Below are 57,671 nucleotides of genomic sequence, written 5' to 3' on the forward strand. Positions count from 1 at the left end.
GCTTAGCCCTCCAGCGCCGATGGTACTGCCCTCGAGAGGGGGTGGGAGAGTAGGACGCCGCCGGACACCCATCACGAAAGGCCCACCCCACACCGGGGTGGGCCTTTCGCATACCCAAAAACACGCAGCCCCACACCCCCGGCACCACACGCGCCTCATGCGCGCCGAGTCATCGACAGGTGTCGCTGTGAGCCGGGCAACTGTGCTGCCGCGGTCGTAACGCTGCGCTTTCGGTACGGGGCCGCCATGGTCATTCCTCGGCCTGCCTCGGTTCTCGGGCGTGCGGCGAGGTGCTTGCTCTCACAGCGCGCGGAGCCGTCGCGACCCGATGACGACGGGCGTGACGTGGGAGAATATCGGGCAGTGTCGGCATCGAGAGGAACCACCGTGAACGCATCGCCCGAGGACAGGGGCACCAAGGGGTCGGGCGATAGGCCGTCGCGCCGGAGCGAGGGATCCGCGCGCGGGGACCGGACGTCGGGCGGTGCGTCGCGCACTCGTCGTGACGGTGACAACGGACGTCGCCGCGACGATGGTGGAGAGCGTCGCGCGCGTCCATCGACCAGCGGTGGCCCGACGGGCGGTTCCCGCGGCTCGGGCGGCTCCGACCGGCCGACCCGCTCGCCGGCCCGCGGTGACTACTCCGGGGACCGCCGGGACCGTCCGCAGCAGCGTGGCGGCCGGAGCGAGTCGTCGGGAGACCGTGGCGCGCAGCCGCGCGGTGACCGCGGGTACTCGGAGGGCAGCCGCCGCAACGATCGCCGAGACGGTCCGCAGCGGCGCGACGGATATGCGGGCGGGGCGGGAGCTGCGCGTTCCGATCGTGACGATCGTCGTGGGTACCGCGGCGGTCAGGGTGAGGACCGTGGTGGGTACCGCGGTGGTCAGCGTGAGGACCGTGGTGGGTACCGCGGTGGTCAGCGTGAGGACCGCGGTGGTCAGCGTGACGAGCGTGGCGGTCAGCGTGAGGACCGTGGTGGGTACCGCGGTGGTCAGCGTGAGGACCGTGGTGGGTACCGCGGTGGTCAGCGTGACGAGCGTGGCGGTCAGCGTGAGGACCGTGGTGGGTACCGCGGTGGTCAGCGTGAGGACCGTGGTGGGTACCGCGGTGGTCAGCGTGAGGACCGCGGTGGTCAGCGTGACGAGCGTGGCGGTCACCGCGACGACCGTCGGACGCCCCGCGCCGACAACGAGACCCGCCGTCCGGCACGTGACGACCGGTCTGCACGCGATGACCGTCGCCCTTCGCATGACCGGGGCCGTCCCGATCGCGAGCGTTCGGATCGCTACGGCCGCAGCGGCGGGGACGACCGGTCGCCCGCGGCGCGTGCAGGAGGACCCAGGCGTTCGGACGGCCCGGGGCGCGACGACCGTGGGCCTGGCCGGAGCGCCGCGCCGCACGGTCGTGGCGCGGCCTCGCACCGAGGCGAGCCGCGCGCCGGGACGACGGCGGGGGAGAGCACCGACGAGCGTCGTCCGCGGGTGGCCGAGCCGGAGATCGCCGAGGATGCCACGATGGGCCAGCTCAGCCGCGAGGCGCGGGCACGGCTGCGCGGGCTGACGAAGGACAACGCGGAGCGGGTGGGCCTGCACCTCGTGATGGCGGGTCGTCTGCTTGACGTCGACCCGGAGCGCGCGTACGAGCACGCCCAGGCGGCTGTCCGCCGGGGCGGGCGGATCGACGTGGTGCGGGAGGCCGCCGGGATCGCGGCGTACCGCACCGGCCGGTTCGCGGACGCATTGCGCGAGCTCCGCACCGTGCGGCGGCTCAACGGGTCGTCCGAGCACCTTCCGATCATGGCCGACGCCGAGCGCGGCCTCGGCCGCCCGGAGCGCGCGCTCGCGCTCGCGAGCAGCGAGGAGGCGGGAACGCTCGACGCCGAGGGGCGCACCGAGCTCGCCATCGTCGCCAGCGGTGCCCGGTCGGACCTCGGCGAGCACGACGCCGCGATCGCGGTGCTGGACCGGATCCCCGCCGCGGAGCGGCAGGGTGATCTCGGCCTGCGAGTGCTCCAGGCGCGCGCCGTCGCGCTTGAGGCGGCTGGCCGTGCGGACGAGGCCGAAGCCGTGCTCGCCGGTGTCGCCCCCGACGCGCTTGAGCGGGTCTCCGGCGTCCTGCCGGAAGACGACGACGTCGTGGTCTACGACGTCTACGACGAGGCGGCGGACGAGGACGACGCCGAGGTGACCGACGACGGTGCGGTCGACGACGGGGCTGGAGCGGACGACGTCGACGAGTCGGACGGCGAGGTGACGGGCGTGGATGCCACCGACGAGTCGGACGGCGAGGTGACGGGCGTGGATGCCACCGACGAGTCGGACGGCGAGGTGACGGGCGTGGATGCCACCGACGAGTCGGACGGCGAGGTGACGGGCGTGGATGCCACCGACGAGTCGGACGACGAGGTGACGGGCGTGGATGCCACCGACGAGTCGGACGACGAGGTGACGGGCGTGGATGCCGCCGACGAGTCAGACGACGAGAGGGCGACCGGCGACGGCGCAGCGGACCTCCCTGCCGACGGCGACGCGCCGGTTGGCACCGGCGCCGGGCACGAGGCCGATGACGAGGAGCGAGAGGACGCCCTGGACACCGCCCGCGACACGGACGCACCGGAGACGGGCGGCGCGGAGGAGCGCGCGTGACGGCGACGCTGCAGGCCAGCGACGCGCCGCTGGCCGCGGCGCACGACCTGGCCCTGGTGGATCTCGACGGCGTCGCCTACCGGGGCCACCTCCCCATCCCTCACGCGGCGTCGAGCCTGGCCGCGGCCAGGGACGGCGGGATGCGGCTCGTCTTCGTGACGAACAACGCCTCGCGCGAGCCGGGGGAGGTCGCCGAGCAGCTGACCGGCCTCGACATCCCGACGCGTGCGGACGAGGTCATGACGGCCGCGCAGGCGTGCGCGGCGCTGCTGCGCACCCGGCTCGACCCAGGGAGCCGGGTGCTCGTCGTGGGTGGTGTCGGACTCGTCACCGCCGTGGAGGCGGCGGGCCTTGTCGTGGTGCGCTCGGCCGACGACAAGCCCGACGCGGTGGCGCAGGGGTTCACCCCGGGGCTCGCATGGTCCGACCTTGCGGAGGCGGCGTACGCCGTCGCAGGCGGGGCGTGGCACGTGGCCAGCAACCTCGACCTGTCGCTGCCCACCGCGCGCGGCTTCGCTCCCGGCAACGGCGCGCTCGTGGGCGCGGTGTCGGCGGCGACGGGGGTCCGGCCCGACAGCGCGGGCAAGCCGTCGCCCACGATGTACCGGCTCGCCGTGGAGCGCGCCGGCGCCGCGCGTCCGCTGGTCGTGGGGGACCGGCTCGACACGGACCTGGCGGGTGCGAGGGCGGGAGGGATCCCGGGGCTGCACGTGCTGACGGGGGTGTCGTCGGCGCGCGACGCCGTGCTGGCCCCGCCAGGGCTGCGGCCCGACTTCGTCGGCGCGGACCTGCGCGCGCTCCTCGAGGCTCACCCGGTGCCGGTCTCTGCCGCCGACGGCTGGTGGGAGTGTGGCAGGCGCGGCGCGCGCGTGGTCGAGGGCCGGCTCGAGCTGGACCGCGGCGGTCCGCACGGGATCGACGCCGTGCGCGCGGCCTGCGCGGCGGCCTGGGACGCCGTGGACGGCGGGCGGCCGCTGGACGTCGAGAGCGTTCCGACGCTCGAGGCCTGAGCCGCGACCCCGCGTGGGACGGAATCCGACCGGGGTGCGCGGGGTCGGGCGACGGCCGTCCGGACCCGCCTCGACGCCCTGTGCGTGGGTGCACAGCAGCGTGGGGCGTTGCAGGTAGCGTGGGCCCCGGCCGCGGGACCACGCGGTGCGGTCTCGGTGCCGGAGCCCGTCGCCCGGCGTCGGCGCGGCCGTGGTGCCGGTCGCCGGAGCGGGCCGCCGGGACCCGTCGCCCGAGGACCGGCACGCCGACGTACTGGGCGAGACCCAGCGAGGAGGGACGATGACGCAGGACGACCAGGCGCGCGGGAGCGACCTGGACGAGCCGGTGCCGACCGCGCAGGCCGACGCCCTCGCGGGGCTCGAAGGGCTCGACGACCTCCCTCTCGAGGATCACGTCGCACGGTTCATCGCGGTCCACGACGCGCTGCGCGACCGACTGGACGGCCGGGATCGATCCGCCGTCGAGCCCGATGCCGAGGCCGTACGCCGCCCCGACGTCGACCCCGAGCCCGGCGCGGACGTCGACCGTGACCACGATCACCAGCCCGGTCCCGTCGGCGCGACGCCGCCCGGCCCGCGGCCCGACGGCTCGCCGAGGGCGGGAGCCTGATGCCCGACGCGCGCACGGACGCCGAGCTCGTCCGCCGCGGCCTGGCCCGCTCCCGGCGGCATGCCGCCGAGCTGGTCGCCGCAGGCCGGGTGAGCGTCGCCGGACGGACCGTGGCGAAGCCGTCCACCCCGGTCGAGCCCACGGCCGCGCTCGTCGTCACGGCGGACCCCGCGGACCCGGGCTACGCCTCGCGGGCGGGCGGCAAGCTCGCCGGCGCGTTGGACGCGCTCGCCGCCGACGCCCGGGGGCGCGCGCTGACCGACGCGCTGGCCGGTTCGCGTTGCCTCGACCTCGGAGCGTCGACCGGGGGATTCACCGACGTGCTCCTGCGCCGGGGGGCGTCGCACGTCGTCGCGCTGGACGTCGGGCACGGGCAGCTCGTGCCCCGGCTGCGCGACGACCCGCGGGTCACCGTCGTCGAGGGCTTCAACGTGCGCGACCTGACGACGGACGACCTCGTGGCGCGTCCCGAGGTCGTCGTCGGCGACCTGTCCTTCATCTCCCTGGCGCTGGCGCTGGGGCCGCTCTCGACGGTGCTCGCGCCGACGGCCCACGCGCTGCTGCTGGTCAAGCCGCAGTTCGAGGTCGGGCGGGAGCGGCTCGGCGCGGGCGGGGTCGTGCGCGACCCGGAGCTGCACGTCGAGGCCGTCGTCTCCGTCGTGCGCGCCGCGGCAGAGCGCGGCCTGCGGGCGCTGGCGGTGGTGCCGAGCCCGGTGCCCGGCCCCAGCGGGAACCGCGAGTACTTCTGCTGGTTCCGCCCCGCCAGGGAGCCGGAGCACGGTGTCGGACCGGTCGGCGAGACCGCCGCGGAACGGGCGGTGCGCGCGGCGGTGGCGTGGTCGCCGTCCGCCCCCCGAGACCCGTCGGAGGACCTGTCGCCCGCGTCGCCCGTCCGGGCGGCGCTCCCGCCTGTCGTGCCGATCGGAGGAGCACCGTGAGCCGTCGAGTCCTCATCGTCACCCACGGCGGCCGGCCGGAGGCCGTCGCCGCGCTGTCCGAGGCGGTCCGCGAACTCACCACCGCCGGGTTCGAGGTGGCGCTGCACGACGACGACCTCGCGGAGTCCTTCGGCGACCACATGGCCGCGGCCCGTGCGCGCGAGGGCGTGACGGAGTCCGAGGTGGTGATGGTGCTCGGCGGCGACGGCACCATCCTGCGCGCCGCCGAGCTGACGCACGGCACCGGCGTCCCGCTGCTGGGCGTGAACCTCGGCCACGTGGGCTTCCTGGCGGAGAGCGAGCGGGATGACCTGCGGCACGCCGTCCGGCGCCTGGCGGCGCGAGACTACGCGGTGGAGGAGCGGGCGGTCGTCGACGTGCGCGTCCACCTGCCCGGCGAGGCCGAGCCGATGACCGGATGGGCGCTCAACGAGGCGACGGTGGAGAAGGCGCGCCGCGAGCGCATGATCGAGGTGGGGATCGCGGTCGACGGCCGGCCGCTGTCCTCGTTCGGGTGCGACGGGGTCGTGGTCTCCACGGCCACGGGCTCGACCGCCCACGCGTTCTCAGCCGGCGGCCCGGTCATGTGGCCGGAGGTCGACGGGGTGCTGCTCGTGCCGCTGTCGGCGCACGCGCTGTTCGCGCGGCCGCTGGTGATCGGCCCGCGTTCGACCTACACGGTCAAGGTGCTGGAGCGCAGCCCCGTCGGCGGGGTGCTGACCTGCGACGGGCGCCGTCGCATCGACCTGCCGGTCGGCTCGCAGGTGGAGGTGCGGCGCGGGGCGCTCCCGCTGCGGTTCGCCAGGCTGTCGCCCGCGCCGTTCACCGACCGCCTGGTGTCGAAGTTCTCGCTCCCCGTGGTGGGGTGGCGCGAGCTGGCGGCCAAGCGGCCGGAGCAGCAGGGGCCGGTCCGGCAGGCTCCGGCACCCCAGGGGCCGGAGCAGGGGACCGAGCACGAGAAGGAGGAGTGAGGTGCTCGAGGAGATCGCGATCGAGAACCTGGGCGTCATCGAGGCCGCCCGGGTGCCGCTGGCCGACGGCCTGACCGTCATCACGGGCGAGACGGGCGCCGGCAAGACGATGGTGCTCACCGGGCTCGGGCTGCTCATGGGCGGGAAGGCCGACGCCGGCGCGGTGCGCCCGGGTGCGGCGAGCGCCGCCGTCGAGGGGCGGGTCCGGGTCGCGGGCCGTCCGGAGGTGGCCCGGCGGGTCGACGAGGCGGGCGGCGAGGTCGACGACGACGGCACCGTCGTCGTGCTGCGCACCGTGGCCGCGGGCGGGCGCTCGCGGGCGCACCTGGGCGGGCGGAGCGTCCCGCAGGGCGTGCTCGCCGAGATCGCGGACGAGCTCGTCACGGTGCACGGCCAGGCCGACCAGCTCCGCCTGCGCACGCCCGCGAAGCAGCGCGACGCGCTCGACACGTTCGCGGGCACGGCTCACCTGGGCCGTCTCGAGTCCTACCGCGCGGCGTGGGCCGAGCGTGCGGGGCTGCAGGCCGAGATCGACGACCTCACCGCGCGGACCGCGGAGCGCGCCCGCGAGGCGGAGCTGCTACGCCTCGGCCTGGCCGAGGTGGAGCGGGTGGACCCGCAGCCCGGCGAGGACACCGAGCTCGCTGCCCTGGTGGCGCGCCTCGGCAACGCCGAGTCGCTGCGGCTCGCCGCCCAGCAGGCGCACGACGCCGTCGCGGGCGACGACGTGGAGACCGAGGGCAGCGCCGTCGACGCCGTGGAGCGGGCGCGCCGCGCGCTCGAGCAGGCGGCCGGGGATGACCCCGCCCTCGGCGGGCACGCCACGCGGCTCGCGGAGGTGGGCTACCTGCTCGCCGACGTGGCCACCGAGCTGGCGTCGTACGTCGACGGCCTGCAGGCCGACCCCGCGGGGCTGGAGACCGCGCACGGGCGGATCGCCGAGCTGAACGCGCTGACGCGCAGCTACGGCGAGTCGATCGACGACGTGCTCGCCTGGGCGAGCGACGCCGGGCTGCGCCTCCTGGACCTGGACGACGGCGGGGAGCGGCTCGCGTCCATGCGGGAGCGCACCGCCGAGCTCGACGCACAGCTCGGCGAGGAGGCGGCCCGCCTCACCCGCGGCCGGGCCGAGGCGGCCGAGGTGCTCGCCGCGTCGGTCACCGACGAGCTGGCCGGGCTGGCGATGCGCGGTGCCCGCCTCGTGGTCGACGTCGCGCCCGCCGCGGAGCCCGGACCCTGGGGCGCCGACCAGGTGACGTTCCTGCTCGAGCCGCACCCCGGGGCGCCCGCCCGGCCGCTGGGCAAGGGCGCGTCGGGCGGCGAGCTGTCGCGCGTGATGCTCGCCGTCGAGGTGGCGCTCGCCACGGCCCGCGCCGACGCGGCGGACGCGGACCACGACGGCGCGACGGGTGGCGCGGGGCGCGGCCCGCTGCCGACGTTCGTCTTCGACGAGGTGGACGCGGGGGTGGGCGGCAAGGCGGCCGTCGAGGTCGGGCGGCGGCTGGCGACGCTCGCGCGCCGCACGCAGGTCGTCGTCGTGACGCACCTGGCCCAGGTCGCGGCGTTCGGCGACGCGCACCTGGTGGTGACGAAGACCCGGCCTGGCGACGACGGAGGGGCGGACGGCGAGGCCGACGGCGGGGTCACGGTGACGGGTGTGCGGCAGGTCACGGACGCCGACCGCGTCCGCGAGCTCGCCCGGATGCTCTCGGGCCAGGACGAGTCGGCCACCGCCCGGCAGCACGCCGTCGAGCTCCTGGAGTCCTCCACCGTGGGACGATAGGCGCGATGAAGATGATCCTGCGCAAGCCTGCCCGCGCGTCCGAGCCCGGTGCCGACCTGCCCGAGGTGCAGGGTCCTGCCCGCGTCGGCTCGCGCACCAAGGACCTCACCAAGCGCCTGCGGCCCGGCGACGTCGCGGTCATCGACCACGTCGACATCGACCGGGTGGCCGCGGACGCCCTCGTGGCCGCAGCCCCCGCCGCCGTGCTCAACGCGGCACGGTCGACGTCCGGCCGCTATCCCAACGCCGGGCCCGGGATCCTGGTCGAGGCGGGGATCACGCTCGTGGACGACCTTGGCCCCGGCGTGATGTCGCTGCCCGAGGGCGGGACGGTCGTGATCGAGGGCGGACGGGTGCTCGCCGACTCCTCGACCGTCGCCGAGGGCACCCGGCAGTCCGCCGCGACGGTGGCGGCCGACATGGCGGCCGCGCGCGAGGGGCTCTCGGAGGAGATCGAGAACTTCGCCGAGAACACGATGACGTACCTGCGCAAGGAGCGGGACCTCCTGCTCGACGGCGTCGGTGTCCCCGACGTGCGCACGGAGTTCGACGGCCGGCACGTGCTCATCGTGGTGCGCGGCTACCACTACCGCGAGGACCTCGCGATGCTGCGCTCCTACATCAAGGAGAACCGCCCGGTCCTCGTCGGCGTCGACGGCGGCGCCGACGCGATCATCGACGCCGGCTGGAAGCCCGACATGATCGTGGGCGACATGGACTCGGTCTCCGACCGGGCCCTGTCGTCGGGGGCCGAGATCGTCGTGCACGCCTACCGCGACGGCAACGCGCCCGGCCTCGAGCGCGTGCGCGCCCTCGGCGTCGACCCGGTGGTGTTCCCGGCGACGGGCACCAGCGAGGACATCGCGATGCTGCTCGCCGACGACAAGGGGGCGGAGCTGATCGTCGCCGTGGGGACCCACGCGACCCTCGTGGAATTCCTCGACAAGGGCCGCGCGGGCATGGCCAGCACGTTCCTCACCCGGCTCCGGGTGGGGGGCAAGCTCGTGGACGCCAAGGGCGTGTCCCGCCTGTACCGCACGCGCATCTCGAACCTGCAGCTCACCCTGCTGTCGCTCGCGGGGATCGCCGCCGTGCTCGCCGCGTTGTGGTCCACCTCCGCGGGCCAGACGCTCTTCGGTCTCGTCGGTGCCAGGATCGACGACGTCGTCTCCTGGGTGGGTAGCCTGTTCGGCGGCTGACCGACCCGTGACGCGCGCCCCGAGGTGCGCGTCCGCCCTGAACGCACCGTCCGACCTCCGTCCCGACCAAGGAACTCCTCCCGACGTGATCGACTTCCGGTACCACCTCGTCTCGCTGATCTCCGTCTTCCTCGCCCTGGCGGTCGGCGTCATCCTGGGCGCCGGGCCCCTGCAGGGTGCCATCGGCGACCAGCTCACCGACCAGGTGGCGACCCTGCGGGACGAGCGCAACACGCTGCGTGAAGAGCTCGACGAGGCCCAGACCGAGGCCGGCGAGCAGCGCGAGTTCGTCGAGGCCGCCGGGCAGCAGCTCGTCTCGGGGTCCCTGGCGGGCCAGCGGGTGGCGGTGGTCGACGTCGACGAGGTGAGCGACAGCACCGAGCAGGGCGTCCTCGACCAGCTCGAGGAGGCCGGCGCGCGGGTGGTGGCGCACGAGTCGCTCACGGCGGCGTGGACGTCGGCCGACGACGCGACGCTGCGGGACACCGTCGCCGGCGGCCTGCGGGACCGGCTCGACGACCTCGAGGGCGACGACGCGGAGGGCGACGTCATCACCGAGGAGTCGACCACGCCGGAGCTGCTCGGCGCCGCGCTCACGGTGGCGCTCACCGACGCCGACCCGACCGACCCGTCGGCACGCAGCGCCGAGGCGGAGACCCTGCAGGGGCTGCTCGAACAGTTCGGGCTGGTCGACGTCGAGACCGCCCCGGAGGCCCCGGCGGACGCGATCCTCCTGCTCTCCGGCGGCGACAAGGGGGCGGACGACGCCGAGACGCAGGACGCCGACCCGGCGACCACCGGCATCGGCGCCCTCACGACCCTCGCCGGCACCGCCGCCGAGCTCGCTCCGGCCGTCGTCGCGGGACCGACGACGCAGGAGGGCGACCTGGTCTCGTCCGTCCGGGCGGACGACGAGCTCGTGGACACGGTGACGACGGTCAGCGGCATCGAGCAGGTCACCGGGCAGATCGTCGTGCCCCTGGCCGTCGCCGCGCAGCAGTCCGGCACCGTGGACCAGTACGGCTTCGAGGAGGGCGCCACCGTGCTGCCGCCCGAGGCCGGCGCGCCCGGCGGCTCGGACGCGGCGTCGGGCACGGGCGAGGGGCAGGGCAAGTGACCGCGCGCGGTTCCCGCGGCGGGGCCCTGCTGCGCGCGGGCCTGGTCGCGGCGGTCGTCACGACGACGGCCCGGCGGCTGCTCGAGACCGACCCGCCCGGCGGGGCGGCCCGGTGGACGCGCACCAACCACCGCGGCGAGCCGGTCAGCATGCTCGAGGGACCGGCGGTCGCGGCCGGCCTGGTCGCCGGGGCGCTCGCCGGCGGCGAGCCCCGCACGCGCGGCGCCGTGGCGCTCGCGACAGCCGGAGCGGGGGCCTTCGGTCTCGTCGACGACCTCGCGGAGGACACGAGCACGCGCACGAAGGGCCTGCGCGGCCACCTGGGCGCGCTGGCCGAGGGACGCCTCACGACGGGCGGCCTCAAGGTCCTCGGCATCGGGGCGACGTCGATGCTCGCGGCCGCCGTCGGCACCCGTCGTACGGGGGGCGTGCTCGGCCACGCGACCGACGTCGTCGTCAACGGGGCGCTCGTGGCCGGGACGGCGAACCTGCTCAACCTGCTCGACCTGCGTCCGGGCCGGGCCCTCAAGGCGGCCGTCGCGCTGAGCGCGCCGCCCGCGGCCGGCAGCGTAGGCGGGTCCGCCGCCGCGGGTGCCGTCGCCGGGGCCGCGGCCCTGGCCGCCCCGGGCGACCTCGCCGAGCGGGACATGCTGGGCGACGGCGGCGCGAACGCGCTCGGCGCCCTGGTCGGGGCGCAGTGGGCCTTCGGGGCCCCCCGCGGCGCCCGGGTGCTCGCGCTCGGCGCCGTCGTGGGCCTCACGCTCGCCTCCGAGCGGGTCAGCTTCTCGGCCGTGATCGACCGAACGCCGTGGCTGCACCGCCTCGACCGGCTCGGCCGCCGGCCGGCGGAGCCCGGGGCGAAGGCCACGGCCGCGGGGCCGGCGGACGAGGGCGCGCCGGCTTGACCTCGCCGGCCGGCCGGGCGCGCGCCGGCCAGACGCTCGCCGGCGCGGCGGTGCTCATCACCGTCGTGACGCTGGCGAGCCGCGTCGTGGGCTTCGGCCGCTGGCTCGCGCAGGGGCACTTCCTCGGCACGGGGGGCGTGGACCAGCCCTTCAACATGGCCAACCAGCTGCCCAACATGCTGTTCGAGGTGGCCGCCGGCGGCGCCCTCGCCGGCGCGGTGGTGCCGCTGCTCTCGGGCTACCTCACGCGGGCCGGCGGCGCGGGGTCGCCCCAGGAGGAGGCCGAGGCTCGCGCCGCCGCGTCCCGGACGGCGTCGGCCCTGCTGGGCTGGACGCTGGTCGTCCTCGTGCCGCTCGGCGCGCTCGTCGCGCTGCTGGCCGGCCCGGTCATCGACGTCCTCCCCTTGGACGACCCGGACGACGTGGCCGTCGCCACGTCGTTCCTCCGGGTGTTCGCGCTCCAGGTGCCGCTGTACGGCCTGGCGGTCGTGCTCGGCGGCGTCCTTCAGTCGCACAAGCGGTTCTTCTGGCCGGCGTTCGCCCCGCTCGTGTCGAGCGTCGTCGTCATCGTCGTGTACGCGGTGTTCGGTGCCCTCGCCGACGGGAACCAGCGCGACGTCGCTGCGCTGTCGCAGTCGGCTCTGGTCTGGCTCGCGTGGGGGATGACCGCCGGCGTCGCGTTCCTCGTCGTCCCCCTGCTGCTGCCCGTGCACCGCACGGGGATCCGCCTGCGCCCCACGCTGCGTTTCCGCCCCGGCGACGGCTCACGCGCCGCTCGCCTGGCGTTCGCGGGGGTGGGGGCGCTCGTCGCCCAGCAGCTCGCGCTGCTCGTCGTGATGCTGGTCTCCCATCCGCTGGGCGGGGACACCACGTGGACGGTGTTCCTCTACGTGCAGCAGGTGTACCTGCTGCCGTTCGCGGTCCTCGCCTTCCCGATCGCGACGAGCGCGTTCCCGCGGTTCGCGGAGCACGGCGCGGCACGCCGGCTGGGCCCTCTCGGCGACCTCGTCGCGTCGACGACGCGCACGCTCCTGCTCGTCCTCGGGGCGGGCGTCGCTGCCCTGCTCGCGGCGGCCCCTCTCGTCGAGAACGTCTTCGACCTCGTGGTGACCGGGGGAGACGCCCCCGGCATGGCGGCCGGCCTGACCTGGATGGCGCCCGGCCTCGTGGGCTACGCGCTCATCCTGCACCTGTCCCGGGCCCTGTACTCGGTCGACCGGGGCCGGGCTGCGGTCGTCGCGACGGCGTCCGGGTGGGGGGTAGCGGCGGCGCTCACGGCCCTCCTCCCGGTCCTGCTGCCCGCGATCGTCGGGTCGCCGGCCGGGCAGCAGGTGACGCCGCAGCAGGCGCTCGCGGGCATCGGGGCGGCGAACACGGCGGGCATGCTCGTGGCCGGCCTCGGCCTCCTGCTGGCCGTGCGGCGGCACGTGGGCGACCGGGCCGTGGTCGGCGTGCCGCGGACGCTGGCCCTGCTGGCGGCGGGCGTCGCGGCGGGTGCCGTCGCCGGCCGCCTCCTCGTGCCCGCGCCCGACCGCACCGTGCCGGGCGAGCCGGAGGTCCCGCTCGACGCGGGGGCCCTCGCCGCGGACGTCGGGCTCGGTCTGCTCGCGGGGCTGGTCGCGGCCGTCGTCGTGCTCGTCGTCGGGGTGCTCGCCGACCCGAGGCTGCGGTCCCGCGCGGGCGGGCTGGCCCGGCGGCTGCGCCCCGGCGCGACACGCCGGGGCTGAGCGGCCGGTCCGCACGTGCGCGCCTGCCGGCCGGCCGCCGAACGGCGGGATCCTGCGGGGGCGGGGCGGGGACGCGCGGCGCACACTGACGGGGACACCCGGTGTGCGGCGACCCACAGCGTCAGCACCGGATACCTGGATTAGGATGGAGTTCCGTGGCCGACACCAATCGACTCCAGCCCCGATCCACCAGCCGTTCCGGTGCTACGCACCAGACTCGGCACATCTTCGTGACGGGCGGTGTGGCCTCCTCGCTCGGTAAGGGCCTCACGGCCTCCTCGCTCGGGCGCCTGCTGCGCTCGCGTGGCCTGCGGGTCACGATGCAGAAGCTCGACCCCTATCTCAACGTGGACCCGGGCACGATGAACCCGTTCCAGCACGGCGAGGTGTTCGTCACCGAGGACGGCGCCGAGACCGACCTCGACATCGGCCACTACGAGCGGTTCCTCGACGTCGAGCTCCCGGCCTCCTCGAACGTCACCACCGGCCAGGTCTACTCCCGCGTCATCGCCAAGGAGCGCCGCGGCGAGTACCTCGGCGACACCGTGCAGGTCATCCCGCACATCACGGACGAGATCAAGTCGCGCATGCGCGACCAGGCCGGCACCGACGTCGATGTCATCATCACCGAGATCGGCGGCACCGTCGGCGACATCGAGTCGCAGCCGTTCCTCGAGGCGGCGCGCCAGGTGCGCCACGAGCTGGGCCGCGACGACTGCTTCTTCCTGCACGTCTCCCTCGTGCCGTACATCGGCCCGTCGGGGGAGCTGAAGACCAAGCCGACCCAGCACTCCGTCGCCGCGCTGCGTTCGATCGGCATCCAGCCGGACGCGATCGTGCTCCGCTCCGACCGCACGGTGCCGGAGGGCATCAAGCGCAAGATCGCACTGATGTGCGACGTCGACAACGAGGCCGTGATCAACTGCGCCGACGCGCCGAGCATCTACGACATCCCGCGGGTCATCCACTCCGAGGGCCTGGACGCGTACGTCGTGCGCCGCCTGGACCTGCCGTTCCACGACGTCGACTGGGACGGCTGGAACCGCCTGCTGGAGCGGGTGCACGAGCCCGAGCACAACGTCGAGATCGCGCTCGTCGGCAAGTACATCGACCTGCCCGACGCCTACCTGTCGGTCACCGAGGCGCTGCGCGCCGGCGGCTTCGACAACGACGCCAAGGTCGGCATCCGCTGGGTCGCGGCCGACGACTGCCAGACCCCGGAGGGCGCGGAGGCGTCGCTCGAGGGCGTGGACGCGGTGCTGGTGCCGGGCGGCTTCGGCGTGCGCGGCATCGACGGCAAGATCGGCGCGCTGCGCTGGGCGCGGGAGAACCTCGTGCCGACCCTCGGCATCTGCCTGGGCCTGCAGTCGATGGTCATCGAGTACGCCCGCAACGTCCTCGGCCTGGCTGACGCATCGTCGACCGAGTTCGACCCGGACAGCACCCATCCCGTCATCGCCACGATGGCCGAGCAGCTCGCCATCGTCGGCGGCGACGGAGACATGGGCGGCACGATGCGCCTCGGCGCCTACGACGCGCACCTGGCCGCCGGCTCGGTCGTGGCGAAGTCCTACGGCAGCGAGCGGGTCTCGGAGCGGCACCGGCACCGGTACGAGGTGAACAACACCTACCGCGAGCAGCTCGAGTCCGAGGGCCTCGTGTTCTCCGGGACGTCGCCCGACGCCACGCTGGTCGAGTTCGTCGAGCTTCCGGCGGACGTCCACCCGTACTACGTGAGCACCCAGGCGCACCCGGAGTTCAAGTCCCGCCCGACCCGTTCGCACCCCCTCTTCTCGGGCCTGGTCGCGGCGGCGCTCGAGCGTCAGGGCGCGCAGGCGTGACGGGCGCACGAGCCCCGCAGGGCGCGACGGCCGTGACGGTCGACGAGATCGACCCGCGGCCGGTGCTGCGGCACGAGCGGCTGCACCAGGGGCGGGTCATCGACCTGGTGCGCGAGGAGATCGACCTCGGCGAGGCCGGCGTCGTCACCCGCGAGTACGTCGACCACCCCGGGGCCGTCGCGGTCGTGGCGCTGGACGACGAGGACCGCGTCCTGCTGCTGCGCCAGTACCGGCACCCCGTGCGGGCCTACATGTGGGAGGTCCCCGCAGGCCTGCTCGACGTCGACGGCGAGCCGGCGGACGAGGCCGCCGCCCGCGAGCTGGCCGAGGAGGCCGACGTCACGGCGTCGCGCTGGGCCGTGCTGACGGACTACGCGACGACGCCGGGCAGCAGCAACGAGGCGGTGCGCATCTTCCTGGCGCGCGGCCTCGGGGAGGTCGCGGAGGCCGAGCGCCACGTGCGCACGGGCGAGGAGGCCGGGATGGAGGTGCGCCGGGTCCCGCTGGACGAGGCCGTGGCGCTCGCGCTCGACGGGAGCCTGCACAACCCGTCCACCGTGGTCGGCATCCTCGCGGCCGCGGCAAGCCGGGCCGGCGGCTGGTCGTCCCTGCGCGAGGTCGACGCGCCCTGGCCGTACCGACGCGCGTCCTGACCTGCGGGTAGGCTCCACAGGCGTGCGTGCCGTCCCCGACCGGCCTCCGGGTCCAGACGACGCCCCCACGTCCGCGGAGCCGGCCGTCCGGGTGCTCGGGCCGGTGCGTGTGGCCGGCCCCGACGGCGCGGAGCGTGCGCCCCGCGGTCCGCGCTCGGCGGCCCTGGTCGTGCTGCTCGCCCTCGCCGGCCCCCGCGGGGTGTCGACGAGCACCCTGGTCGACCGCCTGTGGGGGGACTCGCTGCCCGCCGACCCTCGCGCCGCGCTGGCGAACCTCGTCTCACGGCTGCGCGCGGTCGCCGGACGCGATGCCGTGCGCGCGACCGAGACCGGCTACGCGCTCGGGGTCGCCTCCGACCTGGACCTCGTGCGCGACCGGCTGGCCGACGCGCGCCGGGCGCTCGTCGCGGGGGATCCGGGGGCCGCGTCCGCCGCGGCCACGTCGGCCCTGGGCCTGTGGACGGGCGCGCCGGGCGACGACCTCGACTCCGGAGAGCTCGCCGGCGTGGCCCGCGAGCTCCGCACCGACGCCGAGCGCCGGCACGACGAGCTCCGGGGCGTGCGCCGGGACGCGGCCGAGGCGGCGGGGGAGCACGCCGTCGTCGCGGAGCTGGCCGGGGCGGACCTCGCCGCCGACCCGACGGACGAGGACGCGGCCCGCGCGCTCATGGGGGCGCTCGGCGGGCTGGGGCGTCACGCGGAGGCGCAGCGGGTCTTCACGCGACTCCGTTCGGTGCTCGTGCGGGAGCTCGGCAGCGAGCCGGGGCCGGCGACGGTGGCGCTGTACGACCACCTGGCGGCGTCGGAGCCCGTGCGCGACGGGCCGGGCGCGCGGACGCAGGCCCCGGCCGGCGCGGGTCGGCCCGTCGAGCCGGCGGCCCCGTCGGCGTCCCCGCCCGGCGGGAGCGTGCCGCCCGCCCCCGGGACGGCGCGCGGCGTGCGGGGCTACCCCACGCCGCTGATCGGGCGCGAGGGCGACGTCGCGGCCGTCCTGGAGGCGCTGGCGGGCTCGCGCCTGGTGACGGTGCTCGGCCCGGGCGGCCTGGGCAAGACGCGGCTGGCGCAGGAGGTCGCGCGCCGTGCCGTCGAGCGCGCGCCGCTCGTCGTCGTGGTGGAGCTGGTCGGCGTGCGCTCCGACGACGACGTCGTGCTGGCGCTGGCGGACGCCCTGGGCGTCTCCTCCGGCACGGGGTCCGTGCGCCTCGCCGAGCGGCTGCAGGCGGGCGACGTCGCCACCCAGGTGTCCGCGCGCCTGCGCGACACCGACGCCCTCGTGGTCCTCGACAACTGCGAGCACGTCGTCGAGGGTGCGGCCCGGTGGGCGGCGGCCCTGCTCGACGTCTCCCCAGGGCTCCGGGTGCTCGCGACCAGCCGTACCCCGCTCCTGCTCGACGAGGAGCACACGTACGCGCCGGCGCCGCTGGGCTCCGCACCGGCGGGCGGCGGCGGTGACGACGTCGGTCCTGCCGTGCGCCTGTTCGTCGATCGTGCGCGCGCGGTGCGGCCCGACGCACTCCTCGACCGCGCCGCGGTGGCCCGGCTCTGCGAGCGGCTCGACGGACTCCCGCTGGCGATCGAGCTGGCGGCGGCGCGCGTGCGCACGCTGAGCGTCGCGGAGGTGGAGGCCCGGCTCGACGAGCGGTTCGCGCTGCTGCGGGTGCGGGACCGCTCCGTGCCCGACCGCCACCGCACGCTCGAGGCGGTGCTCGACTGGAGCTGGAACCTGCTCACCGCCGGCCAGCAGACCCTGTGGCGACGGGCCGCGTCGTTCCCGGACGGGTTCTCCGCCGAGGCGGCGCGTGCGCTGGTCCCCGTGCCCGGGTGGCAGGTGGACGACGACGTGGACGCGCTCGTGCTCCAGTCCCTCGTCCGGGTCGAGGAGTCCGGTGGGACGGCCCGCTACCGCATGGTCGAGACGGTGCGGGAGTTCGGCCTCCTGCGGCTCGCGGCCGCCCGGGAGGAGGGGGCCGCCGACGACGCGGTGCTCGGCTGGGCGCTGACCGTGGCGCGGCGGTGCGCCTCGCGCCTGCTGTCGCCCGACCAGCGTGAGGCGGTCGCCGAGCTCGGCCGGGAACAGGAGAACCTGCTGTTCGCGGTGCGCCGCGCCGTCGAGCTGGGGCGGCGGGACGTCGTCGTGCACGGGTTCGTCGCGCTGCTCGGCAGCTGGGCGGTCCGGGGTGCCGAGGAGCGCGTGCTCGGGCTGGTGCCCGCCGTCCTCGACTCCCTCGTCGGGTGGGCGGTGCCCGACGAGCACGCGGACGCCACCGCGATCGCGCTCGAGGCGGTCGCCGCCTCGGCCGTCTTCGGGACCCCCGGCCACGCGGCCCGGCCGCTGGCCCGCCTGCGCCGGCTCCTGCGCACCAGCAGCGCCGTGGGGGCACGCACGCGCGAGCTGGCCGACCTCGTCCTGGCGGGTTCGCCCGACGAGGTCGCCGGCGTCCTCGCGCGCCTGCAGCGGTCCGACGACGGGTACACCTCGCTGCTCGCGCACATGTTCGAGGCCCAGCAGCGGGAGAACGACGGCGAGATCGCGCGGGCGGTCGAGCTCGCGACGGCGGCGCACGAGGTCGCGCGCCGCGTCGACGACGACGCCGCCGTCGCGATGACGGGGATGGTCGTCGCGTCGTTCGTCGCGGAGCGCGGGGACGCGCGCGAGGCCCTGCGCTGGCTCGCGGCCGCCCGGGACGGCGTCGGGGCGATCGGGGCCGAGGAGATGCAGTGGCAGGTCGAGTGGATCGAGCTCAGCGCGTCGCTCACGCTCGGCGACCTCCCGGCGGCCGAGCGCGTCGTGGCGTCGATGGCCGCAGCCCTCGACGGGCGGCAGGGCATGCGCGCGACCGAGGGGGGCGCCGTCGTGGAGGCAGGTCGGGCCGAGCTGGCGTGGGCACGGGGAGACCGCGGCGCGGCCCTCGCGCACCTCACGCGGGCGGTCGAGTCGTTCGGCACCGGCCAGCCGGAGGGGGACGCCGCGCCGTGGTTCCTCCTGCTGGCGTCCGCCACTCTCGTGCGTCGGGTGCAGGCGGGCGACGGCGAGGGCGGGCTCGTGCGGCGCATCACCGAGGTCGGCCGGGGTGTGCGGGGCGGCGGCCGGGGGTACGTCGACCGGCCGGTGCTGGCGACGTCGTCGATCGGCGTCGCGTACTGGGCGTGCCTCGCCGGCGCCCGGGCCGACGACACGGACGCCGGCCGCGAGCACGACCGCGTCGCCGACGGGGCGGAGCTGCTCGCCCTCGCCGACCGGCTCGGTGCCCGCCAGGACCTGCCGGCGCTGCGGCGGGCCGCGCTGCGCGACGCGGTGGCGACGTCCGGCGCGGACGCCGCCGAGACCCTCGCCGCGGCGGAGCGCCGGGCGGCCGCGCTCGAGCCGGACGAGCTGGTGGGTCGCGCGGACGAGCTCCTGGCCCGCCTCGCGGCCGAGGCGGACCAGGAGCTCCCGGAGCGGCGCGGGACGGACGGCCCGGCTCAGGCCTTCTTCATGTAGCTGCGCACGGCCAGCGGGGCGAAGACGGCGACGACGGCCGCGCAGCTGAGCAGCGCGATGCCGACCTCGCCGGTGACGGAGCCCGTGCTCGCGAGGTCCCGGACGGCCGTGACCAGGTGCGAGACGGGGTTGACGTTCACGAAGCCCTGCAGGAACGACGGCATCGTGTCGACGGGCACGAACGCGTTCGACAGGAACGTCAGCGGGAACAGGACCAGGAACGAGATGCCCTGGACCGACGACGCGGACCTGGCGACGACGCCGAGGAACGCGAAGATCCAGCTCAGCGACCACGCGCAGACGATCACGAGCAGCCCGGCGAGCAGGACGCCGCTCACGCCGCCGCCCGGGCGCCAGCCCATGATCAGGCCCATGAGGATCGTCAGCGTCGTCGCGATGAGGTAGCGCACGGTGTCGGCGAGGAGCGCCCCGGCGAGCGGGGCGATGCGGGCGATGGGCAGCGACCGGAACCGGTCGAACACGCCCTTGTCCATGTCCTCACGCAGCTGCGTGCCGGTGACGGCCGACGTGGTGATGACCGTCTGCACGAGGATGCCGGGGATGATGACCGGCAGGTAGGCCGAGACGCTGCCGGAGATCGCCCCGCCGAAGATGTACGTGAACATCAGCGTGAAGATGATCGGCTGCACGGTCACGTCGATGAGCTGCTCGGGCGTACGGCGGATCTTGACGAGGCCGCGGCGGGCCATGGCGACGGAGTCGGCGATCCCCTGGCGGAGGCCGACGCGGTTGCGGAGCCGCCGCTCGACGGCCGGGACGATGCGCGTCGTGGACGCCCCGGCCGGCGCGGGCGCGGTGGTGACGGTGGTCATGCGGGGATCTCCTCGAGCTCGGGGGCGGCGGCCGCGTCGTCCGTGCCGCCCGCGGTGTGTCCGGTCAGGGTCAGGAAGACCTCGTCGAGCGACGGCTTGTCCATCGACAGCCCGTCGAGGTCGACACGGGCCTCGCGCAGGCGCACCAGCAGGTCGGTGACGCGCGCCGGGTCGGCGACGGGCACGGTGAGGCGCCGCGCCTCGGGTGACGGGGTGGCGGGCACGCCGAGCACGTCGCGGGCGGCGTCGAGCGCCGCGGGCAGGTCGTCGGGGCGCACGAGGGTGAGCTGCAGCGACTGCTGCCCGACCGACGACTTGAGGTCGTCGGCCGTGCCCTCCGCGACGACCTGGCCGCGGTCGATGACGGCGATCCGGTCGGCGAGCTGGTCGGCCTCGTCGAGGTACTGGGTCGTGAGCAGCACGGTCGAGCCGGTCGTCACCAGACGCCGGATCGTGTCCCACATCTGGGCGCGGGTGCGGGGGTCGAGGCCGGTGGTCGGCTCGTCCAGGAACAGCAGGGGCGGCTGCGCGATGAGGCTCGCCGCCAGGTCGAGGCGCCGCCGCATGCCGCCGGAGAAGTTCCTCAGCGGCCGTGACGCGGCGTCGGTGAGGCTGAACTCCTCCAGCAGGTCGCGCGTGCGCCGGGTGGCGGCCGCGCCCCGCAGCCCGTTGAGCCGGCAGAACAGCATGAGGTTCTCGGTGGCGCTGAGCGTCTCGTCGACGGAGGCGTACTGCCCGGTGACGCCGATGAGCTGGCGCACGACGAACGGTTCGCGCGCGACGTCGTGCCCGAAGATCGTGGCGGTGCCGGCGTCGGGGCGCAGCAGCGTCGCCAGCATGCGGATGGTCGTGGTCTTGCCGGCCCCGTTGGGCCCGAGCACGCCGTAGACCGTGCCGGTGGCGACGGACAGGTCGACGCCGTCCACGGCGCGGTTGTCGCCGAAGGTCTTGACGAGGCCGTGCGCCTCGATGGCGGTGGTGGTCATGACCCCACCGTGCGCCGGGTGGATCTCAGGCGGCTGTCACCGCGCTGTCACGCGGGGAGGCGGCGCTGTCACGCCGCCCGCAGGGCAGGGGGCGGGTGCGGTCAGGCGCGGGTGCGCAGCCGCAGCACCGCGTTCGCGGTGGCCCAGGTGAGGCAGCCCGCGCCGACCAGGTGGAGGCCGACGAGGATCTCCGGCAGGCCCGTGAAGTACTGCACGTAGCCGATCAGGCCCTGGGCGAGCGTGACGCCGAGCAGCAGCCACGCGGCGCGACGGGCGGTGCCGACGTGGCTAGCGTCCCATCGGGGGCCCCGGAGGCGGTGCAGGAGCACCAGCAGGGTCACGAGCGTGAGTCCGAACAGCCACACCGACGCGGAGTGGGCGCGGGTCATCGTCAGCGGGTCGAGCGCCAGGCGGTAGCCCACCTCGGTGTCCCCGGAGTGCGGCCCGGCACCCGTCACGAGCACACCCAGCGTCACGACGGGGATCAGCAGGAGACCGAGCAGGGCCCCGACCGCGGTGACGGTCCTCGGGCCGACAGGCGACGGCGGGCCATCGCCCTCCCCGTGGCGGCGCAGCAGGTACGCGCTGACCCACACGAGCGCGGCCGAGACCCCGAAGTGCAGCGACACCCAGCCGGGGTGCAGGTCGAGCAGCACGACCACGCCGCCGATGACGGCCTGGGCGACGACGCCGGCGAGCGGCACGATGCCGAGCGCGCGGTACGGGCGCGCGCGGGTGCGGTCGGTCCACACGAGCAGGAGCACCGCGAGGCCGACGACGCCGAGCACGAACGCCAGGGTGCGGTTCCCGAACTCGATGTAGGGGTGGATGGTCGACGCCGTGTGGAACGCGGGGGTGAACTGACCGGGCTCGCAGTTGGGCCAGGTCGAGCAGCCGAGACCGGAGTCGGTGAGGCGCACCGCGCCGCCCGTGCCGATGATGAGGATCTGGCCGATGACGTTGGCCAGCAGGACGCCGCGGGTCCAGGGGCGGAACCGGGCGAGGCGGTCGGGCCGGCCGGACCCGGTGCCGGGAGCGGCGTCGGAGGCGGGGCGCACGGCGGGGCTCGGCGAGGTCACGGGGTCCACGCTATCGCCCGCAGGCGCGCGTTCCCGCGCCTCGGGCGGGGGCGGGAGTGTGACCTTGGCCCGCCCGCAGGCCGGCGGCGAGGGACCGCCGACGTCACTGCCAGCGGAAGAACCGGGCGGCCGCCCAGGCCAGCACCGCCGTCCACGCGGCGAGCACGACCACGGCCACGGCGGGCACGCCCGTGCCCTGCAGCGCGCCGCGCATCGCCTCGCCGAGGGCGCCGGACGGGAGGTACGCGGCCAGGTGCGCGAGCGGCCCGGGGAGCTGGTCGGGCGGCACCAGCAGCCCGCCGCCGACCACGAGCAGGACCAGGACCAGGTTCGCGACGGCGAGCACGCCCTCCGCCCGCAGCGTCCCGGCGATCAGGAGGGCCAGCGCCGTGAACGCGGCGGTGCCGAGGAGCCCGACGGCGATCGCCGGGAGGATGCCGCCGGCCGCGGGCCGCCACCCGAGCGCGAGCGCGACCGCGCCGATGGCGACGGCCTGCACGGCCTCGACCGCCAGCACGCCCCCGACCTTGCCGGCGAGCAGCCCGCCGCGGCCCAGGGGAGTGGTCGCCAGCAGCCGCAGCACGCCGTTGCGGCGGTCGAACGCGGTCGCGATCGCCTGCGACGTGAACGCCGTGGACACGCAGGCCAGGGCGAGGACGCCGGGAGTCACGAAGTCCACCCGGGACAGGCCGCCGGTGTCGAGCTCGATGATGCTCGTGCGCACCAGGCCGACCAGGAGCAGCAGGGGCAGCACCATCGTCACGAGGAGCTGTTCGCCGTTGCGCAGGATCGCGCGGGTCTCGAAGCCCACCTGCGCGGCGACGCGGCGCCAGGCGGGGGCGGCGCCGACCCGCGGCAGGGGTCCGTCCGCGGGGTGCGGCGCGTCGGTGGGGGTATGGCTCATCGCAGGTGCCGTCCCGTCAGGTCGAGGAAGACGTCCTCCAGCGTGCGCCGCCCCACGGTGAGGCGCTGGACCAGGACGTCGCGGTCGGCCAGCCAGGCGGTGAGGGCCGCGAGCGCGCGCGGGTCGGTCGGCCCGGACAGGACGTAGGACCCCGGCTCGTCGGCCGTCGCCGACCACCCGGTGCCGGGCATTGCCGCGGCGAGCGCCACCGGGTCGAGCCCGGGCGCCGCGTCGAGCCGCACCGTGCCCGCGCCGTCGTCGGCCCCGTCCTCGGACCGGGCGGTGAGCAGCTCGCGCACCGTCCCGGAGGCGATCACCCGACCGTGGTCCACGACGTGCACGTGGTCGGCGAGGTCCTCGGCCTCGTCCATGAGGTGCGTGGTGAGGACGACGGCGACGCCGTCGGCCCGCAGCTCGCGCACCAGGTCCCACACGGCGCGCCGGCTCTGCGGGTCCATCCCGGCGCTCGGCTCGTCGAGGAAGACGACCTCGGGACGGCCGACGACGGCGGCGGCCAGAGCGAGGCGCTGGCGCTGTCCGCCGGACAGGCGCCGGACGGTGGTGCGGGCGAACGTCGAGATGCCGAGCCGCTCGCTCAGCTCGCCGATGTCGCGGGGCGCCGCGTACATCGCCGCGACGTGCCGCAGCACGTCGCCGGCGCGGGCTCCGGTCGGCAGGCCGCCGTCCTGCAGCATCACGCCCACCCGGGGCCGCAGGGCCCGGGCGTCGGCCGCCGGGTCGAGGCCGAGCACGCGCACCGTCCCGCCGTCGGGGGTGCGCAGGCCCTCGCAGCACTCGACGGTCGTGGTCTTGCCCGCGCCGTTCGGCCCGAGGACGGCGGTCACCTCGCCCGGGTGAGCGACGAGGTCGAGCCCGGCGACGACCGGGCGGCCGCCGTACCGTTTGACGAGGTCGCGCACGACGACGGCGCCGTGGCTGGTCCCGGCGTCGCCGGATGGCGCGATGGAGGTGGGCACCGGAGGATTCTACGGAGTCGCCGTACCGGACAAGCCGGAGGAAGCAGGGAGAGATCATGACCTTCTACACGTTCACGCCGCCCCAGGACGTCGCGGCCCTCGCGCGGCGCATCTGGTACTGGCCGGTCGTGCGCGGCGTGCTCGCACTGCTGTTCGGCCTGCTGGCGATCTTCCTGCCCGACAAGACGCCGGGGCTGCTCGTGCAGGTCTTCGGCGTCTTCGTGCTGGTGGACGGCGTGGTGAGCCTGGTGGACGGCCTGCGGCGCCGGGGGACGTCGGCGGGCTCGGTGAACTCCGGCGTCGGCGTCGTCGCCCTCGTCTTCGGGGCGCTGCTGCTCCTGCTGCCCGAGGTCTTCCTCGGGATCGTCCTGTTCCTCGTCGCGATCTGGGCGCTTCTGCTCGGGGCGCTGCAGCTGTTCGTGGTGCCCGCCATGCGCAAGCGCGGGGGCGCGTCGTGGGTGTGGAACCTGATCGCGGGCCTGCTCCTGATCGCGCTCGCGGTGGTGTGCTTCGCCAACCCGAGCAGCGCGATCGTGGGCCTGTCGGTGGTGATCGGCGTGTTCGCCGTCGTGATCGGCGTCGCGATGATCGCGCTCGGGTTCAAGCTGCGGTCGCTCGGCGCGCAGGCGGCCGCGGGCGGCCCCCCGACCCGCCCGGGCGAGGTCATCGAGGGGGAGGTCGTCGACGAGTGACCCTCGACGCGTGACTCCCGGCGACGGGGTCTGCGACGAGTGACATCGGCGACACCCCGCCGCCCTGGGGCCGCGAACCCGCCTGGCTCGCGGCCCGGGGTGAGGCTTGCCTTGCTTGACATCCTGGATTACGCAACAAGGATGTTCTCTATATCGACGATGCTGCCCAGGGTGAAGTCTGCCCTCGGGTGAGCCGCCGAGACTCAGGAGCCGAGCAGGACGAGCCCGGGGGGGTGACCGTGACCACGACGCAGACCGCGATCAGCGCTGCGGCCGACATCGCCCCGCCGTCGCTCGCCGACACGCCGCCCGGGGACGCCGACGGCACCACCCGCCGCAGGGTGCTCGAGCTCGTCGCCACCGAGGGGCCGGTCACGGCCACCGAGCTGGCCGCGACCCTCTGCCTGACCTCCGCTGCCGTTCGCCGGCACCTCGCCGTGCTGGAGGAGGACGGCACCATCACGGTGCATGACGCCGGCCCGGCGGCCGGCCGTCGCGGGCGCCCCGCGCGCCGCTACGTCGTGAGCACGCGGGGCCAGTCCGTCCTCGCGGGCGGCTACTCCGAGCTCGCGGCGCAGGTGATGCGCCACCTGCGCGCCACGGGCGGCTCCGACGCCGTCGCACGGTTCGCCACCGAGCGCTACGACGCCGTCGTCCGTCGGTACGAGCCGCGCCTGACCGCGACGACCCCGGCCGAGCGGGCCGAACAGCTCGCCCAGCTGCTGGACACCGACGGCTACGCCGCCTCCGTCCGGCCGGTCGGACCCGTGGTCCCGACGGTGCAGCTGTGCCAGGGCCACTGCCCGGTGCAGCACGTCGCCGAGGAGTTCACCGAGCTCTGCGAGGCGGAGGCGAGGGCCTTCTCCGAGCTGCTCGGCACCCACGTCCAGCGGCTGGCCACGATCGCGGGCGGCGCGCACGCCTGCGTCACCAACGTCCCGATCCCCCCGACCACCCCCACCCCCGCTGCCCGCCCCGGCGGCACGCAGGAAGGAACACGATGAGCGCTCCGACGCAGGACGCCGCCCAGGCGGTTGGCGAGCAGCGTCCCGACAAGCGGTCCGATGACGAGATCATCGCCTCGATCGGTGGCTACGAGTACGGCTGGCACGACAAGGACGACGCCGGCGCGATCGCGCAGCGCGGCCTGAACGAGGACGTCGTCAAGAACATCTCGGCGCTGAAGGACGAGCCCGAGTGGATGGCGAAGCTGCGCCTCAAGGCGCTGCGGCTGTTCGGCAAGAAGCCGATGCCGAGCTGGGGCGCCGACCTCACCGGGATCGACTTCGACCGGATCAAGTACTTCGTGCGCTCCACGGAGAAGCAGGCCGCCAGCTGGGAGGACCTGCCCGAGGACATCAAGGAGACCTACGACAAGCTCGGCATCCCCGAGGCGGAGAAGCAGCGCCTCGTCGCCGGCGTCGCGGCCCAGTACGAGTCCGAGGTCGTCTACCACCAGATCAACGAGGAGCTCGAGAAGCAGGGTGTCATCTTCCTCGACACGGACACCGCGCTGCGCGAGCACCCGGAGCTCTTCCAGGAGTACTTCGGCACCGTCATCCCGGCCGGCGACAACAAGTTCGCCGCGCTGAACTCGGCCGTGTGGTCGGGTGGGTCGTTCGTCTACGTGCCGCCGGGCGTGCACGTCGAGATCCCGCTGCAGGCCTACTTCCGCATCAACACGGAGAACATGGGCCAGTTCGAGCGGACGCTGATCATCGCCGACGAGGGCTCGTACGTGCACTACGTCGAGGGCTGCACCGCGCCGATCTACTCGAGCGACTCGCTGCACTCCGCCGTCGTCGAGATCGTCGTGAAGAAGAACGCCCGCGTGCGCTACACGACGATCCAGAACTGGTCGAACAACGTGTACAACCTGGTGACCAAGCGCGCCACGGCCGCCGAGGGCGCCACCATGGAGTGGGTCGACGGGAACATCGGCTCCAAGGTGACGATGAAGTACCCGGCGATCTACCTGCTGGGCGAGCACGCCAAGGGCGAGACGCTGTCCATCGCCTTCGCGGGCGAGGGCCAGCACCAGGACGCCGGCGCCAAGATGGTGCACGCCGCGCCCCGCACGTCGAGCTCCATCGTGTCCAAGTCGGTGGCCCGCGGCGGCGGCCGCACGTCGTACCGCGGCCTGGTGCAGGTGCTCGAGGGCGCCGCGCACTCGGCGTCGACGGTGCTGTGCGACGCGCTGCTCGTCGACCAGATCTCCCGGTCCGACACCTACCCGTACGTCGACGTCCGCGAGGACGACGTGTCCATGGGGCACGAGGCGACGGTCTCGCGGGTGAGCGAGGACCAGCTGTTCTACCTCATGTCCCGGGGCATGGAGGAGACCGAGGCGATGGCCATGATCGTGCGCGGGTTCGTCGAGCCCATCGCGCGCGAGCTGCCCATGGAGTACGCGCTCGAGCTCAACCGCCTCATCGAGCTGCAGATGGAAGGGTCCGTCGGCTGAAATGACTGCAACTTCTGAGATCACCACGGACCACTCGCGCGCCGTGGCCGACGGCGCCCACTCCCACGCCTTCGGGCAGGGTGTCGTGCCGCAGGGCTCGCGGGCCGAGCGCGTCACGTCGTTCGACCTCGCCGACATCCCCGTGCCCACCGGGCGCGAGGAGGAGTGGCGGTTCTCGCCGGTCGCGAGGCTCCAGCCGCTGTTCGCCGACGAGCTGGGCGCCGGCGGCGTCCTCACGACGGTCGTCGAGGCGCCGGAGGTCAACGTCGAGATCGTCGGCCGCGACGACGCGCGCCTGGGCACCACCGGCAAGCCGGGGGACCGCACCGCCGTCACCGCGTGGAACGGGTTCGCCGAGGCGACCGTCGTGACGATCCCGGCCGAGGCCGTCGCCTCCGACGTGACGTCCGTGCGGATCGAGGGCGTGACCAAGGACCCCACCGCGGCGCACCTGCTCGTGCACGCCGAGCACCACTCCGAGTCGGTCGTCGTGATCGACCACCGCGGGGACGCGACGCTCAACCAGACGGTCGAGGTCGTCGTCGACGACGGCGCCCACCTCACGCTGGTCACGGTGCAGGACTGGGCCGACGGGGCGGTGCACGCCTCCAGCCACCGGGCCCGCATCGGCCGCGACGCGAAGCTCAAGCACGTCGTGGTGACGTTCGGCGGCGACGTCGTGCGCCTCACCCCGGACGCGACCTTCACGGGCGAGGGCGGGGACGTCGAGATGGTCGGCCTGTACTTCGCCGACGCCGACCAGCACCAGGAGCACCGGCTCTTCGTCGACCATGCGGTGCCGAACTGCAAGTCGCGCGTCACCTACAAGGGCGCCCTGCAGGGCGCCGGCGCGCACGTGGTGTGGGTGGGCGACGTACTCATCCAGGCCGAGGCGTCGGGCACGGACACCTACGAGCTCAACCGCAACCTCGTCCTCACGGACGGCGCGCGGGCCGACTCGGTGCCGAACCTGGAGATCGAGACCGGCGAGATCGCCGGCGCGGGCCACGCGTCCGCCACCGGCCGGTTCGACGACGAGCAGCTCTTCTACCTCATGGCCCGCGGCATCCCCGAGGTCGACGCCCGTCGGCTCGTGGTGCGCGGCTTCTTCGCCGAGCTGATCGACGAGATCGGCGTCCCGTCGGTCGAGGAGCGCCTGCTCGCGTCGATCGAGGCCGAGCTGGAGAAGTCGATGAGCGTCATCACCGGCGTCGCGGCCGAGCCCGCGGAGTGAGCGCGCGATGACCCAGCAGCTGGCCTGCATGACAGGCGACCTGGCCCCGGAGGAGGCGATGCTCGTGGAGCTCGACACTGCCGACGGTGCCCGCGTCCCGGTCGCGCTCGCGCGCGATGCCGACGGCGCGTTCCACGCGCTGTCGGACGTCTGCTCGCACGGCGCCGTCTCGTTGTCCGACGGCGAGGTGGAGGGCTGCCTCGTCGAGTGCTGGCTGCACGGCTCGCAGTTCGACCTGCGGACCGGCCGGCCGGTGCAGCTGCCCGCCACCCAGCCGGTCCCGGTCTACCCGGTGACCGTGGACGGCGACCGCGTCCTGGTGGACGTCGACGAGCCGCTGGCCGTCGCGTCCTGACCCCTTGATCCCGGTGGTCGAGCCTGTCGAGACCACGACACGAAACCTGGAGAAACTGAGAATGCCCACCCTGGAGATCCGCGACCTGCACGTCAGCGTCGAGACCAAGGAAGGCGCCAAGCCGATCCTGCGCGGCGTCGACCTGACCATCAACTCGGGCGAGACGCACGCCATCATGGGCCCGAACGGCTCCGGCAAGTCCACCCTCGCCTCCGCCATCGCCGGCCACCCCAAGTACCAGGTGACCGCTGGCAGCATCACGCTCGACGGCGAGGATGTCCTCGCGATGACCGTCGACCAGCGCGCCCGCGCCGGCCTGTTCCTCGCCATGCAGTACCCGGTCGAGGTGCCCGGCGTGTCGGTGGCGAACTTCCTGCGCACCGCCAAGACCGCCATCGACGGCGAGGCGCCCGCCCTGCGGACGTGGGGCAAGGAGGTCAAGGGCGCGATGGCGAACCTCCGCATCGACTCGGCCTTCGCCGAGCGCTCCGTCAACGAGGGCTTCTCCGGCGGCGAGAAGAAGCGCCACGAGATCCTGCAGATGGAGCTCTTCAAGCCGCACTTCGCGATCCTCGACGAGACCGACTCCGGCCTCGACGTCGACGCCCTGCGCGTCGTCTCCGAGGGCGTGAACCGCGCCAAGGACAACACCGACGTGGGCGTGCTGCTCATCACGCACTACACGCGCATCCTGCGCTACATCAAGCCCGACTTCGTGCACGTCTTCGTCGACGGCAAGATCGCCGAGGAGGGCGGCCCCGAGCTCGCCGAGCGGCTCGAGGACGAGGGCTACGACCGGTACGTCGGCACCGGCGCGACGATGTCGGCCTGACGAGCGGCTGCTCCCGAGGAGGACCATGACGACCACCGGCACCGTGCGCCCCACGGGGGCGACGACCACGGCGAGCGCGCCTGCGGCGTTCAGCGCCGCGGAGCTCGCCGCCGTGCGGGCGGACTTCCCGCTGCTCGGGCGCACGGTGCGCGGTGGTCGCCCGCTGGTCTACCTCGACTCCGCGGCGACCTCGCAGAAGCCGAACGTCGTCCTGGAGGCGGAGGTCGACTTCTACGAGCAGCGCAACGCGGCCGTGCACCGCGGCGCGCACCAGCTCGCCGAGGAGGCGACCGAGGCGTTCGAGGACGCCCGGTCGGCGGTGGCGGCGTTCGTCGGCGCCGACGAGGGCGAGATCGTCTGGGCGCCCGGCGCGACGGCGGCGCTCAACCTCGTGGCCTACGCGCTGGCGAACGCGACGGCCGGGCGCGGGGGAGCGGCGGCCGAGCGGTTCCGGCTCGCCCCCGGGGACGAGATCGTCGTCACCGAGGCCGAGCACCACGCCAACCTCGTGCCGTGGCAGGAGCTGTGCGCCCGTACGGGCGCCGTCCTGCGCTGGTTCGGCGTCGACGACGAGGGCCGCATCGACCTGTCCGACGTCGACACCGTCATCACCGGGCGCACCCGCATGGTCGCGTTCGGGCACGTGTCGAACGTGACGGGTGCGATCGCGCCGGTCGCCGAGATCGTGGCCGCGGCCCGCCGGGTGGGGGCGCTGACCGTGCTCGACGCGTGCCAGTCGGTGCCGCACCTGCCCTTGGACCTGCACGCGCTCGGGGTGGACTTCGCGGCGTTCAGCGCGCACAAGATGCTCGGCCCCACCGGCGTCGGCGCGCTGTACGGTCGCCGTGAGCTGCTCGAGGCGATGCCGCCCGTGACGACGGGCGGGTCGATGGTCGAGGTCGTCACGATGGAGGCGACGACGTACGCCCCGCCGCCGCAGCGGTTCGAGGCCGGCACGCAGATGGTCGCCCAGGCCGTCGGCATGGGCGTCGCGGCGCGGTGGCTCGACGAGCTCGGGATGGACGCCGTCGCCGCGCACGAGCGCGAGCTGGCGTCGGAGCTCGTGCGGATCGGCGAGATCCCGGGGGTGCGGATCGTCGGCCCGGCCGACGTGCGCGACCGGCTCGCCGTGGTGTCGTTCGTCGTCGACGGCGTGCACGCGCACGACGTCGGTCAGGTGCTCGACGACCGCGGCATCGCCGTGCGGGTGGGCCACCACTGTGCCCAGCCGCTGCACCGGCGCTTCGGCGTCGCGGCCACGGCACGCGCCTCGGCGTCCGTCTACACCACCACGGACGAGATCGCCGCGTTCCGGGAAGCCCTGGCGGGTGTGCGAGCGTTCTTCGGTGTGGACTGACGGCAGGCGGGAAGGACAGTAGTGAGCGCGCTCGAGCAGATGTACCAGCAGGTGATCCTGGATCACGCGAAGCACCCGCACGGCCGGGGGCTGGTCGACGTGGCCGCCGGGCACCTCGGCGGCGAGTCGCACCAGGTGAACCCGACCTGCGGCGACGAGATCACGCTGCGGGTCGACGTCGACGGTCGTTCCGTCAGCGGCGTCTCGTGGGAGGGCCAGGGGTGCTCCATCTCGCAGGCGTCGGCGTCGGTGATGACGGAGCTCGTCACGGGGCGGGACCTCGACGAGGTCGCCCGGCTGGACGCCGTCTTCCACGACCTGATGGGCTCGCGCGGCAAGGGCCTGGGCGACGACGACGCCGAGGACGCGCTCGGCGACGCGACGGCGTTCACCGGCGTCTCGCAGTACCCCGCCCGCATCAAGTGCGCGCTGCTCGGCTGGGCGGCGCTCAAGGACTCGCTGGCGCGCAGCGGCGCGCTGGCACACTGACCTGGACCGACACCCGGAGGAATGATGACCGAGAACACGACCGACGAGGTCGCCCCGCCCGCCGCGGCGCCGTCGCCCACGACGGCCGCCGACGTCGAGGAGGCACTGCGCGACGTCATCGACCCCGAGCTGGGCATCAACGTCGTCGACCTGGGCCTCGTCTACGGCGTGCAGGTGGACCAGAACAACCACACCACCATCGACATGACGCTCACCTCGGCGGCGTGCCCGCTGACCGACGTCATCGAGGACCAGTCCGCGCAGGCGCTCGAGGGCATCGTCGACGGCTTCCGTATCAACTGGGTCTGGATGCCGCCGTGGGGGCCCGAGAAGATCACCGACGAGGGTCGCGAGCAGCTGCGGATGCTCGGCTTCAACGTCTAAAGGAGGTTCGGTGCTTCGGCCGGTCGGATGACCGGCAGAAACACCGTCTGGCCTGCGATTTCCCGAAATCGCTGGGTGGACACAGATGGACCTGGGTGGCCCCGAGGGGCCACCCGTTCCCCCACTGTTCCCCCATGAGATTCGGGACGTCTGCGCAGGTCGGCCCTCTGAAGTGGCGTGTGGGCGTGCGCGCGTTCCCCCCACCGAGATGGGGGCGGCGGGACACCTGATGGGTGGAGGACCGCCCATGGCACACAAGTCCGGACAGAAGCGCACGTTCGGCGAACTGGAAGCCCGCAAGAACGCCAAGACGAAGAAGACCACCGGGTGGCGGGCGCGCTACACCGGGCCCGACTTCGCTCGGCACTCGCGGGTGTTCGCCGACAAGATGGCCGCCGAAGCATGGCTCAACGACGAGCGCATCCTCATCGAGCGCGGCCAGTGGAAGTCGCCTAGAGTGCGCGAGGCCGAGGCCCGACAGGCTCAGGCCCGAGCTATCACTGTGAGCGAATGGGCGCGACGATCCATCGACGGCAAGAAGCTCCGCCCGTCCACGAGGTACCGCTACGAGTACAACCTCAGGAAATGGATCGCGCCCGGACTGGGTGACATCCCGCTCGCCCAGCTGACGAGGCTCGACGTCACCAACTGGTACACGGAGCTCCGCGCGCAGGTCGCTCGGGAGGCGCGTGCACGTCACCGTCGTGGGAATGAGAAGCACGATGGGCGCGGAGCGGCGTTCGCGGCATACCAAGTGCTCTCGTCGATCCTCAACGACGCCGTGGACCACGAGCTCCTTGACGCCACGCCCACGAAGGTCAAAGGGGCACTGCGGTACGAGGCGGTCCATGACCCGGTCGTGCTCACGCCCGAGCAGATGTGGCAGATGACGGAACTCATGCCGGGCTACCTGGCCGCCTTGGTCCCCCTGGCCGCGGTCACCGGGTTGCGCAATGGCGAGCTGCGGGCGCTCCAGCGCCGGCACCTGAACCTCGACGACCCCATGCGTGCCTCAGTGTCTGTACGTGGATCCGCCTCCAACCTCAAGCAGGCAGGACGCTACAACGAGATCGGCGAACCGAAGACGAAGGCTTCCAAGCGGGACGTCGCGATTCCGTCGTTCGTAGTGCCGATTCTGCGCGAGCACCTGGAACAGTTCGCGGGCCCAGGGCCAGATGGCATGGTCTTTCGAGCCAAGCGTGGCGGCGTCCTGCACGCATCGATCGTCGAGCACAACTGGCAAGGTGTCAGGGTGCAGGTCGGCCTGGAGGGTCAAGTCCCCGGTAGTGGTGTAGTGCTCGGTGATCCTCGTGAGGTCATGCGCTGAGTTCGAGCACGGGGTCGTCGTTCACCTCCGTTCCCGGCTGGGTCACGGTGGTGAGTCGGCAGCGGGCCAGGACCTCGAGGCCGAGGTAGCGGCGTCCTTCGGCCCATTCGTCGGTCTGCTCGGCCAGGACCGCGCCGACGAGTCGGACGATCGCGTCGCGGTTAGGGAAGATGCCGACCGAGTCGGTGCGGCGGCGGATCTCCTTGTTGAGCCGTTCGGAGGGGTTGTTGGACCAGATCTGGGTCCACACGTCCTTCGGGAACCCGGTGAACGCGAGGATGTCCGCGCGGGCGGTGTCGAGGTGCTCGGCCACCGCCGGCAGCTTGCCCGCCACGTAGTCCAGCAGGCGGTCGAACTGGGCGTTCACGGCGGCGGCGTCGGGCTGGTCATAGACGCTGTGCAGCATCGCTTTGACCGCGGGCCACAGGCTCTTCGGGGTGATGCTCATGAGGTTCGCGGCGTAGTGGGTGCGGCAGCGTTGCCAGGTCGCCCCGGGCAGGTTCGCCGCGATCCCCTCGACCAGGCCTGCGTGCGCATCGCTCGTGACGAGGCGGACCCCGGCCAAACCGCGGGCGACCAGGTCGGCGAAGAACTCATTCCACGCGGTCTTCGTCTCGGCGGTGGCCACGCGCATGCCCAGAACCTCGCGGTGCCCGTCACCGTTCACGCCCGTGGCCACGAGCACCACCGCGTTGATCACACGCCCGTGCTCGCGGACCTTCATCGTGAGCGCGTCCGCGGCAACGAACGTGAACGGCCCCGCCTCATCGAGGGGCCGGTGGCGGAACGCCTCCACCTGCTCGTCCAGGTCGGCCGCCATCCGGGACACCTGCGACTTGGACAGGCTGTTGATGCCGAGCTGCTTGACGAGCTTGTCCATCCGGCGGGTGCTCACCCCGGCGAGGTAGCAGTCCGCGACGACCGTGATCAGCGCGGACTCCGCCCGCTTCCTGCGTTCGAGCAGCCACTCCGGGAAGTACGTTCCGGAGCGCAGCTTAGGGATCGCGACGTCCAACGTGCCGACCCGGGTGTCCAGGTCCCGGTGCCGGTAGCCGTTGCGCTGCGCCGTGCGGTCCGGGGAGGGTCGACCCCACTCCGCGCCGACGACCGCGTCCGCGTCCGCGGACAGCAGGGCGTTGATCACCGTCTGCAGCACGTGCCGCATCAGGTCCGGGGACGCCTCGGTGAGGGCCTCGCCAAGCAAGCCGGCAGGGTCGACAATGGCAGGTGCGGTCATCGTGATGCTCCGTTCGAGAGTGCTGTGAAGGGTTCACTCGACGGATCACGCGGTGGCCGCTCTACGTCTCGCCGAAGATGCCGGCGACGACCCTGGCGACCGCGCTACACCACTATCTGGGACTCAACTGGAGCGGTAGCGGGCGGCATTCGTCCGAGGACGGTCCGCGAGCGACGAGACGGTGACGGCATTGCGCTCTGGTAACGGTCACCGGTGTCAAGAGTTATCGGGAGAACCTGGACCAGAGCCAGAGGTCTACGCGGCCGTGTTACCTCCACCTGGGGGCTGAAGATCGACGGCGTTCTTGACCGTTACGGGGTCAAGTTCCTGTCCATTTCGCCCGCGCCCCGGCGCCGTGAGCCCGGGATCGCGGCGACCGGTCCGGGGGTCGGTTGCCCATCTCGTCATGCGCGGACGGCCCGTAGGTCCTTTACCAGAGCGAGCGGTGCCGCAGTCAGCGAGGCGACGTGGTCGGCCGACATCCCGGGCGCGAGCTCGTGCAGCAGGAGGCCGTCCGGTGTGAGGTCGAGGACAGCCCGGTCTGTGATGATCCGATCGACGACGCCGATCCCGGTGAGCGGCAGCGTGCACTCCTCGACGATCTTGGGGCTGCCGTCGCGGGCGACGTGGTCCATGACCACGACGACGCGCCGCGCCCCGGCGACCAGGTCCATGGCGCCGCCCATGCCCTTGACCATGCTGCCGGGCACCTGCCAGTTCGCCAGGTCTCCTCGCGCGGAAACCTGGAGGGCGCCGAGGATCGCGAGGTCGACATGTCCGCCGCGGATCATGGTGAAGGACGTAACGGCGTCGAAGCAGCTGGCGCCCGGCAGAGCGGTGACGGTCTGCTTGCCCGCGTTGATGAGGTCGGCGTCCTCGTCCCCGCCGTCCGGGAACGGCCCGATCCCGAGCAGGCCGTTCTCGCTCTGGAGCGTGACGCGGACGCCGTCGGGCACGTGGTTCGCGACGAGCGTCGGTATCCCGATGCCGAGGTTGACGTAGTCCCCGTCGCGCAGCTCCGCTGCAGCGAGGGCCGCCATCTCGTTCCTGGTCCAGGGCATTTCAGGCTCCTTCCAGTGCGACAACGGCCGTCGCACGGTCACGGACCGTGCGCTTCTCGATGGGACGGTCGTGCTCGGTGACCATGAAGCGACTGACGAACACTCCGGGCGTCACGACGTCGTCCGGGTCCAGGTACCCGTCCCGGTCGGGGTCGAGAAGGTGCTCGACCTCCGCGACGGTGACCGGCGCCGCAGTGGCCACGACGGGGTTGAAGTTGCGCGCCGTCAGTCGGTACCGCAGGTTCCCCGCGACGTCGCCGGTGTGGGCGTGCACGAGGGCGAGGTCGGCGCGGATCGCGCGCTCGAGCAGGTAGGTGCGGCCGTCGAGGTCGATCGTGGGCTTGCCCTCCGCGACGGGCGTGCCCACCCCGGTCGGGGTGTAGAACGCGGGGATGCCCGCGCCGCCGGCGCGCAGCCGCTCGGCGAGCGTGCCCTGCGGCACCAGCTCGACGTCGAGCTCGCCGTCCAGGAACCGCCGCGCGAACAGCTTGTTCTCGCCCACGTACGAGGCGAGCACGCGGCTGACCTGGTCGTTCTCGAGCAGCACGCCGAGGCCGAGCCCGTCGACGCCGAGGTTGTTGGAGACGATCGTGAGGTCGCGGACCCCGGTGTCGCGGACGGCGTCGATCAGCTCGTACGGCACGCCGCACAGGCCGAAGCCGCCGACGGCGATCGTCATGCCGTCGCGCAGCAGGCCGTCGAGTGCTGCGCGGGCGTCGGGAGCGAGGGTCGTCACGGGAGGGCTCCTTCCGTGACGCGGGCCCGTCGCCGGTCGCGGTCGCGCGCCCGCGGCACCACCGGCAGGTCGGTGAGCTCCGGGCCGGCGACGACGCGGTTCTCGACGGTGCCGATGCCCTCCACCTCGAGCCGCACGACGTTCCCGGGCGCGAGCGGCGGCGGGTCCTGCCGCCCCGTCCGGCCCCACAGCTCGGCGAGGCAGCCGCCGTTGCCGCAGGTGCCGGAGCCGAGTACGTCGCCCGGGCGGACCCAGGTGCCGCGCGAGGCGTACGCGATCATCTCCTCGAACGTCCACGCGGCGTTGGACAGCAGGTCGTGCCCGATGCGGCGGCCGTCGACGAAGGCCTGCAGCCCTAGGGCCAGGTACCCGTCGTCGTCGCGGTGCTCCTCGAGCTCGTCGGCGGTGACCACCCACGGGCCGAGCGTGGCGGCGGAGTCCTTGCCCTTCGCTGGGCCGAGGTTCACCTTCATCTCGCGGCCCTGCAGGTCGCGCGCCGACCAGTCGTTGAAGATCGTGTAGCCGAAGACGTGCTCGCGCGCGGCGGCGGCGGACAGGTTGGTGCCGGCGGCGCCGACGACGACGGCGACCTCCAGCTCGTAGTCGAACCGGCGGCTGCCGGGCGGCACGGCGACGTCGTCGTGCGCGCCGACCAGCGAGTGCGGGTTGGTGAAGTAGAACGTCGGCGCGTCGTACCACTCGGGCACGACGCCGCCGTCGTCCCCGGAGACGGCGCGCGCCACGCCCTCCACGTGCTCCTCGAAGGCGACGAAGTCGCGCACCGACGGCGGTTGCAGCGGCGGCAGCAGCCGCACCCGGTCCAGTGGCACGGCGGGGGACGACCGCTCGGCCCACGCGGCGGCCTCGCGGGCCTCGTCGAGCCCGGCCGCGGCGAGGTCGAGCAGCGTCGTCCCGGCGCGCAGGTCGTGCAGTCGCTCCTCGCCGGGCTCGCCGACGACGACGGCCGTCGCCGCCGCGGTCGGTCCGGCGGACGCGGCGGGCCCGGTCCGCTCGTAGCGCGCGAACCTCATGGCCGCTCCGTCACGAGCGTCGAGATGCGGCGCATCAGCCCGGGCACGTCCGCCTCGGACGGCGGCGTGTGCTCGAGCATCCACGTGGCGATCTGCACCGACGCCTCGACCACCTCCTGCGCCCGGGGCAGGCGCCGGTCGGTGTACTGCGCCAGCAGGTTGTCGTCGAGCCGGTCGGCGCCCACCAGCAGCTCCGCCAGCACGGCGGCGTCCTCGAGGCCCTGCGCCGCGCCCTGGGCGATGGTGGGCGGGCAGGAGTGCGCGGCGTCGCCGACGAGGACGACGCGCCCGCGGTGCCACGGCGCGTCGACGACGTGCGACTCGAACCGCGCGTAGTTGACGTGCGTGTCGTCGGTGAGGCTGGCGCGGACGGCGTCCCACGGTCCGCCGTACGCCGACGCGAGGTCGCGGAACACGGCCAGCTGCTCGGCGGGCGTGAGCCCCGACCGGTCCTGCACGTCCTCCACCAGGTACGCGTACAGGGTGTCGTCGCCGGTGGGGCAGTACCCGGCGATGTAGCAGCGGCCGCCGTAGGTGAGGTCGGTGCGCTCCACGTCGGCGGGCCGCGGCACGTACACGCGCCAGATGCCCATGCCGGTGCTGCGCGGCGCGGTGTCGATGCCGATCGTCGCGCGCGTCCAGGAGTGGATGCCGTCGGCGCCCACCACCAGGTCGTAGCGGCGGTCGGAGCCGTCCGAGAACGTCACGTCGACACCCGCGGCGTCCTGCCGCAGCTGCGTGGGGCTGGTGCCGAACCGCACCTTGGCGCCCACCTCGGCGGCGCGGTCGAGCAGCAGCCGCGCGAGCACCGGCCGCGGCATCCCCAGCGTCGCGGGCAGGTCCGGCCCGCCGGTGCGCACGTCGGGGATCTGCGCGACCAGGGAGCCGGCAGGGTCGGGCGCGCGGATCCCGAGCGAGTCGAAGGCGTAGCCGGCGGCGCTCACCGGCTCCCAGACTCCGAGGTCGCGCAGCACGCGCAGGGCGTTGCCCTGCAGGGTGATGCCGGAGCCGACGGCGGACACGTCGGGCCGGGCCTCGACGACCTCCACCTCGACCCCGGCACGGGCGAGCAGGATGGCGGTGGCGCAGCCGGCGGCACCGCCGCCGACCACCAGGACGGAACGAACTGCGGGCATCGTCGCCTCACTTTCCGAAAGAGGGGTTGAGCTACTTCAGCGCGATCGGGTTCAGCGGGGCGCCCACCGCGCCGGTGACGGGCAACGGCGCCGCGACCAGCAGGAACTCGTAGGAGCCGTCGCCGGAGCAGTCTGCCGCGAGGTCCTCCAGCGCCCACATCTCGCCCAGGAACAGGCCCATGTTCGGGATCACCACCTGGTGCAGCGGCTGGAACGCGACGTCGAACTCGTTGGGCCGCACCTCGAAGCCCCACGTGTCGGTCGCGACGGCGGCCACGTCGCGCTCGCGCAGCCAGTCCGCGGTCGTGAACGACAGCCCGGGCGCCGGACCTCCGGCGTACTCGCCCCAGCCGTCGCGCAGGGCGCGCCCGTACTGTCCGGTGCGCACCACGAGGATGTCGCCGGGGCCGACCTCGGACGACGCGCCCTGCGCGGCGATCGTCGCCTCCAGGTGCTCGGGCGTGATGGCGAAGCCGTCGGGCAGCTCGCCGCCCGTGCCGGCGACGTCCTCGCCTAGCGCCCGTCCGACGTCGAGCAGCACGCCGCGCCCGGCGAGGTCGGCGGCCACCGTCTCGATGCCGGTGACGCCGTCGCCGAGCGACGTGACGACCTCGCCCGCGCGCCGCCCGTTCCACGCGCGGCCGTGGTCGAAGATGTGCCCCAGCCCGTCCCACTGCGTGGAGCACTGCAGCGGCATCGCGACGACGTCGTCCGCGCCGCCCATGCCGTGCGGGAACCCCTGGATCCCCGCCTCGGCGTCCGTGCCGGTGTCGAGCATCGTGTGCACGGGGTTGGTGCGCCGCCGCCAGCCCTTCTGCGGTCCGTCCATGTCGAACCGCTGGGCGAGGGAGTAGCTGCGGCCGCGGCGCACCAGCGTCGCCGCCCGGCGCCGGTGGTCGTCGGTGATCAGGTTGAGTGTGCCCTTGACGTCCGCCTCGCCCCACCGCCCCCAGTTGGAGACCCGCTTCGCGGCGGCGGCGATCGCGCCCTCGGGGTCGGTGCGGTCGAGCTCGGCGGGTGGGAGGGCCGTCACTTCGTCCTCCCGCCCAGGCGCTCGGCGACCCAGTCGGCGATGACGTCCGTGGCGACCGACCCGTTGTCCACGCTGGAGTGCGCGGTGCCGCCGGTGCGGTCGGTGAAGACGACGAGCTCGCGGTCGGGGGAGGCCGTCAGCTGGTCGTACGTGCGGTGCGCGTACTCCAGCGGGATCTGCCGGTCGTGCTCGCCGTGGGTGACGAGGAACGGCACCCGGACGCGGTCGAGCACGCCGTCCAGGTGCATGCGCTCGGCCACCTGGAAGAAGGCGTCGAGGTCCTGGGTGCCGAACACCCACTGCACGTGGTCCCAGTAGTGGGGCACGGGGCGCTCGCCCTCGCGGTCGCGCCGTGCCTTCTGCACGGCGCGCCAGTCGTGGTTGGCGCCCCACGCGACGCCGAGCGCGAAACGCGGCTCGAACGCGACGGCGCGCGGGGCGTAGTACCCGCCGAGGGAGACGCCGAGGATGCCGATGCGCTCGGCGTCGAAGTCGTCGCGCGCCGCGAGGTGCTCGTACACCACGGACGCCCACTGCTCGGACTCGGGGACCGCGTGCAGGTCGTGCAGGCGCAGGGCCTCGCCCGTGCCGGGCTGGTCGAGGCACAGGCTCGCGACGCCGCGGGCCGCGAGCTTCGCCGCCGGGCCGGTGCGGAAGAGCATCTCCTTGGTGCTGTCGAGGCCGTTGACCTGGATCAGCAGCGGCGCCGGGCCGGTGACGCGGGTGCCGTCGGGGTTCAGGGCGTGGGTGAGGATGCCGGACAGGTGCGCGCCGGCGTACGGGATCTCGACCCGCTCGGCGTTCTCGTCCGCCAGGACGACGCCGCGCTCGAACGTGTCGCGGAACTTCGCGTACAGCGCGACGCGCGGGGCGTGGCCCGCGGCCTGCATCCGCTCGCCGGTGAGGAAGTACGTGGCCGCGCGGCCGAGCTTCTCGCCCGCCGACAGCAGGCGGCCCGCCGCCTCGTCCTCGGCGGCGAGGTCCACCAGGGTGTCGCCCTGCCGCTCCCAGGCGGCCATGAACTCCGGCGTGCCGGCGTCCTCGCCGCGGGCCGCGGCGTCGAGCAGCGGGCGACAGATGGTGTCCACCTCGCCGATGCGCCCGCCCATCTCCATGGCGAGGTTCACCGACAGGTTCCACACGTAGTTGCCGGGGAAGTACTGGAACACGTCGACCCCTCCCTCAGCCCTGGCCGTGCTGCGCGTACGGGTTGAGGATCGCGTCCTCCGTCCCGGGCACGATTCCCTCCTCGGTCGCGGTCGGGCGGCCCTCGTCCGGCGGGAACGACTCCGTCATCGACATCGGCATGGCCGAGTTGCGGTAGATGCTGTTGGAGCCGAGCGACGGCTTCCAGGTGTTCGCCTGCCAGTCGGGCACGTAGTTGCGGTAGCCGCCGGTGTTGAGCTCCACGCGCATGCCGCCCGGCTCGCGGAAGTACAGGAACGACTGCTCACCGACGCCGTGGATGGACGGCCCGTACTCGATGCTCGCGCCGTTCTCCATGAGCACGTCGGCCGCCACGAGCAGCTCCTGCACCGAGTCCGTCCAGAACGCGATGTGGTTGACGCGGCCGGGCCGCTGCGACGAGTCGAGCACCACGCCCAGGTCGTGCGACTTCTCGTTGGTGGTCAGCACGCTGAACACCGTGATCTCGGCGTGGTCGAGCTCCGTGAACGCCATCGTGCGGAAGCCGAGCACCTCGCTGTACCAGGCGGCGAAGCCCTTGACGTCGGACGCCGCGATGGTCACGTGGTCCAGGAACCGGGGCGCGGCGGCGTGCGAGCTGCGGCGCTCCGGCCGGTCGGGGAACACCGACGCCAGCTCCGCGGGCGCCTGGTGCTGCGGCACGTCCCAGTACAGCTCCATCGTGTGGCCGTACGGGCCGGTGAACTGGAACGACCGGCCGTGGCCCTGGCGCTTGTCGTGCCAGGCGCCCTCCACACCCTTCGCCTGCACGCGGGCGGCGGCCTCCTCGAGGGCGTCGGCGCTGGTCGTGCGCCAGGCCATGTTGACCAGCGCCGGCTCGGCGCCCGGGGAGACCACCAGGCTGTACGGGTAGTAGTCGCCCCAGCAGCGCAGGTAGGTCGTGCCGTCGTCGTCGGTCTGCACCGGGCGCAGCCCGAACTGCTTCTCGAAGAAGGCAGCCGTCGCCGCCACGTCGTGGGAGGCGATCTCCAGGTGGGCAAGGTGTGCCAGCAGGTTCGTCATCGAACGTCCTCTCGGGGTCGGGTCGTCTTCGGCCTGGTAACGACCCTGCATCCCGCGCCGACCATCAGGGAAGACGGAAGTGCGGATAGGCGATATCAGCCTCGTGGATAGGTGCGAGGATGCTCCGGTGACCGCCGACGACCGACCCGACGCACGCCGAGGCGAAGACCCGGGGCGTCCGCCGCGATCCACCCGCCTGGCGAACCTCGACCTGAACCTCCTGGTGTCGTTGGACGCGCTGCTGCAGAACCGCAGCGTGACCCGCGCCGCACACCAGATGGGCCTGAGTCAGCCCGCGCTGTCGGCGGCCCTCGCCAAGCTGCGCCGGCACTTCGACGACCGCCTGCTGAGCCGTCGCGGCAACGAGTACGTGCTCACGCCTCTGGCGCAGCAGCTGCGCGAGCGCACCCGGACCGTGCTTTCAGGCGTCGAGCGGGTGTTCGCGGCCGAGCCTGTCTTCGACCCCGCCTCCTCGACCCGCGAGTTCACGATCATCGCGAGCGACTACAGCGTCGCGGTGCTCGGTGCCGCGCTCGTGGAGATCCTCGGGTGCGAGGCCCCGAGGGCGCGCGTGCACTTCGCGGCGAGCAGCCCCAGGTTCGTCGACGACGCCGAGCGGGTCCTCGTGGGCTCGGACCTCATCCTCATGCCGCACGGCTTCCTCGTCGACCTGCCGCACGCAGACCTGCACGACGATCGGTGGGTGTGCCTCGTCGCGGACTCGAATGCCGACGTCGGTGACGAGCTCACCGAGGAACAGCTCCGCACCATGCCGTGGGTGATGACGTTCCACGGCCCGACGGCGTCCACACCGGCGGCCCGACGCCTCCGGATGCTCGGCATCGAGCCGCACGTGGCGGTGGTGACCGAGCACTTTCTGACGATCCCGGCGCTGGTGGCCGGCAGCGGCAGGGTCGCATTGCTGCAGCAGCGCTTGGCGCGGCTTCTGCCGCCGGACTCCGGCGTGCGCGCCGTGCCTGCCACTGTGGACCTGGGATCCATGGTCGAGGCCATGTGGTGGCACTCCGTCAACGACCGCGACCCGGAGCACGAGTTCCTCCGGGACGTCGTCCTGCGGGCGGCGGGGTCCGTGACCGGGAGCGGGTAGGCACCGTGCCGACGAGGGCTGCTCCGCCCTGGTCCCGACGGCGACGAGGGCGTCGTCCAGCCTCCGCTTTCGCACCAGCGCACGTGAGGCTTGCTTGAGGCGACGACCAGGCGTTGTCGGTGCCCCTTTCGTTCACCTCCTGTCATCACCACGGCCGCTCACCCACGACGCGATGGCGCGTTCGACATAGGTGGACACGCTTGCCGCGACGTCGGTCGAAGGATCGAGGAGCCATTGGAGGCCGATGCCGTCGAGGGCGGCGGTCACCAGCCGGACCTCGATGTCGATCTGGGCGTCGCTCATGGCCGCGATGTCGCCCGCAGCGCGCGCCTGCCGCAGGTGATCGGCGAGGGTGGCGAGGTTGGTGGCGTAGCGCCGGACGATGAAGCCGTGTGCCGGGTGGAGGGGGCTCGAGGCCTCGGCCGCGATGGTGGTGAACAGCTCGAGCAGCCCGCGGTTGTCCTGGTGCGCCGCCATGACCTCGGGCAGCCGTCGGAAGTAGTCCAGGCCGCTGATGTCGGCGAGCCCGTCCTGGACGGTACGTCGGTCCCATTCCTCCAGGACGGCGGTGAGCAGTCCTTCCTTGCTGCCGAAGTGTTGGATCAGCGAGGCATGGGAGACCCCCGCGTGCTCGGCGATCGCGCGGAGGGAACCACCGGCGTAGCCGTGCTCGGCAAACACCTCGATCGCGGCGGCGACGAGCTGCTCGCGCCGACGAATCCCGGTGCGGTAAGGGCCGCGCACCGTGGCCCGCGTCTTCTCCGGCATGCCCGCCATCCTCTCAGGCCTTGTCGAACCATAACCGAACGGTTAGCGTTCGTGGAAGCGCCAGCCGTGGCCGACGATCGCGGCGACGTGAGGCTCCGACCCTCGAGAGGAATGCACCGATGAAGTACTCCGTCCTCGGCCCGACCGGCATCCGCGTCTCCAAGGTCTGCCTTGGTAGCGCCACCTTCGGAGTGGCGCCGAGTTCCCAGGACGCGGACGGCGTCGTCGGCGCGGCGCTGGACCTCGGGATCAACTTCTTCGACACCGCTGACGTGTACGGCTCGACCCCGACGTTCGACCGTCCGGGCTTTCCTCCGGCGTCTCAGCGGGAGTCGGCGGAGGAGATCCTCGGGCGAGCGCTGGCCGGTCGCCGGGACGAGGTGGTGCTGGCCACGAAGTCGGGGGAGCGGCGCTTCGACCCGGACGCGGGCCTGTCGCGCCGGTACGTGATCCAGCAGGTGGAGCAGAGCCTGCGCCGGCTGCGCACCGACCACATCGACGTGTACTACGGCCACTTCCCCGATCCGCACACCCCGCTGGATCAGACGCTCGCGGTCTACGACGACCTGATCCGGCAGGGCAAGATCCGCTACGCGGCGCTGTCCAACCACCCGGCGTGGCAGATGACCGAGGCGCTGTGGATCGCCGACGACCGCCGGCTGGTCTCCGGACCCGTCGCTGCGCAAGTGATGTACAGCCTGCTCGACCGGAACGCGGAGAAGGAGCTGGCCGCCGCGTGCACACGATTCGGGCTGTCGATCGTCCCGTACGCGCCGCTGCACGGCGGCATCCTGGCCGACCTGTCGGTGCTGGACCGCGAGATTGCCGGTGGCAAGCGCTTCGGCGGGCCGGGGTACTCGGAGGCGGAGATCGCGGTCGCCCGCGAGCTGGACCGCCTCGCCCGCGAGTGGGGGCTGGGCATGCAGCAGGTCTCGCTCGCGTGGCTGCTGTCCCGCCCTGCCGTCGCCTCGGTGATCGTCGGGGCCGAGACCCCGGGCGAGGTCCGTGCCAACGCCTCCGCCGCGGACATCGAGCTCACCGCCGAGCAGCTCGACGCCGTGTCTGCTCTGACTGCCGACCTCGCGTCCTGATCAGCAGGAAGAACGGCACCATGGAGTACTCCGTCCTCGGGCGCAGCGGCATGCGCGTGTCCCGGATCTGCCTGGGCACCGCCACCTTCGGCGTCGCTCCCGACCCGCGGGAGGCCGAGCGGATCGTCGACGCCGCCCTCGACCTCGGCGTGAACTTCGTCGACACCGCCGACGTGTACGGCAACATGCCGGTCTTCGACCGCGCCGGGGCGCCGCCGGCCGCCGAGCGTGAGCCCGCCGAGCAGATCCTCGGCCGCGCCCTGCGCGGACGCCGCGACGAGGTCGTCATCGCCACCAAGTCCAACGGCATCACCGGGCTCGGCGTCAACGACCGAGGTCTGTCGCGCCGGCACGTCATCCGGCAGGTCGAGGAGAGCCTGCGCCGCCTGGAGACCGACTGGATCGACCTCTACTACGCCCACGACCCCGACCCGGACACTCCGCTGGAGGAGACGCTCGCGGTCTACGACGACCTGAACCGGCAGGGCAAGATCCGCGCCGTCGGACTGTCCAACCATCCGGCCTGGCGGGTCACCCACGCCCTGTGGGTCGCTGACGAGCGCCGCCTGGCCTCCGCACCCGTGGCCGCCGAGGTGAAGTACAACCTCGTCGACCGCGCGGTCGAGCGGGAGCTGGCCGCCGCCGCCGAGCAGTTCGGCGTCTCGATCGTCCCGTACGCGCCGCTGCACGGCGGCCTGCTGGCCGACCTGGCCGTCCTGGACCGGGAGACTTCTGGCGATCAGCGGTTCGGCGCACCCGGATTTCCGCCCGCCGAGATCGCGCTCGCCCACGAGGTCGACCGGCTGTCCCGCGAGTGGGGACTCGAGATGCAGCAGGTCGCGCTTGCGTGGCTGCTGTCCCGGCCTGCCGTCGCCAGCGCGATCGTCGGGCCCGAGAGCGTCGACGAGCTGCGAGCCGACGCGTCCGCCGCCGAGGTGGAGCTCAGCGCCGAACAGCTCGATGCCCTCACGGTGCTGGCGGTCGAGCCTCCGGCCTTCCACCACGCCGGCGACGGCCCCCGCCAGCCGTCCTCCGCCTCCGTGGACGCCTGATCCCGCCCCCGCGAGCGACCATCGCACGACCGCCACCGAGAAGAGAAGGAACACCCATGCCCCGTGCGGACCAGTCCACCACCGACTTCCTTGCCGAGTACTTCGCCGTGATGGAGGCGAAGGACTACGACCGCCTCGCCGACTTCTACGCCGACGACGTGTCGTTGACCTTCGCCAACGCCCCGACCGTCACCGGGAAGGATGTGGTGCTGGCGCAGATGGCCGCGATCGGCGACAAGGTCGATTCCCTCGCGCACCCGCTCATCAATGTCTGGCAGGAAGACGATGGCGTCGTCGTGTTCGAGGTCGACAGCGCCTGGCGTTTCCCCGACGGCTTCGAGAAGACGATCCGGGCGTGCTCGATCTTCACCATCGCCGAGGGGAAGTTCACCGACCAGCGCATCTACGTCGACAACGGCCCCGTCGACTCCTACCTCGCCTGATACGCGTGGCGGCTCGTCGCAGATGAGGGGGGTGGAGCCCTGAGGCGTCGCATCCAGGCCCCCGGCCACGCCCTCAGCCGACGGGCTTGTTCCGGTAGCGAGTGACGAGCTCCGGTGCGGCGACCTGCAGTCGTGCCGGGGGGAGACCGTCACGGAGCAGCTCGAGGTCGTCGCACACCATCTCGCCGATGCTGAAGAATGCCTGCGGGATGCCCCCGGCGCGGTGCGCGGAGACGACCACGTTGTTCAGCGAGAGGAACGGGTCGTCGGCCGGGATCGGCTCCTCCGGCCACACGTCGATCGCGGCATGCAGCTTCCCGGCCTGGAGGCGTTCCAGGAGCGCGTCGTAGTCGACCACGGCGGCACGGCTCACCAGCACCAGACGGGCACCGGGCTTCAGCAGGTCGAGCTTCTCGGCGTTGAGGAGATGTTCGCTGTCTGCTGTGGCGGTGGCGAACATGAAGACGAAGTCGCTCGTCTGGAGAGTCTCGTCCAGGCTTGCAGGGATGGCGCCGGTGTCGTGGATGATGCTCTGCGGCAACCAGGGGTCGTGGATGCGCGTCTCGTTGTTGAAGGGCTCGATGAGCGCATGGAACGCGCGCCCGAGGTTGCCGTAGCCGATGATTCCCACGGCGGCGCCGCGCAGCAGGATGGAGTCGGCCGTGGTGGCGGACACGATCGCGGTCGAACCTTCGCGTGTCGCGTGATCTTCGCGGGTGATGCCCCGGGCGATGTCGAGCGCGAGGGCGAGGGAGTACTCGGCGACGGCCTGCGAGTACGCGGTTCCGCACCCGAGCACACGGGTGCCGTTGGCGAAGGCGGCCGGGTAGTCGATGTTCGGGAAGAAGTTGCCTTCGACGTTGACGATGGCTCGCAGGTCCGGTGCGGAGCGGAGCGCGTCGGCGTCCAGGTCGGGCTGTCCGATGACGGCGAACGCCGTCGGCAGGCGGCGGGCGAAGTCCTCGTCGTCGGGACGTGCCTCGTAGTCGATGACGTCGAAGCTGTCCGTGAGGCGGCGCCATGATTCGGGGGTGAAGATGCGGTCCCGCAGCTGCGGGGCGGGCTTGAACAGCACAACCGGCTTGGTCATGAGCGGAGTCCTTGATCGGTCGTCGGGTTGGGTGTGGCGGTGCGGACGCTCCTAGACGGCGACGCGGGCCGATTCCGATTCGGTACGGAGCGCAGAGGTGGTCTCGACCCACGAGCCGGAGGAATCCACCGAGTCCAGGACCGCGTCACAGATCTCGGCGGCCCGCAGCCCGTCCTGGAGCTGGGGGAGGCCGCGTTGCGCTTCGGGCCCCAGCGTTCCTGCGAAGAAGGAGTGGCTGTCGGCGACGAACGCATTGAACGCGTCCTGATAGCCCTGAGGATGACCGGGGGGCAGGAGCGAGAGTCGGGCGGCATCGGGTGCGAGCTGGTCGCCGTCCCGCGCCAGCTGCGTGGCCCCCGGCAGCGAGCCGTGCCACAGCGACTCGGGCTGCTCCTGATCGAACGCGAAGCTGGCGTCGGACCCGGAGATCTCGAGATGGAGGCGGTTCTTGCGTCCAGCGGACACCTGAGAGACGACCATCGCGCCGATGGCGCCTCCCTCGGTCGCGAACTGCACCGACACCGCGTCCTCGGTTGTGGCGGCGCCTCCGTTCCTCTGCGGGAACGCGGTCAGGCCCTGCGCGCTCACGCGAGTGACCCGGTCGCCCGTGACGAACTCGAGCAGGTCGAACCAGTGCGACCCGATGTCCGCGAACGCCCGGGAGCGGCCACCGAGGCGGGGGTCGACCCGCCAGTTCGTCGCGTTCTCGGCCGCGAGCCAGTCCTGCAGGTAGCTGCCGTGGATCACGCTCGGCGCCCCGAGCGCTCCTGCGGCGATCCGCGCGCGCATCTCGCGCACCATCGGATGGAACCGGTAGACGAAGGGCACGGAACCACCGAGCCCGCTGCACGTCGACGCGTCGAGGATCGACTCCGCCGCCCGGACGCTCGTCGCCAGCGGCTTCTCGCACACCAACCACTTCCCGGCCTCGAGGGCCTGGACGGCGTGTTCCTGGTGGACGGCGTTGGGGCTGCACACGTGCACGACGTCGATGTCCTCGCGCTGCACGAGCTCGCGCACGCTCGCCGCAGCGTGGCGGGCGCCGGTGGATTTCCGGGCGAGGTGGGCACGATCGGCCGAGGACGCCGTCGCGGCGACGACGGAGCCGCCGGCGGCGCGGATCGCGCGGGAATGGACGGCTGCCATGAATCCGCCGCCGATGATCCCAGCGCGGAGGGCAGGAGGGAAGTCTGTCATCAGGTGTGAACCTCTCCCGAGGAATTCGATGAGGGATGTACGGTGCGCGGCCCGACCGAGCAGGCCGAGCACTCGACTCCCGTGATTCAGCCGAGAACCAGGTTGGACATCGGAGCGGTGAAGACGTGCGATCCTCCGGGCACGACGACGTCGTCCCGGCCGGGGAGCCGGACCAGGCCCTCGACCTCCGACGGCAGGTCTGCGTGGACGACCAGGTCGCCGCCGTCCAGGCGCCAGGAGACCGAGATGCGGCCGTGCGGGCTGTCGAGGGTGGTCTCGGCGGAGGTCAGGTCGCCTCCGGGCATCGGGGCGATCAGCACGCGGGCGTAACCGGGTTCGAGGGGTGACAGGCCGCCGACGACGCTGTGGATCCAGTCGGCCACGGCTCCGAGGGCGTAGTGGTTGAAGCTCGTCATCTCGCCGGGGTTGATCGAGCCGTCGGGGAGCATCGAGTCCCATCGCTCCCACACGGTGGTGGCGCCCATGGTCACGGGGTAGAGCCAGCTCGGGCACTCGGTCTGCAGAAGGAGGCGGTAGGCGTCTGCGACGTGCCCGGTGGAGCTGAGGGCCTCGGTGATGAAGGGTGTTCCCGCGAAGCCGGTGGAGATGTGATGACCGGACGCCGCCATGATCTCCGTCAGTCGGTCGCCCGCCTGCTGCCGTGCCGTGCCGTCGAGGAGGCCGAACGCGATCGCCAGCGCGTACGCGGTGGGGGCGTCGCTGTGGATGCGACCGTCCGGTTCCACGTACTCCCGGGTGAAGGCCGACCGGAGCGAGGCCGCCATCGTGTCGAACTCGACGGCCTCGTCCTGTCGTCCCAGGGCGCGCGCAGCGCCGGCGATCATGCCGGCGGTTCGGTACGCGCACGCGGTGGCCACGACGCCGTTGTCCGCCTTGGAGTTCCAGGGCTCCTCGGGCGGAGCCGTCGGGTCGAGCCAGTCGCCGAACTGGAAGCCGGCGTCCCACACCCCCGAGGGAGAGAGGAGGTCGCGGATGCGGCGGCCGTGCGCGGTCATCGAGTCGAACTGCCGGGAGAGGACGGCGACGTCACCGTAGGCCTCCCAGAGTGCCCACGGGACCCAGACGGCGGCATCGCCCCAGATGGCGGTGGCGTCCAGCGGGGGGAAGCCGATGTCGACCCCCTTGAGGGGGTCGGGAACGATGACCGGGACGGTGCCGCCGAGGTGCGCCTGCTCGAGGGCCAGGTCGCGCAGCCACTCCGAGAGGAAGTCCTTCGTGTCGTAGAGGAACGTGGCGGTGGGCACGAACACGGCGAGGTCGCCCGTCCATCCCAGTCGCTCGTCGCGCTGCGGGCAGTCCGTGGGCACGCCGAGGAAGTTGCCCCTCAGCCCCCACACGACGTTCGCGTGCAGCTGGTTCAGGAGCTCGTTGGAGCTGCGGAAGTGCCCGATGCGGCGCAGGTCGTTATGGACGACGACCCCCGTGATGTCGTCCTCGCTCAGCGGGCTCCCCTCCGGCCATCCTGTGACCTCGGCGTAGCGGAAGCCGTGGAAGGTGAAGGTCGGCTCAAACTCGTCGACGCCGCCGGAGAGGACGAACCGGTCCGTTGCCTTCGCGTTGCGCAGAGGGCGGGTGGCCAGCTCCTCGTGCTCGAGGACCTCGGCGTAGCGCACGGTCACGGTCGAGCCCGCGGGCCCCTGGACGCGGACCTTCACCCAGCCGACGAAGTTCTGCCCGAAATCGACCAGGGTCGCCCCGGACGGTGCCTGCCAGATCTTTTCCGGCCTGCGGAGCTCCTGCCGGCGGATCGCCGGACCTTCGCTCTCGACGAGCAGCGCCGGGTCGACGTCGACCACCCGGACGGGCTCACCGTCCGTGAGGGCGGCCAGGTCCGGGCGCAGGCGCGCGTCGATCGTCTGGCCGTCGTACAGGTCGTCCTCGAGGATTCCGGATCCCGTGGCGCTCCAGGAGTCGTCCGTCCCGACGACCTGCTCGTGCCCGTCCTCGAAGACGATCCGCAGCTCGGCCCAGCCCGCGAGCTCGTCGCCGTAGAGCGCCGAGTTCCCCATCCAGCCGAGGTGTCCGCGATACCAGCCGTTGCCGATCACCAGGGCGACGACGACGTCGTCCCCCACCAGTCGCGTGACGTCGTGGGTCACGGTCCGGATGCGGAACTCGTAGCTCGTCCACCCGGGGGTGAGGACGTCCGGCGAGACGGGTTCGCCGTCGATCCATGCTTCGACGACGCCCCGCGCGCTGACGGTCAGCCGGGCGGAGGTGATGGCGCCGTGACCGCGGTCCGGGCGCACGCGCCGGAACAGGACCGGGGCGCTGCCGGGGTCGTCGACGGGGGTGATGAAACGGGCGGTGTTCGGCACGGGTGTGTCTCCTCTGCTTGCCCACGATGGCGCAGCGGTGGGGGAGCGACCGGTCCTCGTCGCGCCTACTCCCGGCGGGGATCCGCGCTCGGCGTCGAACATAGAACAGTCGATCAATGTTCGAAGGAGGCTAGCCGCGATCGTCCGGCCTGTCCAGTCTCGCGCCGCCCTACCTGGAAGGGCATCGGAATCGTGGAACTCGGACGGAGGTCGATGGCGATCTGGGCGAACGTTCACCGGGTGTTCAATGTTGGTGCTACCGTGCCTCGACGCCGGATCGAGCACCCTGTTGGATCCGCGACCCGCGCCACCAGGTGCAACGCCACCGCTCTCGCGCGTACGTGATCGCGTCGACCCGGCGACCCTCCCTCACCCCCCGACCCGACAAGGCCACCGAATGATCCCCCACCCCGTCCTGACCGACCGCGTCGATTCCCTGATCGCCACGATGAGTCTTGCTGAGAAGGCGGGGACGCTATTCCATGCGATGGCCTACGTGCTCCCGCCGGGGCCGGGAGGTTCGGTCGAGCTCGGGCCGGTGAGACATCACCTCGAAGCGCACCGGATCAGCCACTTCGCCGTCATGGGCCCGGCGTCTCCGCAGCAGATGGCGGATCTCGCGCACGCGATCGCGGATGCGGGGCGCGAGGCGGAGCTCCCGGTGCCGGTGACCCTGTCCAGCGACCCGCGACAGGTGTCCGCAGACCGGCCAGGGCACGCGGCGGCGGCCAGCGGCTTCTCCGAGTGGCCCGAGCCGCTCGGCATCGCGGCGCTCCGCGACCCCGACACTGCCTTCCTGGCCGGGCGCGCCACGGGAGAGGAGTTCCGGGCGGCCGGGCTGCACGTCCTCCTGGGCCCGCAGCTCGACGTCCTCACCGAGCTGCGCTGGGCCCGCGGCACCGGAACATTCGGGGGCGACCCCGAGCTCGTCATCGAGACCGCCGGCGCCTATCTGCGCGGGCTCCACGGCGACAACCCCAAGAACCGCGTCAGCGCGGTCGTCAAGCACTTCCCCGGGGCCGGCCCCCAGCTCGACGGAGAAGACTCCCACTTCGCGTACGGCAAGGACCAGGCGTATCCCGGAGGCCACTTCGAGACGCACCTCCGCCCCTTCGAAGCCCTCCTCGGGCAGGGCGTCACTCAGGTCATGCCCTACTACAGCAGGCCCATCGGCATCGGGCTGGAGGAGGTCGGGTTCGCCTTCAACAAGGAGGTGATCACCGGGCTGCTGCGCGAGCGCCTCGGCTTCGACGGCGTCGTGCTCAGCGACTTCGGCATTCTCACCGACCACGACATCATGGGTGAGACCGTTCCTGCCCGCGCGTGGGGACTGGAAGACGCGGACGTGCACACACGTGTCCTGCGTGCCCTCGAGGCCGGCGTCGACCAGTTCGGCGGCGAGGCCGTCCCCGAGGTCGTGGTGCAGCTGGTCGAGGACTCCCGGATCAGCGAGGAGCGGATCGATCAGTCGGTGCGCCGCATCCTGCTCGAGAAGGAGAGGCTGGGTCTCCTCGACGATGCTGCGCCGCGACCGCTCGCCGAAGAGCGACGCGAGCAGCTGCGGGTGGCGGGGCTTGCCGCCCAGCGACGGGCCGTCACGGTGCTGAAGGGCGGCTGGCCAGCCGTACCGGAGAGCGCGCCCGCCGTCTCCGTCAGCGCGACGGGTGAGGTGGACGAGGAACTCGGCGACGCGACGGCCGCCGTCGTCCTCGCCGAGGCCCCCTCCGAGCCTCGCAGCGGATTCTTCGAGTCGATGTTCCCCGCAGGGTCCCTCGACTTCCCCGACGCCCAGGTGGCCGAGATCGTCGACATCTGCCGCCGCATGCCGACCGTCGTCGCGGTGGACCTCACTCGTCCTGCTGTCCTGACGCCGATCGTTGACGAGGCCGCCGGACTGGTCGTCCACTACGGCTGCAGCCGGTCCGTCATCCTCGAGGTCGTGCGCGGCGGGGCGCCCGGAGAGGGGCGGCTGCCCGTGCAGCTGCCGAGGAGCATGGCCGACGTGCTGGACGGCGATCTGGACGCGCCCTTGGACATCGAGGACCCGCTGTTCGAGTTCGGTGCGGGCGCGGCTCCCCGCAACCACGAGATCCGGAAGGGGACCGAGCGATGACGCGCACATTCCTCTGGGGGGCTGCGACGTCTGCCCACCAGGTCGAGGGCAACAACGTCAACAGCGACTGGTGGCAGATCGAGCAGGTGGCCTCCGGCATCTTCGAGGCCAGCGGCGACGCGATCGACAGCTACCACCGGTATCGCGAGGAGATGGAGCTCCTCGCCGGCGCGCGGGTGAACACCTACCGGTTCAGCGTCGAGTGGGCGCGCATCGAGCCGCTGCCCGGACGATTCTCCCGAGCCGAGCTGGACCACTACCGGCGGATGATCGACGAAGCCCTGCGCCTCGGGCTCACGCCGATGGTGACGCTCCACCACTTCTCGCACCCGCAGTGGTTCGTCGACCGGGGAGGCTGGCTCGCGGACGACTCGGCGGAGATCTTCGCTCGATACTGCGACACGGTCTGCGAGATCCTCGAGGGCGTCGACTGGGTGTGCACCATCAACGAGCCGAACGTCCTGGCGTTCATCCAGTACTTCCACGGCCTCATCCGCAGCGGGGCACCTCTTCCTCCGCGCGACGAGCATGCGCGGCCGCCGCTGCCGGACATCGAGCTCGGTCGACGACTCGTCGAGGCGCACCACGCGGCGCGTGAGGTCGTTCGACGACGCACGCGCGCCCTGGTGGGGTGGAGCGTGGCCGGTCAGGCATTCACCCCGACCGATGGGAACGAGAGCACGTTCGCCGAGGTGAAGTACGCGTGGGAGGACTTCTACTACCTCGCCGCCCGAGGCGACGACTACGTGGGGGTGCAGTCCTACACCAGCCAGGCGGTCGACGCCGACGGCCCCGTCCCCCATGCTGATGCTCCCGACAACACCCTGACCGGCTGGGCATACCGCCCCGACGCTCTCGAGATCTGCGTGCGCAACGCGGCCGAGGTCACCTGCGGAGTGCCCATCGTGGTCACGGAGAACGGCATCGCCACGGCAGATGACGACGTCCGCATCGCGTACACGAAGGCCGCCCTCGCGGGGTTGTACACGGCGATGAACGACGGGATCGACGTTCGCGGCTACATCCACTGGTCGGCGGTGGACAACTTCGAGTGGGGGCACTGGCGACCGACCTTCGGCCTCATCGCCGTCGATCGCGAGACGTTCGAGCGCACGCCGAAGCCGAGCCTCCACTGGTTCGGCGCGGTCGCGGACCGCGGGCCGTCCTCGTCCGGCGAGCGACAGGGGTGACCGCCGTGCACGAGATCAGTCACGACACCGTGGCGGCGGCCGTCCGCGGAGCCGGTGCGATCGAGCACGCGGACGGTCGCGTGCTCGTACGCCGCCTGCCCGACTGGACCAAGGCTCAGTATCCCGACGTGACGATCGAGACGGGCGCGAGCTTTCTCTCCGGGGTGAGGCTCGAGCTGGACACGGCAGCGTCGCTGATCGAGCTGCGTCTCCTCTTCCGCCGACTCCATCTCGAGTCGGCGGGGTTCCCGCTGCGGCCCTGCGTGGTCAGCGTCGAGGGGGACGGCGAGCTGCTGCACTTCGTCCGGGACGAGGGCGACGTCCTCCGCGTCGACGCGGACTGGACCGCGCATCACGTCCCGGGGGCAACGAGCGTCATTCGTGCGCGGTTGCCGCGCGGAGGGCGATCGCGCCGGGTCGTCGTGTGGCTGCCGCATAACTGCGCGGCGGAGGTCGTGTCGCTCTCCGCGGACGCTCCTGTCGACGCGTCCGCTCACCGGGCGCCGCGTTGGGTGCACTACGGCAGCTCCATCAGCAACGCCTCCGAAGCTGACGATCCGACCGGGGTCTGGCCGGTCATCGTGGCCCGTCGCCTCGGCCTGGATCTGTACAACGTCGCGTTGCCCGGCAACGCGCAACTCGACGGGTTCGCCGCCCGCACGATCCGGGACACGCCCGCCTCGGTCATCACCCTCAAGCTGGGCATCAACGTGGTGAACGCGGCGAGCATGCTGCACCGCACGTTCGTTCCGGCCGTCCACGCGTTCCTCGACACGGTGCGGGAGGGGCATCCGCACACCCCGATCGTCGTGATCTCGCCCATCTTCTGCGGGCCGCACGAATCGGCGCCGGGGCCGACGGAGTTCCGTGACGGCAAGGCCACGACACGTGCGTCAGCGGACGCGACGGCGGGCGGTGCGCTCACCCTCCAGGGGATCCGACAGGCCCTGGTCGAGATCGTCGACCGGCGATCGAGGACGGACCCGTACCTGACCTACCGGGACGGGTTGACACTCCTGGGCCCGGACGACGCCGCCCGACTTCCGGACGACCTTCACCCGGACGCGGAGGGCTACGGCCTGATCGCCCGGAACTTCGTCGACGAACTCGCGGGCATCCTCCCCGGGGACGCTGTTCTCGACGACCTACCTTCCTGAGATCGCCGACGACGGAGCGTCGCTCCCGTCCCTCCGGTGGCCCTCAGAGCCGTGCTCACCAGCATGATCCCCAGGTCGGCTCGGCCGCCACGCATCGCGCTGCGCTGCCGCCGATCGCAGGCAGTGCACGGCGGCAGCGCGGACCGACACCACCGGGATAGACACAGCCGTCGCCGAGGGTCTAAGTTGTGCAACCAAGCCAATGCTGCACAGTCGTTCAGCATTTAGTTTCGATACAGGACGCCGACGTCCCGATCCTGGACGTCCCGACGCAGGGATCCTCCGATGACCACTTCCTCGTTCTCCGGCTCGGCCGCGACGAACACGCCACGGCAAGCCGACCCCAGCCCCTCCGGCACCTCGCACGGACGCGGTGACGCTCCTGGTGGCGCCCGCTACGTCGTGCTCCTCCTCGCGCTCATCTGGCCCGCCCAGCTGCTCACGGCCGCCGGTGTCGTCACCGGCACCACCAGCCCGGCCATCGCGCAGGCGTTTGCCACGACCCAGGTGGTGTGGTTCGGCCTGGCCTACACGCTGGTGTCCACCCTGCTCACCCCCGCCGTCTGCCGGCTCGGCGACATCTTCGGCAAGAAGCGAATCATGATGATCGCCGCGGGCATCGGCCTCGTCGGCGACCTGATCGTGGTGCTGGGCCCCTCCTTCGAGATGGTTCTGCTCGGACGGGCGCTGGCCGGCTTCTACGGGCCCATCGGCGCTCTCGTGTTCGCCACCGCGCGTGACGTCTTCCCGCCGCGGCGCGTCGGCGTCGCCAGCAGCCTCATCGGCAGCAGCCTTGGCCTGACGACCCTGCTCGCCCCCCTGGTCGTGGGAGTGCTGCTGGACAACTTCGGCTTCCGCGGCCCGCTGTGGTTCGTGGTCGTGGGCACCGCGATCGCCCTGGTGCTGCTGACCGTGCTGCCGGAAACCCCTCGTCGGGCACCGACGGCGCGCTTCGACTGGCTCGGCTCGCTGCTTCTCGGCACGGCCACGGTGGCACTGGTGTTCGGCGTCGACCGCGGAGGGAGCTGGGGCTGGAGCAGCGCACCCGTGCTCGGGCTGGGCGTCGTGACGGTCGCATGCCTGATCGGATTCGTGGTGGTCGAGCGTCGGCACGCCGAACCCGTGGTTGACGTGCGGATGCTGCGCCGCCGCGCGGTGGCCACAGTGTTGACGTCCACCTCGGTGCTGCAGGGAACCGTCTACGCCGTCGCGGTCGTGGCGACGCTGCTGACGCTTTTTCCGCCCATCCCGGGCGTCTCGGCCGGGCTGGGGTGGAGCGGGACGAAGACCGCGCTGGTGATGGCCACCGGCCAGCTGGCCATGTTCCTCCTGGGGTTCGTGGTCGGAAAGATGAGCGGGCGCTGGGACCCGCGGCGCCCCTGGCTGGTCGGATCCGTGATCACGACCCTCGGACTGGTCAGCTACGCCTTCCTGCACGGCAACGCATGGCAGATCGGCCTCTCCGCGCTCGTCGTCGGAATCGGCGGCGGCTTCTCGGTCGGCAGCGTCCCGCTGCTGATCCTCGGCTCTGTCAGCCCGAAGGAACAGTCGATGGCCAACGGCATGTCGGTCCTGCTGACCGGCGTCGCCACCGCCGTGGTCTCCACGGTGATCTTCGCCGTGATGGCCGCGTCGGGCGTCGTCATGGACGGCACCCAGTTCTACAGCGACGCCAGCTTCCGCAACGCCTACCTGGTGTGCGCTGCGATCCTCGCAGCATCGATCCCCGTCACCCTCGCCATCCCGCGCATCCTGAAGACCAGCGAGATCGAGTCGGGGCAGGCAGCGAGCTGAATCGAGCCGCCCGTTGAGTAGGTAGTGAATCGCCCCGGTGAGTCCGACTCGCCGGGGCGATTCATCGCCGTCCCGCAGACCGCGTTCGTACCTCCCGGGATCATCCCTTGCTGGTCGCGCCAAACTCCAACAGCCCGTGAGTTGCCAGCATGCTGTCGAAGCGGTCGATCATCGAGAAGTTGGGATTCAGCAGCCACTGCAGCTGGAGGCCATCGATGGTCGAGAGCACGAGCGAAGCGATGTCGTCCAGGGTCTCGCCGGCCGGCGGCTGGTATCCCTCCCGTCGCAAGGCCTCGACGATGAAGTTCGACAGCGTGGCGTACCGCTGGACGAAGTAGTCGTGGGCGGGATGGTCGGCGCTGACGGCCTCGGCAGCGAGCGTGACATAGAGGCGCATGAGGCCCGGCTGCTGCTCGTCCTCGATCACGATGCGGCGTACCCCGTCGACGACGCGGGCCGAGCTCGTGTACTGCTTCACCGTGTCGCCGGAGTGCCGATCGCGATGCTCGAGGACCGCGATGAGCAACTGCTCCTTCGAGCCGAAGTGGTGCAGGATCGTGCCGGCGGACACGCCGATGGTCCCGGCGATGTCCCGTAGGGAGCCGCCGCGGTAGCCGTCGCGCGCGAATGCGACGGTGGCCTCCTCGAGGATCTCCTTCTGCCGTGCGCGACCGGTCCGGTAGGGGCCGCGAACCCGACCTGGCCCGACGCCCGTCGGTTGAGCGTCATGCTGAGGTGTCTGATGGACGGGCGTGGGCATGCATGCACAATACGCAAGACGACGCGACGCTGGAGCCGATCAGCCGACGCCGATGGTCGACTCGCGGACGACCACCCGGTCGGAGCAGACGCTTGCGGTCTACGACGACCTGATCCGGCCGGGCACGATCCGCCACGTGGCGTTGTCCCAACCACCCGGCGTGGCAGACGACCGAGGCGCTGTGGATCGCCGAGGACCGCTCGCCCTCACCGGACTCACTGAGCCGTACTCGGACGACCTTCCCCGGACCACCTCTGGGGGAACCTGACAGGGACTCCCGACGCGAATGCGCTGTGCATAGGTTCGTCCGAGTACATCAGGACGAATCCGAAA

The 57,671-nt window shown here is 72.9% G+C and carries 50 protein-coding genes; 31 read left to right on the plus strand and 19 right to left on the minus strand.

Annotated features, from left to right (window positions below):
- Nucleotides 1–300: 300 nt before the first annotated feature.
- Entirely contained in the window at nt 301–1,158 is an 858-nt protein-coding gene (locus tag ABD254_RS20770; RefSeq protein ID WP_344250811.1) for a hypothetical protein, read from the minus strand.
- 357 nt (nt 1,159–1,515) lie between these two features.
- Between ABD254_RS20770 and ABD254_RS20775 the strand changes: the two genes are divergently transcribed.
- From ABD254_RS20775 to ABD254_RS20835, 13 genes are all read left to right on the plus strand, one after another.
- A complete protein-coding gene (locus ABD254_RS20775; protein ID WP_344250812.1) occupies nt 1,516–2,646 on the plus strand; it encodes a hypothetical protein in 1,131 nt (376 codons plus the stop codon).
- The gene (locus ABD254_RS20780; RefSeq protein ID WP_344250813.1) at nt 2,643–3,656 is read left to right on the plus strand and encodes an HAD-IIA family hydrolase; all 1,014 of its coding nucleotides are present in this window, start codon (nt 2,643–2,645) and stop codon (nt 3,654–3,656) included. Before ABD254_RS20775 ends, ABD254_RS20780 begins: the two co-directional genes overlap by 4 nt.
- Before the next feature lie 280 nt (nt 3,657–3,936).
- Nucleotides 3,937–4,266: a hypothetical protein gene (locus tag ABD254_RS20785; RefSeq protein WP_344250815.1), complete on the plus strand. Its 330-nt coding sequence runs from the start codon at nt 3,937–3,939 to the stop codon at nt 4,264–4,266.
- A complete protein-coding gene (locus tag ABD254_RS20790) occupies nt 4,266–5,204 on the plus strand; it encodes a TlyA family RNA methyltransferase (protein WP_344250817.1) in 939 nt (312 codons plus the stop codon). The genes ABD254_RS20785 and ABD254_RS20790 overlap by 1 nt, the downstream gene beginning before the upstream one ends.
- Nucleotides 5,201–6,175, plus strand: a complete 975-nt coding sequence (locus ABD254_RS20795; protein WP_344250819.1) for an NAD kinase — start codon at nt 5,201–5,203, stop codon at nt 6,173–6,175. The genes ABD254_RS20790 and ABD254_RS20795 overlap by 4 nt, the downstream gene beginning before the upstream one ends.
- A 1-nt stretch (nt 6,176) precedes the next feature.
- The gene (gene recN / locus ABD254_RS20800; RefSeq protein ID WP_344250821.1) at nt 6,177–7,958 is read left to right on the plus strand and encodes a DNA repair protein RecN; all 1,782 of its coding nucleotides are present in this window, start codon (nt 6,177–6,179) and stop codon (nt 7,956–7,958) included.
- Nucleotides 7,959–7,963: 5 nt separating this feature from the next.
- On the plus strand, nt 7,964–9,157 hold the full coding sequence (gene steA, locus ABD254_RS20805) for a putative cytokinetic ring protein SteA (protein ID WP_425553902.1): 1,194 nt from the start codon (nt 7,964–7,966) through the stop codon (nt 9,155–9,157).
- 85 nt (nt 9,158–9,242) lie between these two features.
- Nucleotides 9,243–10,274: a copper transporter gene (locus ABD254_RS20810; RefSeq protein ID WP_344250823.1), complete on the plus strand. Its 1,032-nt coding sequence runs from the start codon at nt 9,243–9,245 to the stop codon at nt 10,272–10,274.
- A complete protein-coding gene (locus tag ABD254_RS20815) occupies nt 10,271–11,179 on the plus strand; it encodes a hypothetical protein (protein ID WP_425553904.1) in 909 nt (302 codons plus the stop codon). Before ABD254_RS20810 ends, ABD254_RS20815 begins: the two co-directional genes overlap by 4 nt.
- Nucleotides 11,176–12,906, plus strand: a complete 1,731-nt coding sequence (gene murJ / locus ABD254_RS20820) for a murein biosynthesis integral membrane protein MurJ (protein ID WP_344250824.1) — start codon at nt 11,176–11,178, stop codon at nt 12,904–12,906. Before ABD254_RS20815 ends, murJ begins: the two co-directional genes overlap by 4 nt.
- 155 nt (nt 12,907–13,061) lie before the next feature.
- Nucleotides 13,062–14,747, plus strand: coding sequence for a CTP synthase (gene pyrG, locus ABD254_RS20825; RefSeq protein WP_344250825.1), 1,686 nt, complete (start codon nt 13,062–13,064; stop codon nt 14,745–14,747).
- Nucleotides 14,744–15,400: an NUDIX domain-containing protein gene (locus ABD254_RS20830; protein WP_344250826.1), complete on the plus strand. Its 657-nt coding sequence runs from the start codon at nt 14,744–14,746 to the stop codon at nt 15,398–15,400. The genes pyrG and ABD254_RS20830 overlap by 4 nt, the downstream gene beginning before the upstream one ends.
- Before the next feature lie 22 nt (nt 15,401–15,422).
- Nucleotides 15,423–18,881: an AfsR/SARP family transcriptional regulator gene (locus tag ABD254_RS20835; RefSeq protein ID WP_344250827.1), complete on the plus strand. Its 3,459-nt coding sequence runs from the start codon at nt 15,423–15,425 to the stop codon at nt 18,879–18,881.
- On the opposite strand, the gene ABD254_RS20840 is transcribed toward ABD254_RS20835, so the two are convergent.
- The 5 genes from ABD254_RS20840 to ABD254_RS20860 all read right to left on the minus strand — a co-directional run bounded on the left by ABD254_RS20840 (nt 18,863) and on the right by ABD254_RS20860 (nt 23,660).
- Nucleotides 18,863–19,714: an ABC transporter permease gene (locus tag ABD254_RS20840; RefSeq protein ID WP_344250828.1), complete on the minus strand. Its 852-nt coding sequence runs from the start codon at nt 19,712–19,714 to the stop codon at nt 18,863–18,865. The genes ABD254_RS20835 and ABD254_RS20840 overlap by 19 nt on opposite strands.
- Nucleotides 19,711–20,700: an ATP-binding cassette domain-containing protein gene (locus ABD254_RS20845; protein WP_344250829.1), complete on the minus strand. Its 990-nt coding sequence runs from the start codon at nt 20,698–20,700 to the stop codon at nt 19,711–19,713. Before ABD254_RS20845 ends, ABD254_RS20840 begins: the two co-directional genes overlap by 4 nt.
- A 101-nt stretch (nt 20,701–20,801) precedes the next feature.
- Nucleotides 20,802–21,779 (minus strand): COX15/CtaA family protein, encoded by a 978-nt coding sequence (locus ABD254_RS20850; RefSeq protein ID WP_344250830.1) that lies wholly within the window; start codon nt 21,777–21,779, stop codon nt 20,802–20,804.
- A 103-nt stretch (nt 21,780–21,882) separates the two neighbouring features.
- The gene (locus ABD254_RS20855; protein WP_344250831.1) at nt 21,883–22,683 is read right to left on the minus strand and encodes an ABC transporter permease; all 801 of its coding nucleotides are present in this window, start codon (nt 22,681–22,683) and stop codon (nt 21,883–21,885) included.
- Nucleotides 22,680–23,660, minus strand: coding sequence for an ABC transporter ATP-binding protein (locus tag ABD254_RS20860; protein ID WP_344250833.1), 981 nt, complete (start codon nt 23,658–23,660; stop codon nt 22,680–22,682). Before ABD254_RS20860 ends, ABD254_RS20855 begins: the two co-directional genes overlap by 4 nt.
- A 56-nt stretch (nt 23,661–23,716) precedes the next feature.
- On the opposite strand from ABD254_RS20860, the gene ABD254_RS20865 reads away from it, so the two are divergent.
- The 10 genes from ABD254_RS20865 to ABD254_RS20910 all read left to right on the plus strand — a co-directional run bounded on the left by ABD254_RS20865 (nt 23,717) and on the right by ABD254_RS20910 (nt 32,794).
- A complete protein-coding gene (locus ABD254_RS20865; RefSeq protein WP_344250835.1) occupies nt 23,717–24,352 on the plus strand; it encodes an HdeD family acid-resistance protein in 636 nt (211 codons plus the stop codon).
- A gap of 239 nt (nt 24,353–24,591) precedes the next feature.
- The gene (locus ABD254_RS20870) at nt 24,592–25,356 is read left to right on the plus strand and encodes a helix-turn-helix transcriptional regulator (RefSeq protein WP_344250836.1); all 765 of its coding nucleotides are present in this window, start codon (nt 24,592–24,594) and stop codon (nt 25,354–25,356) included.
- Complete coding sequence (sufB, locus tag ABD254_RS20875; RefSeq protein WP_344250837.1) at nt 25,353–26,816, plus strand: Fe-S cluster assembly protein SufB; 1,464 nt, start codon at nt 25,353–25,355, stop codon at nt 26,814–26,816. The genes ABD254_RS20870 and sufB overlap by 4 nt, the downstream gene beginning before the upstream one ends.
- A 1-nt stretch (nt 26,817) precedes the next feature.
- A complete protein-coding gene (gene sufD / locus ABD254_RS20880) occupies nt 26,818–28,050 on the plus strand; it encodes a Fe-S cluster assembly protein SufD (protein WP_344250839.1) in 1,233 nt (410 codons plus the stop codon).
- Nucleotides 28,051–28,057: 7 nt separating this feature from the next.
- Nucleotides 28,058–28,405 (plus strand): non-heme iron oxygenase ferredoxin subunit, encoded by a 348-nt coding sequence (locus ABD254_RS20885; RefSeq protein WP_344250841.1) that lies wholly within the window; start codon nt 28,058–28,060, stop codon nt 28,403–28,405.
- Between the two features lie 61 nt (nt 28,406–28,466).
- The gene (gene sufC, locus ABD254_RS20890; RefSeq protein ID WP_344250842.1) at nt 28,467–29,237 is read left to right on the plus strand and encodes a Fe-S cluster assembly ATPase SufC; all 771 of its coding nucleotides are present in this window, start codon (nt 28,467–28,469) and stop codon (nt 29,235–29,237) included.
- Between the two features lie 25 nt (nt 29,238–29,262).
- Entirely contained in the window at nt 29,263–30,594 is a 1,332-nt protein-coding gene (locus tag ABD254_RS20895; RefSeq protein WP_344250843.1) for a cysteine desulfurase, read from the plus strand.
- 21 nt (nt 30,595–30,615) lie between these two features.
- On the plus strand, nt 30,616–31,083 hold the full coding sequence (gene sufU / locus ABD254_RS20900; RefSeq protein ID WP_344250845.1) for a Fe-S cluster assembly sulfur transfer protein SufU: 468 nt from the start codon (nt 30,616–30,618) through the stop codon (nt 31,081–31,083).
- A 24-nt stretch (nt 31,084–31,107) separates the two neighbouring features.
- Entirely contained in the window at nt 31,108–31,467 is a 360-nt protein-coding gene (locus ABD254_RS20905; RefSeq protein WP_344250846.1) for a metal-sulfur cluster assembly factor, read from the plus strand.
- A 247-nt stretch (nt 31,468–31,714) separates the two neighbouring features.
- Complete coding sequence (locus ABD254_RS20910; protein ID WP_344250847.1) at nt 31,715–32,794, plus strand: site-specific integrase; 1,080 nt, start codon at nt 31,715–31,717, stop codon at nt 32,792–32,794.
- On the opposite strand, the gene ABD254_RS20915 is transcribed toward ABD254_RS20910, so the two are convergent.
- From ABD254_RS20915 to ABD254_RS20950, 8 genes are all read right to left on the minus strand, one after another.
- Nucleotides 32,784–34,031: an IS256 family transposase gene (locus ABD254_RS20915; protein WP_344250848.1), complete on the minus strand. Its 1,248-nt coding sequence runs from the start codon at nt 34,029–34,031 to the stop codon at nt 32,784–32,786. The genes ABD254_RS20910 and ABD254_RS20915 overlap by 11 nt on opposite strands.
- Nucleotides 34,032–34,435: 404 nt before the next feature.
- Nucleotides 34,436–35,092: a 3-oxoacid CoA-transferase subunit B gene (locus ABD254_RS20920; RefSeq protein ID WP_344250849.1), complete on the minus strand. Its 657-nt coding sequence runs from the start codon at nt 35,090–35,092 to the stop codon at nt 34,436–34,438.
- Between the two features lies 1 nt (nt 35,093).
- A complete protein-coding gene (locus ABD254_RS20925) occupies nt 35,094–35,828 on the minus strand; it encodes a CoA transferase subunit A (protein ID WP_344250850.1) in 735 nt (244 codons plus the stop codon).
- Nucleotides 35,825–36,859 carry a fumarylacetoacetate hydrolase family protein gene (locus tag ABD254_RS20930; protein ID WP_344250852.1) on the minus strand — a complete coding sequence of 345 codons (1,035 nt, stop codon included), beginning with the start codon at nt 36,857–36,859 and terminating at the stop codon, nt 35,825–35,827. Before ABD254_RS20930 ends, ABD254_RS20925 begins: the two co-directional genes overlap by 4 nt.
- Nucleotides 36,856–37,995 carry an FAD-dependent monooxygenase gene (locus ABD254_RS20935; RefSeq protein WP_344250854.1) on the minus strand — a complete coding sequence of 380 codons (1,140 nt, stop codon included), beginning with the start codon at nt 37,993–37,995 and terminating at the stop codon, nt 36,856–36,858. The genes ABD254_RS20930 and ABD254_RS20935 overlap by 4 nt, the downstream gene beginning before the upstream one ends.
- Before the next feature lie 31 nt (nt 37,996–38,026).
- The gene (locus ABD254_RS20940; protein ID WP_344250855.1) at nt 38,027–39,028 is read right to left on the minus strand and encodes a cyclase family protein; all 1,002 of its coding nucleotides are present in this window, start codon (nt 39,026–39,028) and stop codon (nt 38,027–38,029) included.
- The gene (locus ABD254_RS20945) at nt 39,025–40,197 is read right to left on the minus strand and encodes an alpha/beta hydrolase family protein (RefSeq protein WP_344250857.1); all 1,173 of its coding nucleotides are present in this window, start codon (nt 40,195–40,197) and stop codon (nt 39,025–39,027) included. The genes ABD254_RS20940 and ABD254_RS20945 overlap by 4 nt, the downstream gene beginning before the upstream one ends.
- A 13-nt stretch (nt 40,198–40,210) precedes the next feature.
- A complete protein-coding gene (locus ABD254_RS20950; protein WP_344250858.1) occupies nt 40,211–41,236 on the minus strand; it encodes a VOC family protein in 1,026 nt (341 codons plus the stop codon).
- A gap of 127 nt (nt 41,237–41,363) precedes the next feature.
- Here ABD254_RS20950 and ABD254_RS20955 point away from each other — a divergent pair, with 127 nt between their 5' ends.
- Nucleotides 41,364–42,344, plus strand: a complete 981-nt coding sequence (locus ABD254_RS20955; protein WP_344250860.1) for a LysR family transcriptional regulator — start codon at nt 41,364–41,366, stop codon at nt 42,342–42,344.
- A gap of 132 nt (nt 42,345–42,476) precedes the next feature.
- On the opposite strand, the gene ABD254_RS20960 is transcribed toward ABD254_RS20955, so the two are convergent.
- Nucleotides 42,477–43,112: a TetR/AcrR family transcriptional regulator gene (locus ABD254_RS20960; RefSeq protein WP_344250862.1), complete on the minus strand. Its 636-nt coding sequence runs from the start codon at nt 43,110–43,112 to the stop codon at nt 42,477–42,479.
- A 119-nt stretch (nt 43,113–43,231) separates the two neighbouring features.
- Here ABD254_RS20960 and ABD254_RS20965 point away from each other — a divergent pair, with 119 nt between their 5' ends.
- From ABD254_RS20965 to ABD254_RS20975, 3 genes are read left to right on the plus strand one after another with little or no spacing between them, the layout of a single operon-like run.
- Complete coding sequence (locus ABD254_RS20965; RefSeq protein ID WP_344250864.1) at nt 43,232–44,203, plus strand: aldo/keto reductase; 972 nt, start codon at nt 43,232–43,234, stop codon at nt 44,201–44,203.
- A gap of 20 nt (nt 44,204–44,223) precedes the next feature.
- Nucleotides 44,224–45,255, plus strand: coding sequence for an aldo/keto reductase (locus tag ABD254_RS20970; protein WP_344250866.1), 1,032 nt, complete (start codon nt 44,224–44,226; stop codon nt 45,253–45,255).
- Nucleotides 45,256–45,311: 56 nt separating this feature from the next.
- Nucleotides 45,312–45,698 carry a nuclear transport factor 2 family protein gene (locus ABD254_RS20975; protein WP_344250867.1) on the plus strand — a complete coding sequence of 129 codons (387 nt, stop codon included), beginning with the start codon at nt 45,312–45,314 and terminating at the stop codon, nt 45,696–45,698.
- A gap of 73 nt (nt 45,699–45,771) precedes the next feature.
- Here ABD254_RS20975 and ABD254_RS20980 read toward each other — a convergent pair whose 3' ends face one another.
- The 3 genes from ABD254_RS20980 to ABD254_RS20990 are packed head-to-tail and all read right to left on the minus strand — an operon-like array spanning nt 45,772 to nt 50,324.
- The gene (locus ABD254_RS20980) at nt 45,772–46,788 is read right to left on the minus strand and encodes an NAD(P)-dependent oxidoreductase (protein WP_344250869.1); all 1,017 of its coding nucleotides are present in this window, start codon (nt 46,786–46,788) and stop codon (nt 45,772–45,774) included.
- Nucleotides 46,789–46,839: 51 nt separating this feature from the next.
- Complete coding sequence (locus ABD254_RS20985) at nt 46,840–48,057, minus strand: Gfo/Idh/MocA family protein (RefSeq protein WP_344250870.1); 1,218 nt, start codon at nt 48,055–48,057, stop codon at nt 46,840–46,842.
- Between the two features lie 14 nt (nt 48,058–48,071).
- The gene (locus tag ABD254_RS20990) at nt 48,072–50,324 is read right to left on the minus strand and encodes an alpha-L-rhamnosidase (RefSeq protein WP_344250872.1); all 2,253 of its coding nucleotides are present in this window, start codon (nt 50,322–50,324) and stop codon (nt 48,072–48,074) included.
- 487 nt (nt 50,325–50,811) lie between these two features.
- Between ABD254_RS20990 and ABD254_RS20995 the strand changes: the two genes are divergently transcribed.
- The 4 genes from ABD254_RS20995 (at nt 50,812) to ABD254_RS21010 (ending at nt 56,578) form a co-directional block, all read left to right on the plus strand.
- Nucleotides 50,812–52,437, plus strand: coding sequence for a glycoside hydrolase family 3 protein (locus tag ABD254_RS20995; RefSeq protein WP_344250873.1), 1,626 nt, complete (start codon nt 50,812–50,814; stop codon nt 52,435–52,437).
- Nucleotides 52,434–53,627: a glycoside hydrolase family 1 protein gene (locus tag ABD254_RS21000; protein ID WP_344250875.1), complete on the plus strand. Its 1,194-nt coding sequence runs from the start codon at nt 52,434–52,436 to the stop codon at nt 53,625–53,627. Before ABD254_RS20995 ends, ABD254_RS21000 begins: the two co-directional genes overlap by 4 nt.
- A complete protein-coding gene (locus tag ABD254_RS21005) occupies nt 53,624–54,784 on the plus strand; it encodes a GDSL-type esterase/lipase family protein (protein WP_344250877.1) in 1,161 nt (386 codons plus the stop codon). Before ABD254_RS21000 ends, ABD254_RS21005 begins: the two co-directional genes overlap by 4 nt.
- A gap of 402 nt (nt 54,785–55,186) precedes the next feature.
- Nucleotides 55,187–56,578, plus strand: coding sequence for an MFS transporter (locus ABD254_RS21010; protein WP_344250879.1), 1,392 nt, complete (start codon nt 55,187–55,189; stop codon nt 56,576–56,578).
- Nucleotides 56,579–56,678: 100 nt separating this feature from the next.
- Here the strand turns inward: ABD254_RS21010 and ABD254_RS21015 are convergent, their stop codons facing one another.
- Nucleotides 56,679–57,338 (minus strand): TetR/AcrR family transcriptional regulator, encoded by a 660-nt coding sequence (locus ABD254_RS21015; protein WP_344250881.1) that lies wholly within the window; start codon nt 57,336–57,338, stop codon nt 56,679–56,681.
- Between the last annotated feature and the right edge of the window lie 333 nt (nt 57,339–57,671).

It is taken from the genome of Isoptericola hypogeus, assembly GCF_039531145.1.
Classification (GTDB): Bacteria; Actinomycetota; Actinomycetes; order Actinomycetales; family Cellulomonadaceae; genus Isoptericola; species Isoptericola hypogeus.

Coding starts and splice junctions, on each gene's coding strand:
- ABD254_RS20905 (WP_344250846.1), top strand. CDS start 31,108: ATGACCGAGAACACGACCGACGAGGTCGCCCCGCCCGCCGCGGCGCCG.
- ABD254_RS21015 (WP_344250881.1), bottom strand. CDS start 57,338: ATGCCCACGCCCGTCCATCAGACACCTCAGCATGACGCTCAACCGACG.
- ABD254_RS20920 (WP_344250849.1), bottom strand. CDS start 35,092: ATGCCCTGGACCAGGAACGAGATGGCGGCCCTCGCTGCAGCGGAGCTG.
- sufD (WP_344250839.1), top strand. CDS start 26,818: ATGACTGCAACTTCTGAGATCACCACGGACCACTCGCGCGCCGTGGCC.
- ABD254_RS20910 (WP_344250847.1), top strand. CDS start 31,715: ATGGCACACAAGTCCGGACAGAAGCGCACGTTCGGCGAACTGGAAGCC.
- ABD254_RS20980 (WP_344250869.1), bottom strand. CDS start 46,788: ATGACCAAGCCGGTTGTGCTGTTCAAGCCCGCCCCGCAGCTGCGGGAC.
- ABD254_RS20895 (WP_344250843.1), top strand. CDS start 29,263: ATGACGACCACCGGCACCGTGCGCCCCACGGGGGCGACGACCACGGCG.
- ABD254_RS20885 (WP_344250841.1), top strand. CDS start 28,058: ATGACCCAGCAGCTGGCCTGCATGACAGGCGACCTGGCCCCGGAGGAG.
- ABD254_RS20995 (WP_344250873.1), top strand. CDS start 50,812: ATGGCCTACGTGCTCCCGCCGGGGCCGGGAGGTTCGGTCGAGCTCGGG.
- ABD254_RS20790 (WP_344250817.1), top strand. CDS start 4,266: ATGCCCGACGCGCGCACGGACGCCGAGCTCGTCCGCCGCGGCCTGGCC.
- ABD254_RS20930 (WP_344250852.1), bottom strand. CDS start 36,859: ATGAGGTTCGCGCGCTACGAGCGGACCGGGCCCGCCGCGTCCGCCGGA.
- ABD254_RS20785 (WP_344250815.1), top strand. CDS start 3,937: ATGACGCAGGACGACCAGGCGCGCGGGAGCGACCTGGACGAGCCGGTG.
- sufC (WP_344250842.1), top strand. CDS start 28,467: ATGCCCACCCTGGAGATCCGCGACCTGCACGTCAGCGTCGAGACCAAG.
- ABD254_RS20915 (WP_344250848.1), bottom strand. CDS start 34,031: ATGACCGCACCTGCCATTGTCGACCCTGCCGGCTTGCTTGGCGAGGCC.
- ABD254_RS20965 (WP_344250864.1), top strand. CDS start 43,232: ATGAAGTACTCCGTCCTCGGCCCGACCGGCATCCGCGTCTCCAAGGTC.
- ABD254_RS20935 (WP_344250854.1), bottom strand. CDS start 37,995: ATGCCCGCAGTTCGTTCCGTCCTGGTGGTCGGCGGCGGTGCCGCCGGC.
- ABD254_RS20775 (WP_344250812.1), top strand. CDS start 1,516: ATGGGCCAGCTCAGCCGCGAGGCGCGGGCACGGCTGCGCGGGCTGACG.
- ABD254_RS20960 (WP_344250862.1), bottom strand. CDS start 43,112: ATGCCGGAGAAGACGCGGGCCACGGTGCGCGGCCCTTACCGCACCGGG.
- ABD254_RS20855 (WP_344250831.1), bottom strand. CDS start 22,683: ATGAGCCATACCCCCACCGACGCGCCGCACCCCGCGGACGGACCCCTG.
- ABD254_RS20950 (WP_344250858.1), bottom strand. CDS start 41,236: ATGACGAACCTGCTGGCACACCTTGCCCACCTGGAGATCGCCTCCCAC.
- ABD254_RS20970 (WP_344250866.1), top strand. CDS start 44,224: ATGGAGTACTCCGTCCTCGGGCGCAGCGGCATGCGCGTGTCCCGGATC.
- ABD254_RS20975 (WP_344250867.1), top strand. CDS start 45,312: ATGCCCCGTGCGGACCAGTCCACCACCGACTTCCTTGCCGAGTACTTC.
- sufB (WP_344250837.1), top strand. CDS start 25,353: ATGAGCGCTCCGACGCAGGACGCCGCCCAGGCGGTTGGCGAGCAGCGT.
- ABD254_RS20865 (WP_344250835.1), top strand. CDS start 23,717: ATGACCTTCTACACGTTCACGCCGCCCCAGGACGTCGCGGCCCTCGCG.
- ABD254_RS20840 (WP_344250828.1), bottom strand. CDS start 19,714: ATGACCACCGTCACCACCGCGCCCGCGCCGGCCGGGGCGTCCACGACG.
- steA (WP_425553902.1), top strand. CDS start 7,964: ATGAAGATGATCCTGCGCAAGCCTGCCCGCGCGTCCGAGCCCGGTGCC.
- ABD254_RS20845 (WP_344250829.1), bottom strand. CDS start 20,700: ATGACCACCACCGCCATCGAGGCGCACGGCCTCGTCAAGACCTTCGGC.
- ABD254_RS21000 (WP_344250875.1), top strand. CDS start 52,434: ATGACGCGCACATTCCTCTGGGGGGCTGCGACGTCTGCCCACCAGGTC.